This window comes from Chryseobacterium sp. RU33C, from assembly GCF_900156015.1.
GTDB classification, from domain to species: Bacteria; Bacteroidota; Bacteroidia; order Flavobacteriales; family Weeksellaceae; genus Chryseobacterium; species Chryseobacterium candidae.
This window is the reverse complement of the sequence record NZ_FTMT01000022.1, coordinates 1-57,671: the sequence shown is the minus strand read 5'-3', so window position 1 is coordinate 57,671 and position 57,671 is coordinate 1. Positions and strand designations below refer to the sequence as shown.

At 36.9% G+C, this 57,671-nt stretch carries 49 protein-coding genes, 1 tRNA gene and 1 riboswitch (1 of these 51 running past the window's edge); of the genes, 39 read left to right on the top strand and 11 right to left on the bottom strand.

Annotated elements, in window-relative coordinates:
- From BW946_RS17275 to BW946_RS17255, 5 genes are all read right to left on the bottom strand, one after another.
- Positions 1 to 710, bottom strand: the 5' portion of a protein-coding gene (locus tag BW946_RS17275) for a hypothetical protein (RefSeq protein WP_076597350.1). The gene continues 82 nt to the left of window position 1, outside the view; 710 of the gene's 792 nt are visible here — the first part of the coding sequence; its start codon is at positions 708 to 710; its stop codon lies beyond the left edge, outside the window.
- 131 nt (positions 711 to 841) lie between these two features.
- Positions 842 to 2,299, bottom strand: coding sequence for an LptF/LptG family permease (locus tag BW946_RS17270; RefSeq protein WP_076597349.1), 1,458 nt, complete (start codon positions 2,297 to 2,299; stop codon positions 842 to 844).
- 110 nt (positions 2,300 to 2,409) lie between these two features.
- Positions 2,410 to 3,057 carry an outer membrane lipoprotein periplasmic chaperone LolA1 gene (locus tag BW946_RS17265; protein WP_076597348.1) on the bottom strand — a complete coding sequence of 216 codons (648 nt, stop codon included), beginning with the start codon at positions 3,055 to 3,057 and terminating at the stop codon, positions 2,410 to 2,412.
- Between the two features lie 147 nt (positions 3,058 to 3,204).
- On the bottom strand, positions 3,205 to 3,666 hold the full coding sequence (locus tag BW946_RS17260; protein WP_076597347.1) for a hypothetical protein: 462 nt from the start codon (positions 3,664 to 3,666) through the stop codon (positions 3,205 to 3,207).
- Between the two features lie 87 nt (positions 3,667 to 3,753).
- Positions 3,754 to 6,333, bottom strand: coding sequence for an FtsK/SpoIIIE family DNA translocase (locus BW946_RS17255; protein WP_076597346.1), 2,580 nt, complete (start codon positions 6,331 to 6,333; stop codon positions 3,754 to 3,756).
- A gap of 352 nt (positions 6,334 to 6,685) precedes the next feature.
- Between BW946_RS17255 and BW946_RS17250 the strand changes: the two genes are divergently transcribed.
- The 5 genes from BW946_RS17250 to BW946_RS17230 all read left to right on the top strand — a co-directional run bounded on the left by BW946_RS17250 (position 6,686) and on the right by BW946_RS17230 (position 13,217).
- Positions 6,686 to 7,321 carry a cysteine hydrolase family protein gene (locus tag BW946_RS17250; RefSeq protein WP_083688909.1) on the top strand — a complete coding sequence of 212 codons (636 nt, stop codon included), beginning with the start codon at positions 6,686 to 6,688 and terminating at the stop codon, positions 7,319 to 7,321.
- A gap of 245 nt (positions 7,322 to 7,566) precedes the next feature.
- The gene (locus BW946_RS17245; protein ID WP_076597345.1) at positions 7,567 to 8,145 is read left to right on the top strand and encodes a Crp/Fnr family transcriptional regulator; all 579 of its coding nucleotides are present in this window, start codon (positions 7,567 to 7,569) and stop codon (positions 8,143 to 8,145) included.
- Between the two features lie 277 nt (positions 8,146 to 8,422).
- Positions 8,423 to 11,692 (top strand): cytochrome c biogenesis protein CcsA, encoded by a 3,270-nt coding sequence (gene ccsA / locus BW946_RS17240; RefSeq protein ID WP_076597344.1) that lies wholly within the window; start codon positions 8,423 to 8,425, stop codon positions 11,690 to 11,692.
- A 390-nt stretch (positions 11,693 to 12,082) separates the two neighbouring features.
- A complete protein-coding gene (locus tag BW946_RS17235) occupies positions 12,083 to 12,949 on the top strand; it encodes an SPFH domain-containing protein (protein WP_076597343.1) in 867 nt (288 codons plus the stop codon).
- Positions 12,950 to 13,028: 79 nt separating this feature from the next.
- Positions 13,029 to 13,217 (top strand): type II toxin-antitoxin system antitoxin, encoded by a 189-nt coding sequence (locus BW946_RS17230; protein WP_076597342.1) that lies wholly within the window; start codon positions 13,029 to 13,031, stop codon positions 13,215 to 13,217.
- 190 nt (positions 13,218 to 13,407) lie between these two features.
- Here the strand turns inward: BW946_RS17230 and BW946_RS21485 are convergent, their stop codons facing one another.
- Entirely contained in the window at positions 13,408 to 13,557 is a 150-nt protein-coding gene (locus BW946_RS21485) for an FAM210 family protein (protein ID WP_002979804.1), read from the bottom strand.
- A 135-nt stretch (positions 13,558 to 13,692) separates the two neighbouring features.
- Between BW946_RS21485 and BW946_RS17220 the strand changes: the two genes are divergently transcribed.
- The 13 genes from BW946_RS17220 (at position 13,693) to BW946_RS17160 (ending at position 30,022) form a co-directional block, all read left to right on the top strand.
- Positions 13,693 to 15,243 (top strand): L-piperidine-6-carboxylate dehydrogenase, encoded by a 1,551-nt coding sequence (locus tag BW946_RS17220; protein WP_076597341.1) that lies wholly within the window; start codon positions 13,693 to 13,695, stop codon positions 15,241 to 15,243.
- Positions 15,244 to 15,355: 112 nt separating this feature from the next.
- Positions 15,356 to 16,681 carry an L-lysine 6-transaminase gene (gene lat / locus BW946_RS17215; RefSeq protein ID WP_076597340.1) on the top strand — a complete coding sequence of 442 codons (1,326 nt, stop codon included), beginning with the start codon at positions 15,356 to 15,358 and terminating at the stop codon, positions 16,679 to 16,681.
- A gap of 61 nt (positions 16,682 to 16,742) precedes the next feature.
- On the top strand, positions 16,743 to 16,973 hold the full coding sequence (locus BW946_RS17210) for a DUF2007 domain-containing protein (protein ID WP_076597339.1): 231 nt from the start codon (positions 16,743 to 16,745) through the stop codon (positions 16,971 to 16,973).
- Between the two features lie 172 nt (positions 16,974 to 17,145).
- Positions 17,146 to 17,658 (top strand): GNAT family N-acetyltransferase, encoded by a 513-nt coding sequence (locus tag BW946_RS17205; RefSeq protein WP_076597338.1) that lies wholly within the window; start codon positions 17,146 to 17,148, stop codon positions 17,656 to 17,658.
- 116 nt (positions 17,659 to 17,774) lie between these two features.
- Complete coding sequence (locus BW946_RS17200; RefSeq protein ID WP_076597337.1) at positions 17,775 to 18,230, top strand: transcriptional regulator; 456 nt, start codon at positions 17,775 to 17,777, stop codon at positions 18,228 to 18,230.
- 1 nt (position 18,231) lies between these two features.
- Positions 18,232 to 19,419 carry an efflux RND transporter periplasmic adaptor subunit gene (locus BW946_RS17195; RefSeq protein ID WP_076597336.1) on the top strand — a complete coding sequence of 396 codons (1,188 nt, stop codon included), beginning with the start codon at positions 18,232 to 18,234 and terminating at the stop codon, positions 19,417 to 19,419.
- On the top strand, positions 19,419 to 22,565 hold the full coding sequence (locus BW946_RS17190) for an efflux RND transporter permease subunit (protein WP_076597335.1): 3,147 nt from the start codon (positions 19,419 to 19,421) through the stop codon (positions 22,563 to 22,565). Before BW946_RS17195 ends, BW946_RS17190 begins: the two co-directional genes overlap by 1 nt.
- A 95-nt stretch (positions 22,566 to 22,660) precedes the next feature.
- A complete protein-coding gene (locus tag BW946_RS17185) occupies positions 22,661 to 24,076 on the top strand; it encodes an efflux transporter outer membrane subunit (RefSeq protein WP_076597334.1) in 1,416 nt (471 codons plus the stop codon).
- 710 nt (positions 24,077 to 24,786) lie between these two features.
- Positions 24,787 to 26,919: a type VI secretion system Vgr family protein gene (locus BW946_RS17180; protein WP_083688908.1), complete on the top strand. Its 2,133-nt coding sequence runs from the start codon at positions 24,787 to 24,789 to the stop codon at positions 26,917 to 26,919.
- Positions 26,920 to 26,935: 16 nt separating this feature from the next.
- Positions 26,936 to 28,414, top strand: a complete 1,479-nt coding sequence (locus BW946_RS17175; RefSeq protein ID WP_076597333.1) for a polymorphic toxin-type HINT domain-containing protein — start codon at positions 26,936 to 26,938, stop codon at positions 28,412 to 28,414.
- Positions 28,415 to 28,433: 19 nt separating this feature from the next.
- Entirely contained in the window at positions 28,434 to 28,922 is a 489-nt protein-coding gene (locus BW946_RS17170) for a hypothetical protein (RefSeq protein WP_076597332.1), read from the top strand.
- Between the two features lie 30 nt (positions 28,923 to 28,952).
- Positions 28,953 to 29,141: a hypothetical protein gene (locus tag BW946_RS17165; RefSeq protein WP_076597331.1), complete on the top strand. Its 189-nt coding sequence runs from the start codon at positions 28,953 to 28,955 to the stop codon at positions 29,139 to 29,141.
- The gene (locus BW946_RS17160; RefSeq protein WP_076597330.1) at positions 29,138 to 30,022 is read left to right on the top strand and encodes a hypothetical protein; all 885 of its coding nucleotides are present in this window, start codon (positions 29,138 to 29,140) and stop codon (positions 30,020 to 30,022) included. The genes BW946_RS17165 and BW946_RS17160 overlap by 4 nt, the downstream gene beginning before the upstream one ends.
- A 61-nt stretch (positions 30,023 to 30,083) precedes the next feature.
- Here the strand turns inward: BW946_RS17160 and BW946_RS17155 are convergent, their stop codons facing one another.
- Entirely contained in the window at positions 30,084 to 32,693 is a 2,610-nt protein-coding gene (locus BW946_RS17155) for a TonB-dependent receptor (protein WP_076597329.1), read from the bottom strand.
- Between the two features lie 376 nt (positions 32,694 to 33,069).
- Between BW946_RS17155 and BW946_RS17150 the strand changes: the two genes are divergently transcribed.
- The 3 genes from BW946_RS17150 to BW946_RS17140 all read left to right on the top strand — a co-directional run bounded on the left by BW946_RS17150 (position 33,070) and on the right by BW946_RS17140 (position 35,520).
- Positions 33,070 to 33,681 carry an alpha-ketoglutarate-dependent dioxygenase AlkB family protein gene (locus BW946_RS17150; RefSeq protein ID WP_076597328.1) on the top strand — a complete coding sequence of 204 codons (612 nt, stop codon included), beginning with the start codon at positions 33,070 to 33,072 and terminating at the stop codon, positions 33,679 to 33,681.
- Between the two features lie 90 nt (positions 33,682 to 33,771).
- A riboswitch (TPP riboswitch) is annotated at positions 33,772 to 33,880 on the top strand.
- A gap of 25 nt (positions 33,881 to 33,905) precedes the next feature.
- On the top strand, positions 33,906 to 34,499 hold the full coding sequence (gene pnuC, locus BW946_RS17145) for a nicotinamide riboside transporter PnuC (RefSeq protein ID WP_076597327.1): 594 nt from the start codon (positions 33,906 to 33,908) through the stop codon (positions 34,497 to 34,499).
- Positions 34,489 to 35,520 (top strand): acyl-CoA dehydrogenase family protein, encoded by a 1,032-nt coding sequence (locus BW946_RS17140; RefSeq protein WP_076597326.1) that lies wholly within the window; start codon positions 34,489 to 34,491, stop codon positions 35,518 to 35,520. The genes pnuC and BW946_RS17140 overlap by 11 nt, the downstream gene beginning before the upstream one ends.
- Positions 35,521 to 35,536: 16 nt before the next feature.
- Here the strand turns inward: BW946_RS17140 and BW946_RS17135 are convergent, their stop codons facing one another.
- The 3 genes from BW946_RS17135 to BW946_RS17120 all read right to left on the bottom strand — a co-directional run bounded on the left by BW946_RS17135 (position 35,537) and on the right by BW946_RS17120 (position 37,138).
- Positions 35,537 to 35,752, bottom strand: coding sequence for an NAD(+)--rifampin ADP-ribosyltransferase (locus BW946_RS17135; protein ID WP_083688907.1), 216 nt, complete (start codon positions 35,750 to 35,752; stop codon positions 35,537 to 35,539).
- An 89-nt stretch (positions 35,753 to 35,841) separates the two neighbouring features.
- Positions 35,842 to 35,915 (bottom strand) — tRNA-Ala (locus BW946_RS17130).
- A gap of 539 nt (positions 35,916 to 36,454) precedes the next feature.
- Complete coding sequence (locus tag BW946_RS17120) at positions 36,455 to 37,138, bottom strand: hypothetical protein (protein ID WP_076597323.1); 684 nt, start codon at positions 37,136 to 37,138, stop codon at positions 36,455 to 36,457.
- 382 nt (positions 37,139 to 37,520) lie between these two features.
- Between BW946_RS17120 and BW946_RS17115 the strand changes: the two genes are divergently transcribed.
- On the top strand, positions 37,521 to 37,889 hold the full coding sequence (locus BW946_RS17115; protein WP_076597322.1) for a hypothetical protein: 369 nt from the start codon (positions 37,521 to 37,523) through the stop codon (positions 37,887 to 37,889).
- Positions 37,890 to 37,929: 40 nt separating this feature from the next.
- On the opposite strand, the gene BW946_RS17110 is transcribed toward BW946_RS17115, so the two are convergent.
- The gene (locus tag BW946_RS17110; RefSeq protein WP_076597321.1) at positions 37,930 to 38,568 is read right to left on the bottom strand and encodes a hypothetical protein; all 639 of its coding nucleotides are present in this window, start codon (positions 38,566 to 38,568) and stop codon (positions 37,930 to 37,932) included.
- Positions 38,569 to 38,721: 153 nt separating this feature from the next.
- On the opposite strand from BW946_RS17110, the gene BW946_RS17105 reads away from it, so the two are divergent.
- The 17 genes from BW946_RS17105 to BW946_RS17025 all read left to right on the top strand — a co-directional run bounded on the left by BW946_RS17105 (position 38,722) and on the right by BW946_RS17025 (position 57,615).
- Positions 38,722 to 39,294, top strand: a complete 573-nt coding sequence (locus BW946_RS17105; RefSeq protein ID WP_110366093.1) for a C40 family peptidase — start codon at positions 38,722 to 38,724, stop codon at positions 39,292 to 39,294.
- A 249-nt stretch (positions 39,295 to 39,543) separates the two neighbouring features.
- The gene (locus BW946_RS17100) at positions 39,544 to 40,155 is read left to right on the top strand and encodes a methyltransferase family protein (protein ID WP_076597320.1); all 612 of its coding nucleotides are present in this window, start codon (positions 39,544 to 39,546) and stop codon (positions 40,153 to 40,155) included.
- 82 nt (positions 40,156 to 40,237) lie between these two features.
- Positions 40,238 to 41,050 carry a 2,3,4,5-tetrahydropyridine-2,6-dicarboxylate N-succinyltransferase gene (locus tag BW946_RS17095; protein WP_076597319.1) on the top strand — a complete coding sequence of 271 codons (813 nt, stop codon included), beginning with the start codon at positions 40,238 to 40,240 and terminating at the stop codon, positions 41,048 to 41,050.
- 29 nt (positions 41,051 to 41,079) lie between these two features.
- A complete protein-coding gene (locus BW946_RS17090; protein ID WP_076597318.1) occupies positions 41,080 to 42,249 on the top strand; it encodes a glycosyltransferase family 87 protein in 1,170 nt (389 codons plus the stop codon).
- Between the two features lie 5 nt (positions 42,250 to 42,254).
- Complete coding sequence (locus BW946_RS17085; RefSeq protein WP_076597317.1) at positions 42,255 to 43,184, top strand: glycosyltransferase family 2 protein; 930 nt, start codon at positions 42,255 to 42,257, stop codon at positions 43,182 to 43,184.
- A gap of 1 nt (position 43,185) precedes the next feature.
- The gene (locus BW946_RS17080; protein WP_076597316.1) at positions 43,186 to 43,962 is read left to right on the top strand and encodes a polysaccharide deacetylase family protein; all 777 of its coding nucleotides are present in this window, start codon (positions 43,186 to 43,188) and stop codon (positions 43,960 to 43,962) included.
- On the top strand, positions 43,959 to 45,056 hold the full coding sequence (locus tag BW946_RS17075; protein ID WP_076597315.1) for a glycosyltransferase family 4 protein: 1,098 nt from the start codon (positions 43,959 to 43,961) through the stop codon (positions 45,054 to 45,056). Before BW946_RS17080 ends, BW946_RS17075 begins: the two co-directional genes overlap by 4 nt.
- Before the next feature lie 246 nt (positions 45,057 to 45,302).
- A complete protein-coding gene (hisG, locus tag BW946_RS17070; protein ID WP_076597314.1) occupies positions 45,303 to 46,160 on the top strand; it encodes an ATP phosphoribosyltransferase in 858 nt (285 codons plus the stop codon).
- Between the two features lie 219 nt (positions 46,161 to 46,379).
- Positions 46,380 to 47,654, top strand: a complete 1,275-nt coding sequence (gene hisD / locus BW946_RS17065) for a histidinol dehydrogenase (RefSeq protein ID WP_076597313.1) — start codon at positions 46,380 to 46,382, stop codon at positions 47,652 to 47,654.
- A 180-nt stretch (positions 47,655 to 47,834) separates the two neighbouring features.
- The gene (hisC, locus tag BW946_RS17060) at positions 47,835 to 48,860 is read left to right on the top strand and encodes a histidinol-phosphate transaminase (RefSeq protein WP_076597312.1); all 1,026 of its coding nucleotides are present in this window, start codon (positions 47,835 to 47,837) and stop codon (positions 48,858 to 48,860) included.
- Between the two features lie 2 nt (positions 48,861 to 48,862).
- On the top strand, positions 48,863 to 49,957 hold the full coding sequence (gene hisB, locus BW946_RS17055) for a bifunctional histidinol-phosphatase/imidazoleglycerol-phosphate dehydratase HisB (RefSeq protein WP_076597311.1): 1,095 nt from the start codon (positions 48,863 to 48,865) through the stop codon (positions 49,955 to 49,957).
- Between the two features lie 2 nt (positions 49,958 to 49,959).
- Positions 49,960 to 50,538 (top strand): imidazole glycerol phosphate synthase subunit HisH, encoded by a 579-nt coding sequence (gene hisH / locus BW946_RS17050; protein WP_076597310.1) that lies wholly within the window; start codon positions 49,960 to 49,962, stop codon positions 50,536 to 50,538.
- 2 nt (positions 50,539 to 50,540) lie between these two features.
- The gene (gene hisA, locus BW946_RS17045; protein ID WP_076597309.1) at positions 50,541 to 51,263 is read left to right on the top strand and encodes a 1-(5-phosphoribosyl)-5-[(5-phosphoribosylamino)methylideneamino]imidazole-4-carboxamide isomerase; all 723 of its coding nucleotides are present in this window, start codon (positions 50,541 to 50,543) and stop codon (positions 51,261 to 51,263) included.
- Positions 51,256 to 52,008 carry an imidazole glycerol phosphate synthase subunit HisF gene (gene hisF, locus BW946_RS17040; protein ID WP_076597308.1) on the top strand — a complete coding sequence of 251 codons (753 nt, stop codon included), beginning with the start codon at positions 51,256 to 51,258 and terminating at the stop codon, positions 52,006 to 52,008. Before hisA ends, hisF begins: the two co-directional genes overlap by 8 nt.
- A complete protein-coding gene (gene hisIE, locus BW946_RS17035; RefSeq protein WP_076597307.1) occupies positions 52,005 to 52,592 on the top strand; it encodes a bifunctional phosphoribosyl-AMP cyclohydrolase/phosphoribosyl-ATP diphosphatase HisIE in 588 nt (195 codons plus the stop codon). Before hisF ends, hisIE begins: the two co-directional genes overlap by 4 nt.
- 246 nt (positions 52,593 to 52,838) lie before the next feature.
- Positions 52,839 to 54,392 (top strand): T9SS type A sorting domain-containing protein, encoded by a 1,554-nt coding sequence (locus BW946_RS17030; protein ID WP_076597306.1) that lies wholly within the window; start codon positions 52,839 to 52,841, stop codon positions 54,390 to 54,392.
- Between the two features lie 4 nt (positions 54,393 to 54,396).
- Positions 54,397 to 57,615 carry an RHS repeat domain-containing protein gene (locus BW946_RS17025; protein ID WP_076597305.1) on the top strand — a complete coding sequence of 1,073 codons (3,219 nt, stop codon included), beginning with the start codon at positions 54,397 to 54,399 and terminating at the stop codon, positions 57,613 to 57,615.
- Positions 57,616 to 57,671 lie beyond the last annotated feature (56 nt).

The window sequence follows — 57,671 nt, the reverse complement described above, 5'->3', positions numbered from 1 at the left end:
CGGATGAATTTTCCAAGACCTGTTCTTTTTTTCTCCTCATTTTTCAGGGAACCATATTCACCCTTTGCTATTTTTGCTTTTACGTAAGGGCAGTCTGCCAGTATGATTTTGGCTTTTGCGGGAGTTAATTCTTCAGCTTTTCCTCCTTTCTTCGAAAAGATATAATTGGGATTCTCTTTTAACCGGTCTGTTTCACTCTGCGTAATGGCCTGTGTGCTGTTTGCAGAAAGAGCGGTAGGATAGCCATAAAGCTTATAAACTGTAATTTTGCCCTCCGTTACTACTTCTGCAAACTGCTCCGTTCTTGAAAGGTTATTGATTGCCTTAAAGCCTGCCGATAATCCTGTTGAACTTTCTGAGCTATTTAAAGCCTCTCTCATGTTTGAGTATTTTACCGATTTGAAAACTCTCGGAGTGTCACCTTCATACAGCATATATTCTTTGATATCGTCTGTGTCGTACGTTTTAAATTTTATTCTGTTCTTTACTTTATCAATATCAGCAATGGCTGCAAACTTTACTTTTAACTGATTTTGCCACGGGCTTGAATAACCGCCGTGCAATTGTACAACACCTTCAGTTTTCTTTCCGGATTTGTCAATAATGTAACCGTATTTTTCACCGTTGTATGTCCCGGTTTCATTCTGCTCCTGAGCAGAGGCGTTCAGTGATGCAAGACCGAACAGGCCAATAAGTAGTAATTTCTTCATGGTTTTGTTTTAAATTCTCACAAATATAAATTTTTAAATTTAAAATCGTTATCCACTAAATATTTTAATTAGTAATCAATAAAAAAGCTCCGGAATTTCTCCGAAGCTTTAGTTCTGTTTTAAAATCAGAATTATTGATATCTCTGATGTTCTTTACTTTTCGTAAACCTTTTGGTGATTGGTTTGAACAGTACTTTGTATTTTTCCGCATCAAACAGCTGTGAATCTGTAAGTGCTTTATAGGTCATCCAAACTCCAAAAGGAAGAAGAATCAGATTGGGAAGCCATGCTGCAAGATAAGGATTCATTTTTCCGCTCCATGACATGTTTTCTACCCCAACATTCATTACATAAAAGATAATGAAAATAACAATAGCGATGATGACAGGAAGTCCCATTCCCCCTTTTCTGATGATAGATCCTAAACTGGCTCCGATCAGGAAGAAGATGATACACGTCACCGAATAAGCTACCATTCTCTGTTGGTAAATAACAACCTTGCTGAAATACTTTACATTAGAACTGTATTCATTCTTTTTAGACTCTAAAGTAGATTTCAGGTTGTCTAATCTGTTATAGGAGTTGTAAATAATTTCCAGTTTTTTTTCCCCTTTTACAGTATCCAGTTTTATCTGGGTGTTTGGGGCTACTTTATGCTTATTACCCTTGTCCATGTAGGTGACAACGGAATTGGCCTGATTAAGAACCTCTGAGCCAATGTTATCAAAGAACTGTTGGTTGTCTTTCTTGGTTTTGACAATAGTTTTGTTCAATTGAGGATAACTCTCAAAACGGTAATCATCCGTAATCTGCTCTTTTTCGATGGCTTTATTGATGATTTCACTAATGTCAAAGTGAGATACCAATGTATCAAATTTAATAGCCTGGTCAGGTTGTTTCAATCTTACATTATCACCTTTCCCTGCGAAAGCATCTTCGAATACATATCCGTTATATAATACAAGTTTTAGGAAATTTTTATTAGCTGCGGGAACAAACTTTCCTTTTTCAGCTACAATAGACTGTTGGTTTTCATAAGCATTGGCTTTTTTATGCACAAAAACGCCATCAATATTTTCTCCGCTTTCACCATGTATCTTATCAAATTTTACCATATAGCCGGGAATCTGATCTATGAACTGTCCTGGTGTGAAATTAAGAGCAGGCTTAGTTTGCGCAATGTTGAAAAGCATGTTTTTAGCCTTTTTCTGAAAATCAGGAATGATATTGCTTGAGAAAAAATACAGCATAATTGCAAGTATTGTTGAAATTCCAAGAAGGGGAGTCATTACCCGGGTCAAAGGAATTCCTGCTGCTTTCATGGCTGCAAGCTCGTAACGTTCTCCAAATTCACCGAATGACATAATGCTCGCCAGAAGGATCGTAAGGGGAAGAACCATACTGATTACGTTTACCCCAAGGTAAAAAAGAAGTTTGAGGATCTGCCAGTAGCTTAATCCTTTTCCCATAAACTGCCCCAACTGTACCCAGATAATGTTTACAATAAAAATGAAAAACAATACGCTGAATATAAAGAAAAACGGTCCAAAGAAGGTTTTTATGATATATCGGTCTAGTATTTTTAACATGCGCCAAAATTAATCAAAAAGCCACAAAGTTTACTTGTGGCTTTTTATATTTTGTTATTTTTTTAACTTTAAAAGTCAATTTACTTAGTTGCGAATTCACTTTCAGCTTTTTAAAGTTCTGTAACGATGTAGTTTTTAAACTTATTTTTGTCAAAAACAAACATATTAGGATCCAGCTCCTGGTTTTCTTTGTATTCTTTAATGGCAATTACAGCAACATCTTTGTTGTTTCCGTGCTGTTCCAGTTTTACCATTTGCTTTTTTGCTGAATCTACAAAAAGATATACATATTTTATTCCGTTTGCTTTCACCGGAGTCAGTTTAATAAAGTCCGCATTTACACCATTGATCATTTTCTTACCGTTGTAGGTTACATTATAATCATTTCTATACGTCGTAAGATAGTTGATAGGGGAGAACATGGTGCTGCTTCCGTTAGGTTTGGCAATGGTTACTTCCATATCATCGGCATTGATGTTGTAAATTTTATTACCATCGAAGATCTGTTCCGTATCCATGATCTTCAGTTTGTATTTCTCTCCGGCAACATAATAAATACCAGGTTCTGTTTTTGTCACCTGTCCGTTAAGACCGCTTCCAAAAGAAAATTTGAAGTAAGAATTCTTTTTAGAATTGTAGTTGGCTGTAATATCATCCAATATCTTTTTAGCTTTCGCATCAATCTTTTGAGCGTTGGCCATACCTACTGCACCTACAACAAAACTTCCTAATATAACTTTTGAAATAATATTTTTCATTTTCTTAATTTAATAATCGTTAGATTTTCTTTAATTCTTAAGGTTAAAACTTGTTGTTTTTCCTTTAACTACGCAGATCTTCCAAAAACTGTTCCAAAAATCCACCTTTTAACGCCGGATACTTTATAACAGATATTGTTTTACAAATTACCTTGTTTCTGGTCTTTCAATGTATTGGTCAAATTTTTCAGGGAGAATATTGGTGACCGTTAATTTATTGGAAGTAATGGTGGGTTCAATTTTAATTACTTTGGTATTTTCATTGATATCAACCGGATGCTTACTTCTCATATTCACCATATCTATATGAAGAGCTGTGAACTCATGCTTTCCCTTTTCTAAGTCAACAATAACATATTCTTTGGGTCTGATTTGCCCTAATGATTTACCGTCAAGGCCAATATTAAGTCTTGCCGTGTTATCCATTTTATGGAGAACTCCTGCACCATTATAAATAAGGACTTTGCCATTTCCCAGAGTATTATAATCAATAACATCCAGTTTCACAGAAGCATAATCACTGGGTACAGTTCTTAATGCACATGAAGATAAGGTAAGTATACATGCAAAAAGTCCCCATCTAATAGTTTGTTTTGTTGTGATTTTCATAGTAATAGTTTTGTTGAATTTTTTATATCCCGGTTCCCGATCAGGAATATCCGGGATTAATTTTTGTATTGATGATTTTTATAATAATTAGTTTCTTAAATCTTCAAGGAACTGTTCCAGAGAATGAAGATCACTGATCAGAACTTCTCTTGCCTTAGCTCCATTGAATCCTCCTACAATACCGCTTGCTTCAAGCTGATCCATAATTCTGCCGGCTCTGTTATATCCCAGTTTCAATTGTCTCTGAAGCATTGAAGTAGATCCCTGCTGGGTAGAAACAATGATTCTTGCTGCCTCTTCAAATAAAGCATCTTTTTCGTTCGGATCAAAAGTACCTACTGAACTTGTTGAGTCTTCAGAAACATATTCAGGAAGCAGCAATGCTGAAGCATATCCTTTTTGTTCTCCGATGAACTCTGCCAGTCTTTCTACTTCCGGAGTATCTACGAAAGCACACTGAAGTCTTAAAATTTCGTTTCCATTGAAATAAAGCATATCTCCTTTACCAATCAGCTGATCTGCGCCCGGAGAGTCCAGGATGGTTCTGGAGTCTACACTGGAAATTACTCTGAAGGCAGCTCTTGCAGGGAAGTTGGCTTTGATCATCCCTGTAATTACATTTACGGATGGTCTCTGTGTAGCCACTATAAGGTGGATTCCTACGGCTCTTGCAAGCTGTGCAAGTCTGGCAATCGGTAACTCAACTTCTTTACCTGCTGTCATGATCAAATCCGCAAACTCGTCCACTACCAATACAATATAAGGTAAATAACGGTGTCCGTTTTCGGGATTTAATTTTCTTTCCGTAAATTTCTTATTATATTCTTTTAAGTTTTTACAAAAAGCATTTTTAAGAAGGTCATATCGGGTATCCATTTCAATACAAAGAGAGTTCAGGGTATTGATTACTTTATTGGTGTCTGTAATGATAGCTTCTTCTGCATCCGGTAATTTTGCCAGATAATGTCTTTCAATTTTTGAATATAATGAAAGTTCCACTTTTTTAGGGTCTACCATGACGAACTTCAGTTCGCTTGGGTGTTTTTTATAAAGAAGGGAAGTAAGGATAGCATTGATCCCTACAGATTTACCCTGACCTGTTGCTCCCGCCATCAATAAGTGAGGCATTTTTGAAAGATCGGCCATAAAGATTTCATTGGAAATAGTCTTTCCGAAAACTACCGGAAGGTCCATGTCCGTATTCTGGAATTTCTGAGAAGCAATGACAGAACGCATAGAAACCATGGTAGGATTCTTTCTTGGCACTTCAATACCAATAGTTCCTTTCCCTGGCATTGGCGCAATAATTCTGATTCCTAATGCAGAAAGGTTCAGTGCAATATCATCCTGCAGTTTTTTAATCGCTGCCACTCTGATACCTGCTTCAGGAACAATTTCATATAACGTAACGGTAGGCCCGATTGTAGCTTTAATCTCTGCAATTCCAACATTGAAATTCTTCAGAAGTCCAACAATCTTATTTTTATTTTCTTCCAGTTCTTCTTTATTGATAGAAATTTCTTCATTTCCATAGTCTTTCAGTAATTCTACAGGCGGCATCTGGAAGTTGGCCAGATCAAGCTTATGATCATACAATCCGTGCTTTTCTACCAGTTCCTGAGACTTTTTATCAGAATCATCCAGAATATCAATTACCGGAGCTACTTCTACATTGAATTTAATATTATCCTGTGCCGGAGCAGTGGTTACTGACGGAGACGGAGTAGAAGGCCTGATGTCAAATGCTTCCTCAGGGCTGGAAACCGGAACAACTGGTTTGGTAGAAAGATTTAAACTTACAGGTTGAGAAACTTCTTTAGGTTCTGCATCAAAAGAAGTATGGTTGGGTGTGGTAATGGTCTCTATCTCGTTGGAAACCGGAACTTCAGGGAATCCTTTCGGTGCACTTACCGGTTCTGGTTCTTTCTTGGTATTAATTAGACTATTGACAGTATGATTGGTAGTATCACTTACGGTAACTCTGGATGCAGTTTCTTCTTCCGCTTCCTCTGCTTCTTCTCTCAACTCCTCATCAGCTTCGAAATCATCATTGGAGTCCGGCATCATAGATTTTACTTTTCCAATTGTATTTTCATTGATCTTATCCAGTTTCGCTTTGATAGAACTTGGACGAAGATTGAATTCAAGAATAAAATAAAGAAGAATGCTTGCTGCTAATACGGTCCACAGACCTACTGCTCCGATGATGGAGTTAAGATAGTCCATGATCTGATATCCATAAACACCTCCTAAAACACCCTGACCTTTCGTAAGTGCCCCCATGAAAATAGGAAGCCAGCAGATAAAAAATAAAGAGTGGCCAATAGTTTTCCAGGGTTTGAAGATTTTCTTCTTAAGAATCAGAGTACCTACTACAAGCAGTAAAAATGCGATGATAAAGGAGGCAATACCAATACTTTCAAAAATGAAAATATTCCCAAGCCAGTCACCCACCTTACCAAAGATATTGGAAGATTTTATGCTTTTGTCCAGCATGGTTCCTGCCTGGCTTTGATCTGCTTTCCAGTTCATCAGATAAGAGACGAATGAGAATGCGAGAACAGCCGATAAAAGTATAAAAGTAAGCCCGAAAAAAATACGTGGCTTAGATAAGATTCTGCCTTTTTCAGGCGATTCAGTCGGTTTTTTTTGTGTCTTTTTATCCATAATATCAATGTCGCAAATTTAATGTTTTATTCAACACTAAATGAATCTTTTTTACCCAAAAAACATTTTGGGAATCCCGCTTTTATAATGGTTATTTAAAATTTTTACTTTAAAAATATTTTCTTGTATGACAGAATAAAATAAGGTTATTTTTTGCTTATCCAAATCTGATACCGTTACGTTATATTAACTGATTATTATTTATTTTTCTTTAAAAAGATAATAAAATTTTCTATTTAAACAGTCTTAATTGAAAAAAATAACAATATTGTGTCTCGATAGTGTTTTTTTTGAACTAGTTCAAAGGTCAGGATCTGAAACCTATTTAATTTTGACCTATAAAATTTCATATATGAAAAACACATTCAAAACTATTCTGACCTTAGGTCTGATATTAATTTCACTGATTACAATGAACGCACAAAAACAAAAAACGGAACACACTGCATTAATCATTATCGATGTACAAAATGATTATTTCCCTGGAGGAAAGATGATACTTGAAAAAGCTGTACAGGCTGCTGAAAATATCCGAAGTATTTTAGATTATTTCAGGAAAAATAATTTTCCTGTCATTCATATCCGGCATATTTCTACCAATGATGGTGCAACGTTTTTCCTTCCGGATACAGATGGCGCTAAAATCAACGATCTGGTTTTACCAATGGAGGATGAAAAAGTTATTGTTAAGCATTTTCCCAACAGTTTCAGGGATACTGATCTTCTGAACTATCTTCAGTCAAAGAACATTAAAAATCTGGTTATTACGGGAATGATGACAGATGTTTGTGTGGAGTCTACCACCAGAGCCGCTTTTGATTTCGGGTTTATCAATACAGTTATCGGTGATGCTATAGCAACGAGAGATCGTGAACTGAATGGGGAAGTTATAAAAGCAGCAGACGTGCAAAAGTCCTTTTTGGCAGGGATTTCTGCTCTTGGAAATCTCTATGCAAGTGTAATAAACACCAATGAATTTTTACAATAAGGCTATTTTGGACATGGAAAGGTGTAGTAGCGGAGGTTTTCAGCAAACTGAGATGTTTTAAATTTTATCGGAGATAAAATCTTTGCGATCTTAAAAACATCTGATATTTCAAAAATTATTAGCGCTTTTGCGTTTGCCCAACAAAAGACCAGAGTTCTATTGTTTAAATACAAAATAACTTAACTTAACGTAATTTTATAAAGGTGTCAATAATTTTGATACCTTTATTTAGCTTAAATAATCCCATGTCCGATTTACTTTTTAGAAATATCAGTCAGTATATCAATCTTTCAGAAGAGGATTTTCAACAGTTTGTAAAACCTTTTGAGCTCAAAACTTTTAAAAAGAAAGAGCTGGTTCTCAAAGAAGGAGATTACTGCCTCTTTGAAGGATTCGTTCTGAAGGGATGTTTTAAAATCTGTTATCTCAATGAAAACGGATTTGAACAAACCTTATATTTTGCAGTTGAAGGCTGGTGGATTACAGATATTGACAGTCTTATCAATAATGTTCCCAGTATTCTCAATATTGAAGCCCTTGAAGACAGCGAAGTGTTGATGATTTCCAAAAAAGATAAAGAACATTTGTATGAAACCATGCCACAGATAGAAAAGCTTTTCAGAATCATGAACCAGAGATCTTCGGTAGCACTGCAGAGGAGAATTCTTTCCTTAACAGGCAAAACAGCCGACAAACGCTATCTTGAATTCCTTGAAAAGTATCCGGGATTGGAGCAAAGAATTACCCAGCAGCAGGTAGCATTCTACCTGGGAATTACTCATGAATTTTTAAGTAAAATCAGGAGGAAAATATTTGAAAAATAATGATGAAAAAAGTCCTGGAAATTATCAGATTCCTAACCATTTTAGACGTTTCTTTTAATAAATAAATGAGGATGGGAATAGAAGTCCTCAATCATGGTTATAGGTAATATGAATCTATATTTTTTCGGTTTTAAAAATTGAATTTTTCCTAATGTTTTCGGGCTTATTAAGAATGTTTCAAAATAAGCAAAACCGAGGCCAAAGTGATAAAAAACAGCTTTTTTTAAGCTCTTTGTGGTTTATCATGCTTATTTTTGCATGTCAAGTACAATAAATCATGAAGAAGCTCCAAGATATTCTTATCTCAACCAGGACAATGGCTGTATTGTTGCTGGTGTACGCATTCGCAATGGCCTATGCAACGTTCTTAGAAAACGACTACGGAACTCCTACAGCAAAAGCATTAATTTATGAGGCTAAATGGTTCGAACTGATCATGGTCCTGCTTATTCTCAATTTTATAGGAAATATCGGAAGATACAGACTGTGGAAGAAAGATAAGTGGCCGGTTCTTGTTTTCCACCTTGCCTTTGTTTTTATTTTTATCGGTGGTGCTATCACCAGATACATTAGTTTTGAAGGAACAATGCACATCAGAGAAGGTGAAACGTCCAACGAAATTGTAACCGATAAAAATTTCTTTAAAATTCAGATCGAAGAAAAGGGTGATGTACTGAATTATCAGGATGTTCCTTATCTGATGTCTCCGTTACACAAAGATTTCAAAGCAACCTATGACTTCCACGGAAAAGAAGTGAAAGTGTTTGCCAAGGAATACATCCAGAGAAAAAAAGACAGCCTTGTAGCTGAACCCAACGGGGCAGAGTATCTTCATTTGGTTTCTACCGGAAGCACCGGAAGACAAAATATTTACATCAAACCGGGAGAAACAAAATCTATCAACGGTACTTTGGTGACATTCAACAGAGCCATTGAAGGAGCTGTTGAATTTAAAAATGAAGGCGGAAAATTATTCATCAAAACTCCTGTAGATGCAAGCTATATGACCATGGCTACGCAGGCAACAGGAAGTACAGTGAAAGATCAGTTCCAGCCTTTGGCATTAAGAAGTTTATATACCATCAATGAGCTGAAACTGGTAGTACCTGAAGGTCTTAAAAAAGGAAGGCTGATGGCGATTGAAGGTGACAGAAAAAAAGATGCTAACGTACCCGATATGCTTCAGATTGAGCTTCAGGGACCAAAAACAAAACAAATTGTAGATCTTTCTGTTGAAAAAGGAAATCCAAACGCTTACAAGCAGGTTACTATGGACGGATTGAACATCATGGTTGGTTTCGGACCTAAAGTATATAACACACCTTTTGCATTGAAACTGGATGACTTCGTAATGGAAACGTATCCGGGAAGTTCATCTCCGAGTGCTTATGAAAGCCACGTAAAAATCATTGATGAAGGCAAAGAAACTCCTTATAAAATCTATATGAACCACGTTCTTAATCATAAAGGATACCGTTTCTTCCAGTCGAGTTTTGATCCGGACAGAATGGGAACCGTTCTTTCCGTAAACCACGATTACTGGGGAACTTTGATTTCTTATATCGGATACGGACTTTTATTCCTGGGAATGTTTGTAATCTTCTTCTGGAAAGGAACTCATTTCTGGAAATTGAATAAAATGCTGGCTGACGTTAATAAAAAGAAAGCAGCAGGTATACTTTTATTGTTCTTAAGTTTAGGTTTAAATGCACAGAAAATAGAAACCCACGGAACAACAGATGGAAGCAGAGAACACATTCATGTAGAAGGAGACAATCATTCTCACGCTCCGGTTCCGTCTGCCCAGCCACTTGATGGTGCTGCTCCTAAGCAGAACTCTCTGGCAACTCCAATGGGGAAAATGAGATCTATTTCTCCGGACGAAATCATTGCAAGAAACAAAATCAGCAAAGAACATGCGGATAAATTCGGATATCTTTTGGTTCAGAACTTTGAAGGAAGAATTGTTCCTATCAATACAGAGGCAATCGATATTTTAAGAAAACTATACAAGAAAGACGAATTTAAAGGAACAGACGGAAAATCTCTTACAGCCAACCAATGGTTCCTTTCTATCAATACAGATACTCCAAGCTGGACAATGGTTCCGATTATTAAAGTGGGAACTAAAGGAGGAGATGAGCTGAAGAATAAGACAAAAGCAGATGAAGATGGCTATACTTCTTTGATGAACCTTTTCCCTGCAGATGCAAATGGTAATCTTACGTATATCTTGGAACATGATTACAATACTGCATTCCGTAAGAAGCCTGCTGAACAAACGAATTATGATAAAGAAGTAATTGCTGTCAACGAAAGAGTACAGATCTTTAATGAATTCTTCAGCGGTCAGTTCATGAGAATTGTTCCTGTGAAAAATGATGCCAACCATACATGGCATTCATGGTTAGACCAAAAATTCGAACCGGATATGGAATCTCAGCAGGTAATGGGACCTTACTTTGCAGAAGCGCTTACCGCACAAAAAACCGGTGACTGGAGCAAAGCAGATGCTGAATTGGCAAAGCTTTCAGACTATCAGCAGAAATGGGGAAAAGCAGTTGTTCCTGCTAAATCCAAAGTGGATCTGGAAGTATTCATGAATAAAGTAGATATTAACTTCAAATTGTTAATCTTCTACACCCTTATCGGAGGTCTTCTTCTTATATTAGGTTTTGTTGAGTTATTCAAATCAAATCAAAAATTAAACAAAATAATTAAAGTAATCATTGTGATTGGTTTAATTGGTTATCTGTGTCATTTCTTAGGACTTGTGGCAAGATGGTACATCTCAGGACACGCTCCCTGGAGTAACGGATATGAAGCCATTATCTTTATCTCATGGGTAGGTATTACGGCAGGTTTAATCCTGTACAGAAATGCCAACGCATTGATTCCTGCGGCAGGATTCATGGTAGCTGTAATCATGATGGGATTTGCGCACGGAGGTTCTGCACTTGATCCGCAGATTACACCGCTTGTTCCTGTATTGAAATCTTACTGGTTAATTGTTCACGTGGCTATTATTACATCCAGTTATGGATTTTTCGCCTTGTCGATGATCATTGCGGTAATTTCCCTGGTATTTTATATCATTTCCAATAAAGAAACCTATAAAATTCACCATGATACTACATTGAAGGAATTGGTTATCGTTTCTGAAATGTCATTAACCATCGGATTGTTTGCTTTAACGGTAGGAAACTTCTTAGGAGGAATCTGGGCCAATGAATCATGGGGAAGATACTGGAGCTGGGACCCGAAAGAAACATGGGCTTTCATCTCTATCATGGTATACGCATTTGTATTACATATGAGATTAGTACCTGGATTGAGAAGCAGATGGGCATTCCACGTAGCAACAATGTTTGCATTCTGCTCAATGGTAATGACGTATTTTGGAGTAAACTATTACCTGAGCGGACTTCACTCATACGCAGCAGGAGATCCGGTACCGGTACCAGCCTGGGTATACATCGGAATCTCAACAATGATTATTTTAGCAGCTGTTTCTTATTGGAAGTTTAAAACTTTAACAAAGAAATAAAGATCTGAACATACAAATTCAAATCCCGGAATTCACTTTCCGGGATTTTTTTGTCTATATTATTTCTGATGCTTTGTAAAATATAAGGTAGCTGGTGTTTTTCCAAACGCTAAGGTTCGCAATAATTTTACTGATGATAAAATATTGTTCACAAAACCATTTCACTCAGCAAAGAGAGTATTGGTCTTCGCTAAGCGAAGTGGCTTTGCGAACAAAAATATAATGCATCCTAATGCATTAACCTCGCGAACTTTACGTTAGTTAAAAATACCCACATCTCGAAACCCGAAACCCGCAGCTCATTCAAAAAAAAACAAAATTTATCATTTGTAATTCAAAATTGATTACTATCTTTATGATATCAAAATAATATCAAAATAAAATTAAATTATGGAAAAAACATTAAAACCTATGTCGGGTTATCTTACATTGGTCATTTGTCTGGCCTTGTTTGTTGCAGCAGTATACTTCTTTGTGAGTGGAGTAGATCAAAGTATAGCCTATGTGGTTATCTCTATGCTGTGCTTTCTTCTTTCGTGCTTTTTCTTAAAAGGGTTAATGATTATTCAGCCGAACCATTCGAGAGTTTTAAACTTCTTTGGAAAATATGTGGGAAGTGTAAAAGAGAACGGATTATTCTTCATCAATCCTTTATATTCATCACAAAAAATTTCTTTACGTTCCGAAAATCTGCAGGGTCAGACTTTGAAGGTAAATGATAAAATGGGTAACCCTATTGAAATTGCAGTTGTAATTGTATGGAAAGTGGGAGATACTTATAAAGCGGCTTTTGATGTAGAGCGTTATTCTGACTTTGTAAAAATGCAGAGTGAGGCAGCCGTAAGACATTTGGCGATGAGCTTTCCTTATGATAATTTAGAAGATGATCATGCTCCGATTACCTTAAGAGAAGGAGGAGATAAAATCAATTCTATTTTGGAACAGGAGCTTACAGACCGCCTTTCAAAAGCTGGAATTGTGATTCAGGAGGCAAGAATTTCACACCTGGCTTATGCTTCAGAAATTGCCGGAGCAATGCTTCAGAGACAGCAGGCTACAGCTATTGTTGCAGCAAGAACCAAGATTGTGGAAGGGGCCGTAGAAATGGTAGACCTTGCATTGAAAAAACTTTCAGAAGATAATATTGTTGAATTGGATGATGAAAGAAAAGCGGCAATGGTAAGCAATTTAATGGTAGTTCTTTGCGGTGAAAAAGCAGCAACACCAATATTAAATGCTGGAACACTTTACAATTAAGAAGTGAAAAAACAGTTGGATTTTAGTGTATAGAGTTTTACACTAAAGTAATCAGAAATAATGTAAGAGAATTTAGAAAATGAAATCAGAAAAAGCTCAGAACTCTTCAGAAAGCAAAGGGAAAAAATCCTTTGTGATAAGAATAGACGAGTCTACTTATAAACTCCTTGAAAAATGGGCCAATGATGAATTCAGAAGTGTGAACGGACAGATAGAATATCTGCTGCATCAGAGCCTGGTGAACGCAGGGAGAAAAAAGAACGAGTAGTTTAAAAAGACAAATAGAAGAAGTAAAATAATCTTTTTCGGGATTAATCGTACAGAAATCAATTATTTTTTTCCTTTTTTTAATTGCAGAAAATATAAAAAAGACCTTGTTTTTTAGCTTTTCAATAAAGAAATAATAATTCAATTAATCTTCTACCCAAAAAGAAAGCAGAGAAATTTTCTCTGCTTTTTTATTGTATACAGCTTTGGAGACTGTCTGCTCCAACGTAGAATATGACGAGCCAAATCAAGCCTTTTATGGTAAAGAAAGCTAATCCTGCCCATCCCACACGCTTGAACCACTTTTTAAGCTTTGAGTTGTTTTCTTGTGAATTTTCCATTGGTGATTATCAAAAAGATTACCCTGCAAAGATAAACATGTTTATAATTAGTCCAAATAAAAAACGTATTAAAAATTAAAGTTTTGAGGTTCGCATAATATTTTTATCTTTAGAGAGAACGAAAAGTAAGATTTTATGTCAAAAAAAGTAAAGGATTTCGGAATCGAAAAAACACTCAGAAATCTTGGGATTAAAGAAGAAAACAAAGGGACTTCAGTGGGCGGAAAATATTTCGCTTCAGGAAAGGTGATAGAGAGCATTTCTCCTGTAGACGGAAAATTGATCGCTAAAGTAAAAACTTCCGGAGAAAGTGATTATGACAAAGTAATTGAAACTGCTCAAAAAGCATTTCAGGAATTCAGGCTGATTCCGGCTCCTAAAAGAGGAGAGATCGTAAGACAGCTGGGCTTAAAATTAAGAGAATATAAAGACGATCTGGGTAAACTTGTTTCTTATGAAATGGGTAAATCTTTACAGGAAGGTCTTGGAGAAGTTCAGGAGATGATTGATATCTGTGACTTTGCAGTAGGACTTTCAAGACAGCTTCAGGGGTACACCATGCACTCTGAAAGGCCTGGACACAGAATGTATGAGCAGTACCATCCGCTGGGAGTTGTCGGGATTATCACCGCATTCAACTTTCCGGTAGCAGTATGGTCCTGGAATACAGCTTTAGCATGGATCTGTGGTAACGTTACCATCTGGAAGCCATCTGAAAAAACACCGCTTTGCGCTATTGCATGCCAGAATATCATGATGGAAGTTCTGAAGGAAAATAACCTTCCTGAAGGCGTTTCAAGTGTATTGGTATCAGACCATGAAATCGGGCAGAAACTGGTAGACGATAAAAGAGTTGCTCTTGTTTCTTTCACAGGATCTACCAGAGTAGGAAGAATGGTTTCTTCTAAAGTAGCAGAAAGATTCGGGAAGTCTATCCTTGAATTAGGTGGAAACAATGCCATCATCATTACAAAAGAAGCTGATATCGATATGTCGATCATCGGAGCTGTTTTCGGAGCTGTAGGAACTGCTGGTCAGAGATGTACTTCAACAAGAAGACTGATTATCCACGAAAGTGTATACGACGAAGTGAAAACAAGATTGGCAAAGGCTTACGGACAGTTGAAAATCGGAAATCCATTGGATGAGAAAAACCATGTTGGACCGCTTATTGATACTGATGCTGTAAATCAATACGAAGAAGCTATCAAGAAATGTAAAAAAGAAGGTGGAAAATTCGTTGTTGAAGGCGGAGTTCTAACCGGAAAAGACTACGAATCCGGATGCTATGTAAAGCCCTGCGTTGCAGAAGTGAAAAACTCTTATGAAATTGTTCAGCACGAAACTTTCGCACCAATCCTATATTTAATCAAATACAAAACATTAGAGGAAGCTATCGCTATCCAGAATGATGTTCCTCAGGGATTATCCTCTGCGATCATGACCCAGAATTTAAGAGAAGCAGAGCTGTTTCTTTCTCATGCCGGTTCAGACTGTGGGATTGCCAACGTCAATATCGGAACTTCCGGTGCTGAAATTGGGGGAGCTTTTGGTGGTGAAAAAGAAACCGGAGGAGGAAGAGAGTCAGGATCTGACGCCTGGAAATACTATATGAGAAGACAAACCAATACTATAAATTATACAGCGCAACTTCCTTTAGCACAAGGTATTAAATTTGATTTATAAAAGTTTTGCTTAAAGTACTTAAAAACAAAAAAATTAATAACCTGAATGATTAAATACTCAATTCATTGGATTATTTCATCACTCACTTATTAAATCACACTACAAATTTATTATGGAACACACATTAGATATAAAAGCAAATAAAGTAAAAGAAACAGTAGGAAGACATGTGTTGGCAGACGGTTTCGATTTTGTGATGGATATTGAAAGATCACACGGCTCATGGCTTTATGATAAACTGACAGACAGAGAATACCTGGATATGTTCTCTATGTTTGCGTCAGCATCTATCGGGTACAACCACCCCTATCTTGTAGAAAAATCAGAATGGTTAGGAAGAATGGCTGTGAACAAACCTACTTTAGCTGACGTTTACTCAGAAGAATACGCTCACTTCCTTGAAGTTTTTGAAAGAGTAGTTATTCCCGAAGAATTACAATATGCTTTCTTTATTGAAGGCGGAACAATGGGGGTTGAAAACGCAATGAAGGCATGCTTCGACTGGAAAACCCGCAAAAACTTTGCAAAAGGCTTAAACACAGAAGCAGGAATCTGTATTCATTTCAAACAGGCTTTCCATGGAAGAAGTGGTTATACTTTAAGCTTAACCAATACGTCTGATCCAAGAAAGTACCAGTATTTCCCGATGTTCAACTGGCCGAGAATTTTAAACCCCAAATTAAAGTTCCCGATTACTGAAGAGAACCTTGAAGAAACCATTAAAAACGAAAACCTTGCTTTAGTTCAGATTGAAGAAGCTATTTTGATGAATCCTGATAAAGTGGCTTGTATCATCATTGAGCCTATTCAGGCTGAAGGAGGTGACAATCATTTCAGAGACGAATTCTTATTAGGATTAAGAAGAATCTGTGATCAAAATGAAATCTTACTTATTTTTGATGAAGTTCAGACAGGGATTGCCATTACAGGAAAAATGTGGGCATTCCAGCATTTTACAGCAAAACCTGATATTATTTCTTTCGGTAAAAAAGCTCAGGTTTGCGGCGTACTGGCCAATAGAGAAAAGTTTGACCAGGTCCCGAACAATGTTTTCAGAGAAAGTTCAAGAATCAACTCTACCTTTGGAGGAAACTTTATTGATATGCTTCGTTTCCAATTGGTAATGGAAGTGATCGAAAAAGAAAATCTTGTTGAGAATGCAAGAGTAGTGGGAGATTTCTTACTGGAAAGCTTAAAAGCCCTTGCTACAAAATATCCTGAAAAAATATCCAATGCAAGAGGAAGAGGCTTAATGTGTGCTATTGATCTTCCCACTGCAGAGCAGAGAAATCACCTGATGAGTGAGCTTTTCAACGACGGCTTAATCATTCTTCCTTGTGGAGACCAGTCTCTTCGTTTCAGACCTCATTTAAATGTTACTAAAGAAGAGATCCAGCTTGCTTTAGACAAAATTGAAAACAATATTAATAAAATTTAAAATCCGGGATTTGTAATTTTAAAAAAAACATCGTATATTTAGATACTCAAACATTTAGGATATGGAAAGAAGTACGAGAGTATCAGTTTATGTAAGTGATAACCCTTCAGAAATTCAGTTGGTTAAGTCTAAATTGGATGACGCACAAATTGCAAATACCGTTGAAAATAACTATCTTACGTTTACCACTACGCCAACGGCAACTTCGCTGAAGCTTATGGTAGATCTGGAAGAAGAAAAAAGAGCATTTGAAATTATTGATGCTTATCTTCAACAAAGTGAAAATCAATAAACAATTTCATAATTTTAAATTTTACTACTTCAAACCGAAAATTAATTTAAATTAATTTTCGGTTTTTTAATTGAAAATCATCAAAGAATAAGTATTTCAAGGATTAAACGAAAAGCAGTAAACCTGATTTTAAATTCTTAAATCATTCAATCTTTTAATCAAATTTTATAACATGAATCCAGAGATTAAACTAAGACAAGCGGAAATTGAAGACAGAAACATTATTTGGGAAATCATTCAGCAATCCATCGAAAGAAGAAGACAGGATGGAAGCACCCAGTGGCAGAACGGATACCCTAATCTCGGGACAGTGGAAAGTGATATTGCGAAAGGATTCGGGCATGTATTGACTGTAGATGGAGAGATTGCAGTATATGCAGCCCTGATCTTGAATGATGAACCGGCTTACAGCACCATTGAAGGAGCATGGTTAAGTGACGGTGAATTTGTTGTGGTTCACAGAGTAGCTGTAGATGAAAAATTTGCAGGGCAGGGTATGGTAAAAAAACTTTTTGATCAGATTGAGGAGTTTACTAAATCCCATGGAATTCAGAGTGTTAAAGTAGATACCAACCATGATAATATGGCTATGTTGAAAATCCTTGAAGGCAAAGGTTATTCTTATTGCGGTGAGGTTCTTTTGAAAGACGGATTGAGGAAAGCTTTTGAGAAGATTATAATTTAGCCCAAAAGTTAAATCAACTTTCATTGAATTTTTAAAACGCTCTGTATTTATAAACTCTATCAGGTTTGTTCGTTTGGTTCTGAACTAATTTCTACTTTTGTTCAAATTTTTATATTATGCACCAAAGTATAGAAGTTGATGAAAAAATTTTTCAGGATGCCGTAAAATTCTATGGCACTGTGTTTAGCTTACCTCCTTTAGCCTCAAAAATTTATTCCTACCTTCTTTTCGACTATGAGAAAGTAGGAATTACTTTTGACGAGTTTGTTGAAGTGCTCTCCGCGAGCAAAAGTTCAGTTTCCACCAGTATTTCATTACTGCTTAATGCTCAGCTTATCGTAGACCATAACAAAATGGATGAGCGGAAACGGTATTTTTTCATCAATGATGAATACAAAAAAATACGATTCGAGAAAATTGTCCAGAAAATGCAGGACGAATTAAGACTATTAGATGATTTAAACAATTTTAAAAAAAGTAAAGACGATGGATACAATGAAAGAATAGAAGTTTACAAAGCACTCTTAAATAAAAATATAGAAAATATTCAGGAATCTCTTAATAAACTATAAAATGAATAATAAGCTAGTTATACTTTCCATTGCAGCGTTTTCACTGACGGCCTGCAAAAAAGAAGCTCCGAAACAGGATGGTGCCAAGCCGTATCCTGTCATTTCCGTGGAGTCAAAAAATATAGTGGGTTATCAGACGTTTCCGGCTACCATCCAGGGTAGGGTAAACAATGATGTACGTGCAAAGATACAGGGATATATTACCCAGGTATTGGTAGATGAAGGACAATATGTAACAAAAGGACAGCCATTGTTCCGTCTGGAAACCAATATTCTGACCGAAAATGCAGCCGCTTCCAAAGCAGGAATCAGTGCTGCAGCATCTAGTGTTGCCGCAGCCCAGGCTTCTGTAAATGCAGCTCAGGTAGAAGTCAATAAACTAAAACCTCTGGTTCAGAAAAATATCATCAGTAACGTGCAGTTACAGACCGCTCAGGCTCAGCTGGCTCAGGCTCAGGCTCAGCTGCAACAGGCGAATGCCGCCAAAAAACAGGCTGAAGCTAATTACAAAGGCGTAGAAGCCAATATCGAATATTCTATTATCCGTGCACCTATTTCAGGGGTAATCGGAAGACTGCCATTGAAAGTAGGAAGTTTGGTAGGGCCGTCTGATCAGACGCCTCTGACAACGATTTCTGATACTTCTGAGATCTACGCTTACTTCGCGATGAATGAAAAAGAATATTTTGATTTTCTTGAAAAATCTCCGGGAGCTTCTATGCCTGAGAAAATCAAAAACTTACCCATGGTTGAGCTTCAGCTGGCCAATGGAAGTCTTTATCCTGAAAAGGGGAGAATTGAAGCCATTACAGGGCAGATTGATCCTACAACCGGGACTATTCAGTTCAGAGTTGCTTTCTCGAATGCTCAGAAATTATTAAGTAATGGTAACAGCGGAACCATCAGATTCCCTCAGTATTACGATAATGTTCTTGTGGTACCTGAAAGTGCTACTTACGAACAACAGGGTATCGTTTACGTATACAAAGTAGAAAAAGGAGATACTGCCAGAAACGTCGTTGTGAATGTTATTGACAGAATCGACAATATGGCTCTTATCAAATCAGGAGTTAATAAAGGAGAAAAAATTATTGCAGCTGGTATCGGAGGGTTGAAACCGGGAACAGCAGTGAAGCCGAAGCCAATCAAAATGGATAGTCTTGTTCAATCTATAAAACCGAAATTCTAATGATAAAGAACTTTATTAACAGACCGGTTTTATCCACCGTAATCTCAATCTTGATTGTGATTCTCGGTGTGCTGGGACTGATCTCGTTACCGGTTACACAGTATCCGGATATTGCACCGCCTACGGTAAGCGTTTCTGCCAATTATACGGGAGCCAATGCCGAGACGGTAATGAAAAGTGTAGTAGTACCTTTGGAAGAACAGATCAATGGGGTGGAAGGTATGGATTATATCACTTCCAGTGCCGGGAATGACGGTTCTGCTCAGATCCAGGTTTTTTTCAAACAGGGAATAGATCCGGATATCGCAGCGGTAAACGTACAGAACCGTGTGGCCAGAGCAACACCTCTTTTACCATCTGAAGTAACACGTTCAGGGGTTGTAACCCAGAAGCAGCAGACCAGTGCCCTGATGTATATGTCTTTTTATTCTGAAAATAAGGATCTTGATGATGTGTACCTTCAGAACTTTTTGAATATCAATATTATTCCCAATCTGAAAAGGGTAAATGGTGTTGGAGATGCCAACGTTTTTGGTGGTAAAAACTACTCAATGAGAATCTGGCTTGATCCTGCAAAAATGGCTGCCTACAGTGTAACGCCTACTGATGTTACCAATGCCATCAACGAGCAGAGTAGAGAAGCAGCTGCGGGTTCTATCGGACAGAACAGCGGAAGTTCTTTTGAATACATCATCAAATATGTAGGTAAATTCAACGATAAAGAACAATACGACAATATCATCATTAAATCTCTTGGAAACGGACAAAACCTGATGCTGAAAGACGTTGCTAAAGTAGAACTGGCAGGACAGTCTTATACAGGAATAGGGGAGAACGGAAACAATCCTTCCATCAGTATGGGGATCTTCCAGACCCCGGGATCCAATGCACAGGAGATTATTAAAAATATCAAAGCCTATCTTAAATCAGCCGAGGGAACTTTTCCAAAGGGCGTAAAGTATACTTTTAACTTTGATACCAACGAATTCCTGGAAGCTTCCATTGAAAAGGTAGTACATACCCTGATTGAGGCCTTTATTCTGGTATTTATTGTAGTATATATTTTCCTTCAGGATTTCAGATCTACGCTGATCCCGGCCATTGCGGTTCCGGTATCTATTGTAGGAGCGTTCTTCTTCCTGAACCTTTTTGGCTATTCATTAAACCTCTTAACCTTATTTGCATTGGTACTGGCAATTGGTATTGTAGTGGATGACGCCATCGTCGTCGTCGAGGCCGTTCATGCTAAGATGGAACATGGTATTTCAGATGCTAAAAAGGCAACAGTAGAAGCAATGGATGAGATTACAGGGGCTATTATCTCTATTACGTTGGTAATGGCAGCCGTATTTATCCCGGTAACTTTCATTACAGGGCCTACAGGGGTATTCTACCAGCAGTTTGGTATTACACTGATTATAGCCATCATCATTTCTGCAATTAATGCATTAACGCTGAGTCCCGTTTTATGTTCATTATTCCTGAAACCTCATGAAGCACATCATGCAGAGTATAAGAACTTAAACTTACTACAGAAGTTTTTCTATAAGTTTAATATTGCTTTTAAAACAACTACTGAACGTTACGGAAGAGGATTTGTATTCCTGTTAAGACATAAATGGGTAACCCTGATTATTTTTGCTGTTACCGGAGGGATCTTATTCTGGGCAAGCAGCAGTATGAAGAAGGGATTTGTACCTACAGAAGACAGGGGAATTATCTTTACAGATGTTCAGCTTCCTCCGGGAGCTTCTATGGAAAGAACTTACAACACTTTGAAAACGCTTCAGGCAAAAGCACTGAAAGTTCCGGGCGTACAGAACGTAACCATTTCAACAGGTAGAGGATTCTTATCCGGAAACGGAAGTAACAACGGTCTTGCCTTTGTGAAACTGAAACCATTCGAAGAAAGAAAAAAAGACGGACAGACTTCTGAAGACATCACCAAAAAATTATTCGGAATTGTAGGATCTGTTCCTGATGCCAAAGTGGTATTCTTCCAGCCGCCAAGTGTACCGGGATTTGGTAGCAGTGCTGGTTTTGAAATGGTGTTGCTTGATAAATCAGGTGGAGAATATGCTGATCTGGATGCTAAAACCAATGAATTCATCGGTAAACTGATGCAGAGACCGGAAATTCAGTTTGCACAGACTTCATTCAATACGAAATATCCTCAGTATCAGATGGAAATTAATGTTCCTCTGAGCAAACAGCTTGGAGTTTCTGTAAACGACATCCTGTCTACCATGCAGGGGTATATTGGTGGTATTTATACAGCCGACTTTACCAAGTATGGAAAGCAATTCAGGGTTATGGTTCAGGCGCTTCCTGAGAACAGAAAGAATATTGAAAACCTGAATCAGCTTTATGTGAGAACAGGATCAGGTATCATGACTCCGATCTCACAGTTTGTAACCTTGAAAAAAGCCTACGGACCACAATCTGTAAGCCGTTATAACCTGTTTACTTCCGTGAAGGTTACAGGAGCAAACTCTGACGGATACAGTTCCGGGGATGCTATTGCTGCGGTACAGCAGGTAGCGGATGAAACCCTGAATCAAAACTATGCCGTAGAATTTACAGGGTTAACGAGAGAAGAATTAAATTCAGGATCTCAGACCCTTCTGATTTTCGGGTTGAGTTTGGTCTTCGTTTACTTTATCCTTTCCGCACAGTATGAAAGTTATATCCTTCCGCTGATCGTTATTATTTCTCTTCCTCTTGGGGTAATGGGAGCTTACTTCGGCCAGAAGATTATGGGACTGGAAAATAATATTTATTTCCAGATTGCTCTGATCATGCTCGTGGGACTATTGGCGAAAAATGCAATTCTTATTGTTGAATTCGCTGTTCAGAGAAGGCATCATGGTGAAACCATTGTGATGTCAGCCATCAATGCAGCGAAAGCCAGGGTAAGACCTATTCTAATGACCTCATTCGCCTTTATTTTCGGTTTATTGCCGTTGGTGCTGGCAAGTGGAATCGGAGCAGTAGGGAACAGGTCTATCGCTACGGGTGCGGCCATCGGACTGTTGATAGGAACTGTTTTGGGATTATTCGTAATTCCGGTTCTGTATGTGATTTTTGAAACACTGCAGGAAAAAATTAAACCTATCAAAAAAGAAGATATCAATTTAGCAGAATAAAATTAATTAGAGAAGTCAGAAGTTGGATTTTTAGAAATTACGTCTTAAACCTATTTAACTTCTGACCTCTAACATCTAATTTCTAATTTTAAATAATGAAGAGTTTATTAAACATCATAAAAGGAATCACCTTTTCAGTTTTCATACTCGGAGCCATCTCATCCTGTATGGCAAGAAAAGAATATGAAAGACCGAAGAACGTTGTGGACGAAAAGCTTTTTCGTACAGACATACTTCCTTCGGACAGTACCAATATTGCAGATATTTCCTGGAAAGAGATATTCACTGATCCGATATTGCAGGGGCATATTTCTAAGGCACTGGAAAACAATCTTGATATCAGAATTGCTTTGGAAAGTATTAATTCTGCGGAAGCTTATCTTAAACAGAGTAAAGCAGCCTATCAGCCAACCCTTGCTATCGGACCCAACTATACATTTCAGACGCAGTCTATCAATACCCAGTTTGGGCAGATCATTGGAGAAAGGCGATATGTAAATCAGTTTGACATTACAGCGAGCATCGGATGGGAAGCTGATATCTGGGGTAAATTAAAAGCTCAGGAGAAAGCACAGCTTGCGACTTATTTGGGAACTGTTGCAGCTCATAAAGCTGTTAAAAGCAGTTTGGTATCTTCCATTGCCTCTGCATATTATCAATTACTGACATTTGATGCACAGAAGAGAATTATTACGGAAACCATTGCGGTAAGAGAGAAAAACCTTGAAGCTACCAAGGCTTTAAAAACTGCCGGAACAGTTACTGAAGTAGCAGTACAGCAAAGTGAAGCACTTGTTTTCAATGCCAAATCATTACTGATTGATATTGATACACAGATCCAGCTGCTTGAAAATACCATGAGTCTTTTGATGGGAGAACCTTCCCATTCTATCGAAAGATCTACATTAGAAGGGCAGAAGCTTCCAATCGATTTGAAACTGGGCTATCCCACTCAACTTCTGGCCAATCGCCCGGATGTCATGAGAGCAGAATTTAATTTAATGAATGCTTTTGAGTTAACCAACGCAGCCAAAGCTCAGTTTTATCCAACTTTAAAATTAACAGGAAGCGGCGGACTGCAGTCTGTGGATATTGACCATTTATTCAGTGTAAATTCATTGTTTGCAAATGTAGTGGCGGGACTTGCTCAGCCGATTTTGAATAAGAGACAGATACAGACCAACTATGACGTAAGTCTTGCCAATAAGGAAACGGCTTATCTTAATTTCAGAAAAACAGTTCTGACTGCCGGAAAAGAAGTCTCAGATGCCATCAGGGTTTTCTCGGTTCAGGATTCATTTATTGATTTGAAACAAAAAGAGCTGGATGCCTACAAAAAATCGGTAGACTATTCTCAGGAATTGGTAAACTATGGGATGGCCAACTATCTTGAAGTGTTGAACGCCAGTGTGAATTCATTGAATGCAGAGCTTAACATCTCCAATGCAAGATACAGTAAAATGAAAGCAGCCGTAGAGCTTTATCAGGCTTTAGGCGGAGGCTGGAAATAACCGTATTCTGCAATATAATATCATAAAAAACGTATGTCAGCAATGGCATACGTTTTTTTGTGTGCTTAAAGAATTTATAAAACACCAGAGGGCAGCCAATGTTTCGTTAGGATAATACAATACAACTACTAATTTACTTATGTATTCTTTTGTAACATTCGCTCCTTAGATTTTTTTTGGATTTATCCTGTATTATTTAAGAATAAGAATAGAGTTTGGAACAAGTCTGTCAACTCATTCTTTAAACAATTTTATTCCATTGATTCTTTCTAAAATAATATGAATAATTCTTTACAACTTATATTGTTGCTTGTCTGGAAAATGGACGAGAATCATAAAAATATTACGCCTTTACTTTATAAGGGTTTAGCATGGAATTTTTTCATTCACTGTAGTAGAACTACTACAATTTTTAAAATAATAGCTAATTCATTTTGAAGTGAATATTTAAGATGATAAATTGGCAGAACCAAATCAATAAAAAAACTTATGAAAAAGAACATTCATGCGCCTGAAAAATGGCTGCTTTTAATTAGCTTTTGAGTATTGATCTTTATTCATACTCTTTCTGATATAATTCTCAAGACAGTCTGACAGTAATTTTGTATTGAGACCATCACATATTACTGATTGTCTTTCCGAGCAGAATGGTCCCGCCTTTTAGGTGAAAATCTCCGTTTATCAATAGAACCGATAAAAATTATGATATCATGTTTCAGGAACAGAATAATTTTCCCAAACCGGAAATAGGTTCAGAAAAGAAAGATTTTGTAAAAAAAATCAAAGAAAATAAAAAAATCAAAGAAGTAAAGAAAGCGGCTTCAAAAGCTACTAATGCAGCCCAGGTGGTAAATACAGGGAAACAGTTTCTGAACCAGCCCTTATTACCCAATGAACCAGCCATCATAAAAGAGAAACTTTGGGCTAAACAGCCTACTTCCGGAATATTCAATGCCGACAGTATTCCGGAGAGCGCTATAGCAGGGATTAATCGGGTAGTAAAGCTTGATATTCATGTGGAAGGTAAACCTGTACAATATTTCAAACATTTTAAACTGACACAAAGTACAACCAAGCATCATGAATTTGAACTCATTCTTGCCCATGATGCTTTAGGAGATACAGAAAATCATAATCTTGAAAAAGCACAGAATTTTCTCGGAAAAAGAATTACCGTTGTTTTCAAATATAAAGATGTGGAAGGTGGTGCTGAACGGAATTTTATAGGTGTTATCACTGAAGTCGGATTCAGCCAGGAAAAAGGAAGTCTGGGAAATCTTGTTTTGTCCGGTTTCAGTCCAACAATCTTGCTGGATGCTGCCCCTCATATTCAAAGTTTTGGAGGCGCGCAACCGGTAAGTTTGAACAGTATTGCCAATGAAGTGATTAAACAGGGATTGGGACAGGGGAAATTTGATTTCAGGGTGGATGCGCGTCATGGCAATGTATCTTACAGCTGTCAGTATGAAGAAACCCATTATAATTATCTGGCCAGAATGGCCGAAGCGTATGGAGAACAATTTTTCTATGATGGGGAAGTTTTACATTTCGGACAGCTGCCTCCACAGGAAAAACCAGTATTATTGACTTATGGCAGTAATCTTACCGATGTTAAAATTAGAATGAAAGCCCAGCATGTAAATCCATCATTTTACGGATATAACAGCAGTAAAAATGAAAAATTTAAAGGTGGAAGTTCAAAAATAACCCATACCTCAGATATTGCGAAGAGAGCTTATGAAATTTCGGAGAAAACTTTTCAGACCCCGTCTCTGAGAGTAGCTCCCATTAAAGCATCCTCTTTTATGGATATTGATGCTTCACAGAAAGGGGCAGCCGGAAGCAAGGCTTCAGAAGTTTTTGTAACCTCCGGCAATACAACCGTACCCTTTCTTTATCCTGGATGTATTGCAGATATAGAGATGCGTAAAACGGATACCAATGATACCGGTTATTTTACCAGGCTCATGCTTATAGAAGTAACCCATGAAGTGGATGCCCGCGGATATTACGACGGCTCTTTCCGGGCAATAGCTTCCGATACCGGATTTATACCAAGACCGGAATTTACAGTTCCCACAGCAGAACCCCAGTTTGGAAAGGTGCTTTCCAATACGGACCCTGAAAACCAGGGCCGTGTACAGGTTCAGCTCGACTGGCAAAGCGGGCAGGATACTACAGAATTTATTCGCGTGATGTCTCCGGATGCCGGAAGCAGTGAAAAAGTAGGCAAAAACCGTGGCTTTATGTCTGTTCCCGAAGTAGGAGACCAGGTAATTGTCAACTTTGTACATCTTCATCCGGACCGCCCTTTTGTGATGGGAGGAATGTATCATGGCGGAATTGGAGGCGGGGGCGGTGCCGGGAATAACATCATGAGTTTCAGCGGCCGGAGCGGTGCAGAACTGAAGTATGACAACGGCGCCGGATCTGTTAATCTTAAAGATCAAGGGGGGGCCAATATGAATTTTGACGGAACAGGGAATGCAACCACCAACGCCAATAGCAATCATACCGTGAATGCAGGCAGTACCAACGTCATCAATGTGGGCGGCAAAAAAGATGCTCCACCGCAATCACTGTTAAAAATGGATGCCGGCGGAAATATTACGCTTGACGGAAAGACAAGCATAACCCTGCAGGTAGGTGATAATTCTATTACCATATCCGAAGCAGGTATTATGGCATCAGCAGGAAAAGGAATGATTGATATTACCGCACTTACGGGAGCTTTAGGACTTTCAAGCAAAGGAGGCCCAATGGATATCAGTACAGACTCACCACTCACCATTACCGGAGGACCAAGTGCTGTGATGTCTTCAGGAGATACCAATATTATGTAATTCTAAAACCGGAATCATGGATGAGTTAGAATACATAACCCTCAATGCCCTGATGATGTGCGACCAGGGTGCCGCTCCGGATTTCTTTAAGCCTACGTTCAATACGAAGGTGAAAATTCATGGCTGTCTGGTAGCAACCAATCAGGATGCCACTCCTCTGATTAATATTCCTTCCTTTAAGGTATGCAAAATCAGTGGTGGTCCGTGTACCCCCACCACCGTTCCTATGACCTGGCAGGATACCTGGCAGGTAAAAATTAACGGAATCAGATCTTTGATAGGAAAAAGTACCTGTCAATGCCCTGTGGGTGGGAAGATAGAATTTATGACCAGCGGCCAGGTCCCTCTTCCGGACGATGCTGCACAGGAAGTAAAAGATATGCAGGATCAGGCACAGCGCGAGCTTGATGACAGCGGGCATGGAGACAGTGTGGGCGAAGCTGGTTTTGTGGAAGGGATGATCCCGGTCTGGGGAAGCGGCCGTGACCTTATCAACGATATACAAACCGGAGATGTAGGCGGCAGCCTTATGAATGCAGGATTTTTAATCTGGGATGTAGCTTCTATTGCTGTAGGAGTAGTTTCTTTTGGAACCGGAACGGTAGCGATGCAGGGTGCAAAAGCCGGAGTGAAAGGCGCTGTTAAAGCCGGGGCAAAAGCCATCTCTAAAGAAGCCTTACAGCAGATGGGAAAAGCTGCACTGAAAAAGCTGAGCAAAGAAGCTTTAGAAAAAAGTATGCAAAATTTAGCTGGAAAAATAGGCTGTTTTTTTGTAAAAGCTTGTTTTACAGGAGATACTTTAATTCATACTCCTAATGGTTTAAGACAAATAAAAGACATTAAAATAAATGATGAGGTTTTTAGCTATGATCTACAAAAAAAAATAATAACAATTAAACGAGTCATCCATTTACATGAAGAAAATGTTAAAGAAACACTTGAACTTGAAACCGAAAAGGAGATAATTAAAACAACACGTACTCATCCTTTCTTTATAAATGGGCAATTTAAAGATGCAGAACAGATAGAAGCAGGCGAAACATTATTTACATACAATCAAACAATAGCCAAAGTAATTTCACTAAATTATATTCCTGATATTGCTAAAGTTTATAACTTTGAAGTAGAGGATGATCATTGCTATTTTGTTGGCACAGAAGGCTTATTAGTTCTAAATGCTTGTTATCATACGACTTTCTTTAAAGCAAATCCATTATTAAAAGGAAAAGTAGTTGTACACCATGCCGTAGAGCAACAAGTGTTAAAAAAATGGACAGGACTATTTGATAAGGAATTTATGCATTCCTTAGACAATTTACGAGGTATTCCCAAAAGCGTAAATAATACACTACATTTAAGTACTATTAGAAAAGAATGGAATAAATTTTATAAAAAATTTGATGATGCAGGTATAATACCAACAAAAGAACAAGTATTAAATTATGCAAATGCAATAGACAAAAAATTCGGACACCTTTTTGATCCACCAATTTAAAATAAGAAATATCAATTATATGAAAACATATCAAACAATCCAGCCAGAAGTTATTGTTGGGCTAGGCGAAAAAACTGAATTTCTGGAGAAAGAAGCTCCATTTTTAACAGTCATAAAATTACATATCCAACTTGAAGACTGGTTAGGTGATGACCTAATGGAATGCCATCCTTGTTATATTGTTACTGAAAAGCTCAAAACCGGATTACAGACAACAAAATTCACAGGATTTGAGTTTTCAGAAATGATCGTAACTAAAGATGAGTACTTCAACGATAACTACCAATTGAATAAATCATTACCTGAATTTTACTGGATGAAGATTATTGGAAAGCATGATTTTGACGATATCATTATTGGCCCAGAAAAGTCGCTATTAGTTGGTGAAGAACTTCTTGATTATCTGAAAAAAAATTTTACACTCAATTATATGGATGTCAATCCGGAAAGAAATGAGTTTGATGATTTATTAGATCAGATGATAGCGGAAAGTAAAAAAAATAAATAAAATATCGAAGACATCAGAATTGGAGATCAGGTGTGGGCTTATGATGAAGAGAATAATATTAATGATTTAATAATAGAAAAAAAATCATCAAAAAAAGAAAAAGAGGCGGCAAAAGATGTTGAAAGTTTGGCAAAATATGCCTTTGAACATAATAAAGAATATCATATTATGATCTTTAACGATGAAAAACCATTCAGTGACACAATTTTAATGAAATGAGTATTTCAAATTTTTTATTCGGGGAAAATATTCCTCTTCTTCGGCTTGAAAAATTTTCACAGGAGTATATTCTGAATGTTGAGAATACATTTCTGATGGGTAAAGAAAACCCTGCAATTTCTTTAAAAACCTCATCAGATATTATTATTGAACAGGAAAAAAGAGATCATGATATAAATACGACCATAAAACTACAGGAAATCACAGGGGATACTGAAGATCATGTGATGAAACCTTTTCTGCTGCAAAGTATTGCCCTTGCAGATATTTCCCGTACTATTCAGCTGAAAAGGGATACCAGTGGCAAAATCCTTTCCGTTGAAAATAAAGCTGATCTTTGGAAAAATTGGGAAGAATGGAAAGAGAGTAAGCTGGCCAATACTTTCCCGGAGGAAAAGGATAAGAATAAGTTGATTACAAATTATGAAAAGGGATTGAAAAACTTTGATGTCGAATTGAAGAAGAATCTGCAATACATTCTTTTACTGCCGGAAGTTTATAACCTTATATTTCCTCCTAATGAATATTACAGTTTTCTATTCAGTCCGTCAGCTATTCACTCAAGGCTGATTGATGGGGTAGAATATAACTATCAGCTGAAACTGGTAAAGCTTGAAGAAGAAAACAACAACCTTTTTGTAGAGTTTCATTCCGTACTGAACAATCAGGACGAACTTATGAAAGACCATATCAAAAAGCTTTATGAAAAGGAGAAATATTTTTCTATTGATCAGTTTGAATTCAGCATCAAAATCAAATACAATTTTGAAAAATCAACAGCTAAGATCCTGAACGCTGAACTCCATTTTGTAGAAAAAATGCATGAGCATCTGGCTTATCGGATAGATATGGAGTTGAGCAGTAAACCCGCTGAAGTTTAACAATAAAAAAGAGTTGTAATCATTACAATTACAACTCTTTGTTTTATTCAGATAAGGCTGCTTAGAACCTCAAAGTGGCTGCAACAGACCAGGTTCTTCCAAAACCAAGGAATCCTGTATTGCCGTCTGCAACGCCCTGATATACTCTGCCAGCTTCCTGGTAAGTTTTTCCGGCATCCGGACCATTGGCAATTTTATCACCTGCAAAAATATTGGAGCTCAATTCAGAAATATAATATTTGTTGAATAAGTTGTATACATTCGCTCTTAATGTTAAAGATTTTTTAGCATCAAGTGTGAATTTGTAAGAAGCTCCTACATCAAATAAATGGTAGCTTGGCAATTTTACAATTCCTTTTTCTCTTGCGGCTTCAGTAAGGAAGTTGATCGGGTTGAACTGAGCATAAAGCTTGTCATAATATTCCCAGTTGGCATCAATGCTGAAAGCTTTGGTGATATTGTAATCCGCTCCGATGCTTGCTGTTGTCTGGGCTGCATCTCCAACCTTCAGGTCTTTGATATTGATTGTTCCTGTAGCTCCTGTGATTTCCTGGTTGTTCTGAACATCAAGGATGTTGAAGTTGGCATTTCCTTTATACTTCCAGTTACCCAATGATACCATTCCTCTCAGTCTAAGGTTAGCCAAAGGTCTTGCCTTTGCTTCCAGCTCGATTCCCTGGTGGAGCTGGCCTACATTCAGTGCATTGTAGAAATAAGCATTTCCAAGACTTAGCTGGGAGAATTTAGCAACATCTGCTGCCGTAGCATTGAACGTTCTGGAAATAAACCGGTCGTCCCACTGTGTTCTGTAAGCGTTGATATTCACATCGATATAACGCGATTTGAAACCATATCCTAATTCCACAGAGAAGATTCTTTCATTCTTTGCATCGTTATAAATATTCTGGTTTGAAGGGAATAAAGCGTTGAATAACGGCTGTCTTGAAATTACCCCTGTATTGAAAAATACATTATGGTGATCATCTATATTATAATTCGCACCTCCTTTTACAATATAACCTGTTTTGTGATACCATTTTGTCTCCTGATTTCCCGGAGTATATAACATATAGTCTCTTCTCTTGTAATATTGCTCAGAAACAGACCCCTGAACAGATGCACTTAGTTTTTCAGAGCTGTATTCTACCATTCCATAGATCCCGGCCCATTTTACCAGACCTTCGTTGTGGATAGATACCTTCTGAGCATCTTTTAGCTTGGTAAGCGGTTCCGGTTTTACGGTTTGATTGATATAGTAACCTTTTGGAGCATTGGCTGTACCAGTAACAAATAATGCATCTGATCCTAACATGTCAGTTACAATATCATATAATGCTCCTTTGTATGTTTTAAGATCAATACCTCCGTTAAAAGTCCAGTTATTTTTTTTATAATTAAGATCTGCAATCACACCATACCAGTCATGAGCATTGATACTTTGCTTTCTCACGATACCGCTGGTTCCGTTAAGGGTAGATACATACTGTCCGTTATAATCACCAGGAGAGCCAGCAGGTGCTGTAAAGGTAGATTTCTGGAAGTTATTTCCATTATAATCGGTTACCATACCGCCTCTGTTATAACGATAAATCATATCCCAGTTGATGGTACCATCTCCGCCAGCGCCATAATTCATGAAGTTCATGGTTTGTCCGGCTGCATTTTTGATAGAACCATTAAGTCCTGTTCCTCCGCCGCCACGTCCCCATGAGCCATAAAGAACGGTAGATAACTTCAGATTGTCATTCATCGTCCAGTCCCAGTTCAGGGATGCAATAGGCTTATGATAGAAGTTAGGTGCTAAATTGAATTGAGAGCCATTCAGCATTCCTGTTTGAGGATTGTATCTTCTTCCGTAGGTTTCAAACTGTTGCAGCGTTGCTACGTTTGCTCCGGTTGCCGAAGATCTTCTCGTATCATGTACCTGTGGTGCTCCGGTAGCGATTAAATTGAACGCATGCTTTTCATTAGGCTTAAACCCTGTAGAGAAAAACCATGAGTAACCTTCTCCTTTTGTTCCATTGATGTATCCGTCACCTTGCCAGCGGGAAAGTAATACGGTTGTTCCCCATTTGTTTTTTAAACCGGAAGAGTACATTGCAGATATTCTGGAGTAGTTATCATTACCAACTTCTCCTTTAATCATTGCTTTCTGCTCAGAATCCGTAGCTTTGGTTACAATATTGATGGTTCCTCCTACAGAAGGAACAACAAATTTAGAAGCTCCCAAACCTCTCTGGATCTGAATATTGCTTGCAATATCAGCCAATCCTGTCCAGTTTGACCAATACACCGTACCTCCCTGCATGTCATTCACCGGCTGCCCGTTGATAATCACTGCAATATTTGCCCCGTCAAAGCCTCTCATGTTAATTCTGCTGTCTCCGAATCCTCCACCTACTTTGGTAACGTAAACGGATGGGGTAGACTTCATAATTTCAGGGAATTCTCTGTTTCCCAGTTTTTCCTGAATTTCTGCTGCCTTAATATTGGAAACTGCAACAGGAGTTTTTCTTTCTTTGGCTGTTTGGGAAAGGTTTCTACCCACCAACATCACCTCATCAATAGATTTAGATTTCTCTAAAGAATCCTTCGTACTCTGCCCATAATATAAGGCTGCCGTAGGTAATACAAGCGCTATAATTAGTCGCTTTTTAAAAATAATGCTCATGAAATAAACTAGCGTTTTTGAATTTAAGGCTGCAAAGATGAATAATTATTTTTGAATTAAGTATTAAATCTTAACGAAGTGATTTCCTATTGTATGTGTATAATGCATTATTACTGATTTTTTTGAGCATATTAATTATTTCAGATCTTTAATTTACAATTTGTTATAAAAGTGAATTATGCAAAAAAGAGTATTGTTTTTAACGAATAAAAATAATGATGCAATTCATCTGAAAGTCCACCAGAAAGTATTTTTTTCTAATGACATTTAGGGTTTGATTTATTTTGTATCATTATTTATATATTTGCAGATATTATTTGTATCAGGTTTTTTACTCAAATAACATAAGCCTTTCTTTTATTTAAATAAATAAAAAATGACTCAGCTCAGTTTGTTCCATTCAGAAGATTTATATGAATTTCCGAAAGAGCTTCTGGAATACAAAGCGCATTTTCTGAATCAGGATGAAGCGGATGATCTTAAAAACCATCTGCTTGAAACAGTACCCTGGAAACAGCGTACTCAGAAAATGTATGATAAAACGGTTCTTACACCACGCTTAACAGCCTGGTATGGTGATCCTAAAACGGATTATCCATCAGGAAATGGTGAAGTAGACAATAACCTCTGGACCCCTGAACTGTTTTCTTTAAAAGAAAGGATAGAAGAAACATTCGGTTATAAGTTCAATTCTGTATTGCTGAATCTTTACAGAGATCATAATGATTCTGTTGCCTGGCACAGAGATAAAGAAAGCAGATACGGAAAACGTCCTGTGATTGCATCAGTAAGTTTAGGGCAGACCAGAAACTTTGATTTCAGAAAAAAAGACCATCATCCGAGTAAATACAGCCTGCCGCTTCCTCACGGTTCATTATTGATTATGAAAGGAGATCTTCAGGAAAACTGGGAACATAGGATTGCTAAGTCTGTAATCTCTATGAAGGAGCGTATTAATCTTACATTCCGGTTAGTTTGTAAAGAATAAAATACTTATTGTAATGGATGAGTTAGGATATTCCATTTCAAAATAAAAAGACTGAAGTCCTTTCTTTTTCCACAAAAAAACTGCACCTTTGCCCCAACAATGGGGTGCTACAGATAAAAGTGGCTGAGATGATACCCAGGAATATACTTCCACACCTGATCCGGATAATGCCGGTGTAGGGATTGATTATTTATCATCTCATCATTTGATTTCTAATAATTAATATGATGCAGGACATTTTAAAACAAATTACCTTACCGGAATGGTTTGGAGTCTTATTTTCAGTCATTCAGGTTTTACTGGCCCGTAAAAACAATGTTAACAACTATCTTTTCGGAATTGCAGGCATTCTACTTACGCTGTATGTGATGCTTACTTCAAAGCTTTATGCTGAATTTACCTTAAATCTTTATTATCTGATTATGAGTATGTACGGATGGCTGTACTGGAAATTCGGGAAACAGAAATCCGAAATGGAAATCTCCATTACCACCACCACAGAAAAATGGATTACAGGAGGAATTGTTCTGGGAACGTTTATCTTATTCTGGTCTTTTCTTACTTATTTTACCGATTCGGATGTTCCTGTTTGGGATTCTCTGGTGAGTGCTTTTGCCTGGGCAGGAATGTGGCTCATGGCAAGAAGAAAAATTGAAAACTGGGTGATACTGAATGTCAGTAATATCATTTCCATCCCTTTGATGATTCATAAAGAATTATATCTATATGCTGTTTTAACGTCGTTTTTATTTTTAGTAGCGATTTCCGGATATATAGAATGGCAAAAAATTATTAAATCCAAAGCCAATGCTGAGTAGTAAAGAGATCAGACACGAACTTCATGGAGCTTCTCTAATTTCTGGTGAGGTAATACAATATATTCATGAGGAAGGATTACTTAAAATCTGGGTTCCCAAAAAATATGGAGGACTCGGCTATCGTTTTGAAGAAGGACTTAAAGCATTATTTGGCTGGGCTGAAACCGATGGAAGTTTCGGCTGGATGCTGACGCTTTGTGCAGGAGCGAATTATTTTTCCAGAAATATCAAACCAGAAGTAGCTCAGTTACTCTTTACCCATTCTGAAACCTGCTTTGGCGGAAGCGGAATGATTGGCGGAACTGCAGAAAAAAAAGATAACGGCAACTATTTGATAAACGGTTTATGGAATTTTGCAACAGGAGCACCTCATCTGACCCATTTTACATTAAATGCCAAGGTTACGGAAAACGGGAAGCCTATAATGGATAAAGACGGTAAGGAGACTATTCACTCATTCATTATTCCAAAGGAGCAGGCTCAGATTATCCCCAACTGGAAGTCTATGGGGATGAAAGCCAGCGGAACCTATTCGTTCACCATTGAAAATGTCATTGTAAGCGAAGATTACAGTTTTGTTTATGATACTTTTTTCACGAATGATATTCTAGACAGTATTCCTTTTCGGGTTTTTGCGGATCTGACGCTATTGGTCAATTATCTGGGAATGGCTTCTCATTTTATTGAAGAAGCAGAATGTATTCGTCCTGGGATCAATTTCAAAAATTTTGCAGAATCTGTTGAAAAGAATTTGGATAAAGTATTATATATTGCCAGAGAAGTAGAAAATATACTTGATGATCAGAAAGAAATTTCTGAGGATAAACAAAACGAGATTCATGAATATGGGGTAGAGCTGGTCCACAAATTATCCCATCATATCCTTACTGCTTATACACAGCTTGGAATCCGTGCTACAGATCCTTATTCTGCAGTTTATCAGGTGTTCTGTGACTATTTTACAGCGGCAATGCATTCCAATTTCAGACCTTCTGCTGATGCTCTTGATTTTTCTTTCTGAGCAGTGAATATTTCTGCTAAAGTCGGGTGATTTCTCTGGTCATTTTCAAAGGCACCTGAGAACGATAAGACTGCCTTGGGTTTCCAGGAAATTTTTTATCTGTAACATTGGGATGATTTTCGAAATTTTCTGTTGGTTCTGCAATAAGCAGCTTTACAGACATTTCTTTCTCTTCAAAGTTCATCCCTTGCAGACAAAGCTTGATCACAGGATTAAAAGAGATAAACTCTATGCTTTTTTTATACTATTGGAATTGTAGAATTTAAAAAAACAAACTTTGATAAAAAAAGAGCTGTAATTCAATGTGTTACAGCTCTTTTGTGGAGAATACGGGATTCGAACCCGTGACCTTTTGACTGCCAGTCAAACGCGCTAGCCAACTGCGCCAATCCCCCGTCTTTATTTTAAAGTGGTACAAAAGTAAGTATTTAATTGATATTTACAAATATTTTGTAGTTTTTATTGAATTGAATTAAAGGGGAAATACGCTCAGCGCAGTAAAAGTAACCATTTTCAATTGAATAACTTCTCAATTAATCCTATTCTTGTGTGAAATTATATTACAATCATGTAACTCTATACGGGAAGATTACTTCTATGGGATAGTACTATTACAGAACAGAGAAGCGCCCGAAGATTTTCAAAATTTCATAAAACCCCGGAAAATAGTAACGGAGACATTATCAATTTTTTTTAGTCTCTCGGTTGAACGTTTTCTATTGGATCTTTTTGATGCATTTATTTTTTCTTCTATGATTTTAATTTTCTGAAAAGAAAAAGCAATATTAAACAATAGCCCCTTAATTAGGGCTAACCTTTTATAGTTCTTTTTACTTCCTCCAGGAATTCCAACCGAATAAACTGGATTTGAAAAAAATAAAAACAGCCGCAATGAAAATATTGGGGCTGTCTTTTTGAAATCAAATATCAACTATTATAAAGATCTGGAGCGGGCAATATTAATAAGGTATACAAGGTGTGCGTACATGCTTCGCTTTACAGACTCTACTTTTATATCTCCGGTACTCTGGTTAATAGTAGTTACCAGATCTGTATTACATTGACCAGCAAAGTTTCCGTTTCCTAGGTAGTTGGCTGTATTGGTACTTGGATATGAGATTCTGGGATAGTCAGGTGCCGTTTGGTTAGCAACAGGAGCTGTGCCGGTAAAACCTTTATTATCAACATATCGGGCAGTCCAGGTGCCTAGAAACTGTCCGTTGCCGGTATTGATACCTTGTCCCACAATAATTTGAGTATCTACAGGACTGGTGAACCCAGCACAAGAGGAGTAATGGTTTACAGAAACGGTACAGGAAGAAGCATTGTCACCAGGTTGAAAGCATTTTCCTTCGTATACAGTGGATCTTTGTTCATTGGAAGAGGTTGATGTGTTTAGTATAGCCTTTGGCGCAAAAATTTCTTCTGGAGAAATAAGAGTTAAAACTCCCTGTGCATCTGCTGCAACAATTTTTTTTTCAGCATTTGAAAGTCCTCTTACTCTTACCAGGCCATTTACATCCAAAGTATGGCTCGGAGTAGATGTATTAATCCCAACTTGCGCTTTTGAGCTGCTACAAATAACAAATGCTGCTAAAAATAGTGTTTTTGTTTTCATGTAAATTTTTAAAAGTTTATTTTTTCACTAAGTTAAGAAATATCTTTAAAATAGAAATAAAAATAGCTTTAAATCAAATATTAATATAATTATAAACGAATATTGAGCTCATTACTATTATTTTTTAACCATATTTTTAGAATAAGTCAAATTTATAGACCTTGTATTTGTTTGAAAAATATTTGTATTTTAGCCAAAATATGTTGTTTTTTAATAAACATATTGGATGCTGATTAAAATTCAGATAATCTGAATAAAAAAATTAGTAGATTTGCACGGAACAAAAAAATAATAAATATTAAGAAACATTCTCTGTAACTGGATTTTTAGGAAGAAAGCGCAGGAGAATAACAGGATTTTATGTTATAAAACTACTGAAACTATGAAGAAACTTTTTTTACTTTTATTAACAGCGTTTTTATTTATCGGGTGCAGCTCTGATGATGATACTATTTATGATTATGTAGGAACATGGTCTGGTTCTTATGAAGGAGCAGATAAAGGAGTTTGGAATTTTGTGGTAGATGAGAGCGGCAAAGTAGTAGGGACAATGCATTCCGATGTGAATAATGAAAACTACAGTATTACCGGAAATTTAAGTGAGACAGGAGATCTTAACGCCAGAGTAGGGCTTCCTTCACAAGGAGATTTCAAAGGAACGTTAACGAAAGAAAAAAAAGGAAACGGAAATTGGTCCAACTCACTTCCAATACCTGCAATATCAGGAAGCTGGAAAGGAGAAAAGAAATAAAACAAGAAAGTCTGCAGAATCTACTGCAGACTTTTTTTATTTAAACAAATCCTATATGGGTAACCTTGTCATTTTCATTCTTTAATGTTACAAAATAGAGCAAAAGATCATTATCGGAAAAGTATTTTTTAAAAGACTTATCTTGTTGCTGATTCCAGCGGATTATTTCCTTACTACTTTCGATACTATAATTTTCAGAATCCAGTTTTAAAGTTAAAATCACTCCATGGTCTGATGTACAATGATCATTTTTATACAGAACATGATCTTTCATTGTTACACCATCAGAAAGATTATTAATTGCACCCCATTGAAATTCTCTCAGAATTTTTCTTCCTTCTTCAGTCTTTAAACCATTTTCAACCGTTCTTTTTCCTCTTTCAGAAAGTGTATCTAAATCTTTAATGATCGTCATTACCTTTGCAAACTTCTGGTAGAGGAGGGGATCACCTGCTTCTTTAATATATACTTCCAGGCTTTTCCTGATAATTTTCCCCATTCTGGAACAGTGGCCGAATTCAGAACTGTTCTGTCTCACTTTCTCATACGAAGGATTTTTTTTAAAGGCAGCTTTATTGAACCCGCTTTTCTTCCGAACCACATTTTTGCCATTCAGAGTATAAAATACCAGATCTCCCACCGCTCCGGTGATCTTGATTACACTTTCATAGGTTGCCATATCTTGAAAATAGAAATCAAATATACCAATAAATAATGAAAATCAAAATTTTAACTTATGTTTATCATATAGTTGTAGTATAGTTATTTTATAATTAAAATATAAAATGTATATTTGTGTATGTTTTGTTAATTAATTATAAATCAGAAGAGTATGGAAACGGGATTATTTGAACAAAAAATGAACATAAAGCAGATTGTTGCGGTATTAGCAGCTTCAGTCTTTGTAGTATCCTGCGGATCCTCGAAAAGTGCTTCAGGAAGTAAAAAATCAAATACGAAAACCATTGCAAAAACCGAAAATCTCAGAAAGCTGGATTCCAAATTTAATGGTAGTGTTTCCAGATCAATCAATGATATTCTGAAAGATGCAGAAAAGTATATCGGGACACCTTATAAATTCGGAGGCAATACTTCGTCAGGATTCGACTGTTCGGGATTTACGGTAAAAGTATTTGAAGAAAATGATTTTAATCTTCCCAGAAGATCTTCTGATCAGGCCGAAGCCGGAAAGAATATTGATATAAGAGACGTAAAACCTGGTGATCTGTTGTTTTTTGCAACAGCCGGAGGAAGCAGAGTATCTCACGTGGGAATTGTTCATGATATTGGTCCTGACGGAGAAGTGAAATTTATTCATGCTTCTACCTCAAAAGGTGTGATCATCTCATCCCTGAACGAAAAATACTGGAATAAGGCCTATCTTCATGCTCAAAGAGTTTTGTAAATATTCTATCAATAGAAATGGGCTTTAGCCCGTTTAATCGAAAAAAAGAAATCAACCGGCTTTAGCCAAAACTTATATCATCATCTTCTTTAAACCACCCGTCAAAAATTCTTTGAATTTTCATCACTTCCGGAGGATAGGAATTTCTAAGCTTACAATTGCAAATTTCATCAATTCCAATAAAGTCCCCAATCATTGCAATAGCATTGCATAACAAAACTTAGCAAATTTGCCCAAAACTATTATCATATGGCAGATTTTATCAGATTTTTTATCCCTTTTTACTTCATCATTTTCTTTTTGGTCTCATTTGTTGGCATTAGCTACAAAGTGGCTAAACAAATTGGAAAAAATCCTGACGTTCTTCCTAAAGATGATTCCGCATACGGACTTGTGGGATTGTATTTTAAGCTGATTTTATTTGCTTTGTTTATCTATACAATGCTACTTTTATTTTTTCCGAAAGAAATTTTCTCTGCTTTTAAAATCAATGTGCTGGAATATGATATTTTTCAGTACACAGGAATTATATCAATGATTTTTGCATTGATTTGGGTGATCATAGCCCAGTTACAAATGAAAAACTCATGGAGGATTGGAATTGATAACTCAGCAAAAACAGAACTGGTAACTCACGGATTATTCAGATTTTCAAGAAATCCCATATTTCTGGGAATGACCATCAGTCTTATTGGATTTTTCCTTGCTTTCCCTACTGTAATTGCTTTTGCTTTTCTTCTGACGGGAAATATTTTAATGCAGATTCAGATCAGGCTTGAAGAAGAGTTCCTTCTAAAGGAACACGGAGAAATTTACAAGACCTATAAAAAGACCGTGAAGCGTATGTTCACCTTTTATTAAAACACAATGTTAAAAACAGTTTTGCTGAACTTTTTTGTATCTTTGGGCAGTATAATTTTTCAAACTAATTTAAATAAGAAACATGTCATTACAACAAACTATTGAAAATATCTGGGACAACAGAGAATTATTGCAGAATGAAGACAGCCAGAAGGCAATCAGAGAAGTTATTTCTTTAGTTGATAAAGGGGAACTTCGTACTGCAGAACCTACAGAAAACGGATGGCAGGTAAATGAATGGGTGAAAAAAGCTGTAGTAATGTATTTTCCGATCCAGAAAATGGAAACGATTGAAGTAGGTCCGTTTGAATTTCATGATAAAATGCCTTTGAAGAGAGGTTATGCTGAAAAAGGGGTGAGAGTTGTACCACATGCAGTAGCGAGAGAAGGAGCTTACATTGCTCCGGGTGTAATTATGATGCCTTCTTATGTGAATATTGGTGCTTATGTAGATTCGGGAACAATGGTAGATACCTGGGCTACAGTAGGAAGCTGTGCACAGATCGGTAAAAACGTTCACCTGAGTGGTGGTGTTGGTATTGGGGGTGTATTGGAACCTTTACAGGCTGCTCCGGTAATCATTGAAGATGACTGCTTTATCGGTTCAAGATGTATCGTTGTAGAAGGAGTTCACGTAGAAAAAGAAGCCGTATTGGGTGCCAATGTAGTATTAACCGCTTCTACAAAAATTATCGACGTTACAGGAGATACTCCTGTTGAAATCAAAGGAAGAGTTCCTGCACGTTCAGTAGTAATCCCTGGAAGCTATACAAAACAGTATCCTGCTGGAGAATATCAGGTTCCATGTGCACTGATCATCGGTCAGAGAAAAGAATCTACCGATAAGAAGACATCTCTGAATGATGCACTGAGAGATAATAATGTAGCGGTGTAAGATTACTATTTTAATCTAATACAACAATCTTGAAAGAAAAATTTCTTAAAATATTATTAAACCCTAAATACATATTTGGGGTTTATCTTATTATATCCGTTGTTACAGCAATTTCCAAATACCTGAGAGGAGATTATGCGATTAATAATTATCTGATTTTTAAAAATGTATTCTTTAATACGATTCATCAGAAAAACCTGTTTATCCATTATCCTGATCTTTATTTTGATCTGAACCATTATGGGGTATTTTTCAGTGCGTTGATTGCTCCATTTGCCATGATGCCGGATTGGCTTGGAATTTCACTTTGGAATATTGCCAATACTTTCATCTTTATCTACGGAATTTATAAACTGCCCTTTTCAGACAGCAAAAAAGCAATCTTTGGTTTGCTTTGTCTTCAGGAATATATTACTGCTGCTTTAAGTCTGCAGTTCAATGTAGCACTCACAGGTCTTTTGCTGTTGTCTGCAGTGTATATTTACGAAAGAAAAGAAGTAAAATCTGTAACTGCAATTTTAATAGGAATATTCGTGAAAATCTACGGAATTGTAGGATTGACACAGTTTTTCTTTATTAAAAACAAAACCAAATTTATTCTTTCAGGAGTTGCTATTGCTCTATTGTTTTTCGTCCTTCCGATGGCCTATTCAAGTCCACAGTTTGTGATTCAGTGTTATTCAGACTGGTTTCAGTCTATTGTAGAGAAGAATAATGAAAATCAGGTGCTGGGAAATATGCAGGACATCTCTTTGATGGGATTTGTAAGAAGAATTTTAGGAGATGCATCCATTTCAAATCTTGTATTTTTAGCAGGCGGATTACCGCTTTTTGCTTTGCCATACATCAGAATTAAGCAATATAAGCACTATGCTTTCCAACTGATGATTCTGGCTTCCACATTACTGTTTTTAGTATTGTTCAGCTCCAGTTCAGAATCTCCAACCTATATTATTGCGGTGGTAGGAGTGCTGATCTGGTTTTTCCTTCAGAAAGAAAGAACACCATTCATTATTGGATTACTGGTTTTTGTTATTATTTTCACATGTTTCTCCACTTCGGATCTGTTCCCGAAATTTGTAAAAGAGAATTATATCATCAAATATTCATTAAAAGCCGTACCTTGTATTGTAATCTGGTTGAGAGTAACTTATGAACTTCTGACTAAAGATTTTGAGAAAAATTACAGCCTGAATTAATACATATGAAGAAAATTTCAATTGTAATTCCCGCTTATAACGAAGAAGGAAACGTGGCCATGATCCATCAGAAAATTAAAGAAGTTTTTGATGGTTTGAACAATTATGACTTTGAAATCATATTTGTGAATGATGGCAGCAGGGATAATACGCAGCAAAAATTAGAAGAACTTTCCAGTCAATATGATGAAGTAAAATTTATCGAATTTTCCCGTAATTTTGGACATCAGCCCGCTGTAAAAGCAGGAATAGACAATGCCCACGGAAATGCAGTCATTTCTATGGATGGAGATCTTCAGCATCCTCCGGCTCTTATTCCTGAAATGATTCAAAAATGGGAAGAAGGCTATGATGTAGTTTTTACCTTTAGAACGTATCCCAAAGAGATTTCATTTTTTAAAAGAATAACATCAGACCTATTTTACAAGCTTTTATCAAGTTTATCCGATGTTAATTTAACGAAAGGTGGCGGCTCAGATTTCAGACTGTTGGATGCAAGCGCTGTTGAAGTCATGAGAAACTTCAATGAAGATGATCTGTTCCTCAGAGGATTAACCAGTTGGATGGGTTTCAAACAAACTGGAATCGACTTTACTGCAGCAGAAAGACTCTCAGGGAAAAGCAGTTACAACCTTAAAAAAATGTTTACTTTTGCCTTTACGGGAATCACAGCTTTCAGCGTGAAACCTCTTTATCTGGCTGCATATCTGGGATTTTTATTCTCTGCGCTTTCAGTTATTGGATATGGAGCATACGTTATTCATTCATTTATTGCAAAAACAGAGATTTCGGGATGGGCATCATTGATTATGACTATTGTTTTCTTTGGAGGACTTCAGCTGATTATCCTCGGAATTATGGGGATTTATTTAGGTAAAATATTCAAGCAGGTGAAAAACAGACCTAATTATATTATTAAAAACAAAAATTTTTAAAATGGTTTTATTGAGTTTTGACATTGAAGAATTTGATATGCCATTAGAATATAAGGGTGAAATTCCCTTTGAAAAGCAGATTTCAATTTCACAGACAGGATTAGAGAGAATTCTTGATATCCTTAAAAAACATAATGCTAAAGCTACTTTTTTTTCCACCGTAGTTTTTGCAGAAAACAGCAGACATCTTATTGAAAGGTTATTACAGGAAGGCCATGAGCTGGCTTCTCACACCTGGTTTCATTCAGAATTTGAAGACAAACACCTCAAAGAATCAAGAGAAAGACTGGAAGAATTATTCTCCACAAAGGTTACCGGATTAAGAATGCCGAGAATGATGCCTGTAGACGAAAAAGAAGTGGAAAAAGCAGGATATTCTTACAATTCATCCATCAATCCGACATTTTTGCCGGGACGATATAATAATTTAAAAGTATCCAGAACCTATTTCAAAGAAGGAAATGTAACGCAGGTTCCGGCATCGGTTTCTCCTAATTTCAGAATTCCTTTATTCTGGTTAAGTTTTCACAATTTTCCTTTATTTTTCTACAGGAAACTGGCTTCGGACTGTCTGAAAAAAGATCAGTATCTGAACATTTATTTCCACCCGTGGGAATTTGCAGAAATTAAAGATGAAGCCTTTAAACTTCCCGGATTTACGGTAAAAAATTCAGGAAAAGATATGGTGGAAAGGTTTGATTCTTTTGTAGGCTGGCTGAAAGAAAAAGGACATCCATTCGGTACATTTCAGGAATTTCAAAAACAGATAGAACGATGAAGATTGCCTTTGATGCAAAACGGTTTTTCCACAATACATCCGGTCTTGGAAATTACTCGAGGGATCTTATAAGAATCCTTTCAGAGTATGAACCGGACAATGAATATCTGTTACTCAACAAAAACAAATCGGAGCGTGGGAAAGATATTCTGGAACGTCCGAATGTTCAATTTATTGAAACCTCAAAAGGAAACCTTTCCCGCCAGTTAAAAATGGGTAAAGATGCCCAAAAACAGGGAGCAGATATTTTCCATGGATTATCGGGCGAACTTCCTTTAAAATGGGATCCAAAGCCTATTAAAAAGGTCGTTACCATTCATGATCTGATCTTTGTAAGATATCCTCAGTATTATTCTTTTTTTGATAGAAAGATTCATTTCTGGAAATTCAAAAAAGCGGCTGACACCGCTGACAAAATTATTGCTATTTCAGAACAGACCAAAAGAGATATTATCCGGTATTTAAAAGTTCCTGAGACAAAGATTGAAGTCATTTATCAGGGATGTCATCATGCTTTCAAAGAGCAGCAGTCTCCGGAATTAATGGAAGCTGTCAAAGAGAAATTTAAGCTTCCGGAAAGGTTTGTGTTGAATGTTGGAACTATCGAAGACCGCAAAAACCTTTTAAATGTTGTAAAAGCAGTCAACGGTACAGGAATTCCTCTTGTAGTCGTAGGAAGAAAGACCAAATATTACCAGAAAATAGAAAGTTTCCTGAAAAAGAATAAAATGGAAAAACAGGTGCTTTTCCTGGAAGGAGTTTCTATGGATGAGCTGGCTTGCCTCTATAAACTGGCAGATATTTTTGTCTATCCAAGCTTCTTTGAAGGCTTCGGAATCCCGGTTATTGAAGCTCTTTTCTCCAAAACTGTGGTCGTTACCAGCAATACCAGTTGTCTGCCTGAAGCAGGTGGAAAAGACTCTGTGTATGTGAATCCTGAGAACGATCTTGATATCCGGGCCAAATTAAAATTTCTCTGGGAAAATGAATCTGAGAGAAAACGCCGTGAGGAAAAGGGTTTCGAGTTTGTTCAGAAGTTTAATGACGAACCCATTGCAAAGCAGCTGATGAATTTTTATCAAAAATTAATTTAAAAAAACTTTGCATTTTAAAAATAAATCCTACATTTGCATCATAATTCAAACAATGAAACCAACTTTTTTAGCATTACATCATTATCATCATCATCTCTGTTAGACGGAATTGATTGATAATAAGTATGTGCTAAAATCAAAATAATTAAAACCGTCTGAGTAAATAGGCGGTTTTTTTGTTTCCTGAATTCTCCTCAGAAATTTCAATAGATCAGTTTTTATTTGCTCGGACCCAAAAAAGGCAAAATGAGTAAATTAAAAATTGCAATCCAAAAAAGCGGACGGCTTTATGAAGAATCTCTTCAGCTTCTCAAAGACTGCGGAATCTTCGTCAACAACGGGAAAGATCAGCTCAAAGTTTCAGTAGATAACTTTCCGATGGAAATCATGTACCTTCGGAATTCAGACATCCCGCAATACCTGGAAGATGGAGTAGTGGATGTTGCTATTGTAGGCGAGAATCTTCTGACTGAGAAAAGTAAAAATATCAAAACAATCCAGAAACTTGGGTTTTCAAAATGCCGTGTTTCATTGGCAGTTCCCAAAGAAGTGGAAACTGATGAACTCTCTTATTTTCAGGGTAAAAAAATTGCTACTTCTTATCCCAATACTCTTAAAAACTTTTTAGAAAATCAAGGAATTGTTTCAGATATTCACGTTATTTCAGGTTCTGTAGAAATTGCTCCAAATATCGGTTTGGCAGACGGAATATGTGATATAGTAAGCTCCGGAAGTACCTTATTCAAAAACGGATTAAGAGAAACCGTCACTCTGCTGAAATCGGAAGCTGTGCTGGCTCAAACACCTCGATTGTCGGTTGAAAAACAGGCGATTCTTGAAAAATTTGTCTTCAGAATCAAAGCGGTGTTAAAAGCAAAAAATTCAAAATATATTCTGATGAATGTTCCCAATGAAAAAATACAGAAAGTATCAGAAGTTCTTCCGGTATTAAAAAGCCCTACAGTGATTCCGTTGGCAGAAGAAGGCTGGAGCAGCATACATTCCGTGATTGATGAAGAACGTTTCTGGGAAGTGATTGACGAACTCAAAGAAAATGGAGCACAGGATATTTTAATCATTCCAATTGATAAGATGGTTATTTAAAATATTGACTATTAAGATGATAAATGTTGGTTAATGCAAAGGCGTAATGAATATGAAATTAATACTGTTTTAAGGCGCAAAGATTTTATCTGCAATAAAATTGAATGCTGTTTAATACTCACATACTTGCTGAAAATCTAAGATTTTCTTGCGCCTTAAAAAAGATATAGGAATTAAAAACTTTGCGCCTTCACGTAAAAAACAATTAAAAATAATACAATGAAAATATACCGATATCCCACAAAAGACACCTGGAAAGACCTGGTAAAACGCCCAGTTTTGGAACAGAAAGAAATTTCAGGACTTATCACAGAAATTTTTGCAGAAGTTGAAAAAAAAGGAGATAGCGCTTTAATAGAATTCAATAAAAAATTTGATAAAGCAGAAACCCAAAGCATAAAAGTTTCTGAAGCTGAGATTCTGGAGGCAGAAAAACAAATTAATAAGGAGTTGAAACAAGCCATTCAACAGGCAAAAGAAAATATTTCAAAATTTCACGCCTCTCAAATACAGGAAATTCAGAAAATTGAAACAACAAAAGGAGTTGTTTGCTGGCGTGAAAACCGTTCGGTAGAGAGCGTTGGAATTTATATTCCGGGAGGAACTGCTCCTTTGTTCTCTACGGTATTGATGCTTGCAGTTCCTGCAAATCTTGCCGGATGTAAAGAAACAGTCCTTTGCACGCCACCGGATAAGAATGGGAATGTTAATCCCGCAATTCTTTATGCAGCAAAACTTTGCGGGGTTTCGGAAATCTTTAAAACAGGAGGAGCGCAGGCTGTTGCTGCAATGACTTTCGGAACAGAGAGCATTCCAGCTGTCAATAAAATTTTCGGGCCTGGAAATCAGTTTGTCGTAGCAGCCAAAGAATATGCCCAGCGTTATGGAGTTGCGATCGATATGCCTGCCGGTCCGAGTGAAGTTCTTGTGATTGCAGATGAACAGGCTGTTCCTGAATTTTGTGCTGCCGATCTTCTTTCGCAGGCAGAACACGGAAGCGATAGTCAGGTTGTTTTTATTACAACAGACCTTAAAGTGTTTGATAAAACAATAGAGAGTGTTGAACAGCAGATCAAAGAATTACCCAGAAATGAATTTGCAGGTCAGGCTCTGAAAAACAGCTCTTTTATTTTGATCAATACGCTGAAAGAGGCTCTTGAGTTCAGCAATCTTTATGCTCCGGAGCACCTTATTCTGGCGATTAGTAATTTTGAAAAATATATTCCGGAAGTTCAGAATGCGGGATCAGTTTTCCTTGGGAACTACTCCTGTGAGAGTGCTGGAGATTATGCCAGCGGAACCAATCACACACTTCCTACCAATGCCTATGCGAAGAATTACAGCGGAGTATCCCTGGATAGCTTTGTGAAGAAAATAACATTCCAGCAACTTTCAAAAGAAGGACTTCAGAATTTAGGAAAAACCATAGAACTCATGGCAGAAGCAGAAGGTCTGTTTGCCCACAAAAATGCAGTATCAATAAGATTAAAATGATAATTGTTGGAAAGCGCGCAAAAATGAACCATTAAGAAAATAAAGGTTTAAGTAAAGTTAAGATCCAAATACATTTAAATTCAACTCACTACTTAATAAAGATCTGAAGATATTTTCTTCAATATCCTTAGTAACTCAATTCATCTTAATGGTTTAAAATAGTTTTAAACAAACAATACAATGAAAAATAACAGTATCAAAACACTCGTAAGAGACAATATATTACAATTACAGCCCTACATCAGTTTCAGGGATAATAACAAATTTAATACACCCGTTATGCTGGATGCGAATGAAAGTCCTTTTGGAGAATGCAACCGTTACCCTGATTCTACCCAGAAAAAGCTTAAGAAGAGACTTGCAGAGCTTAAAAACGTTCTGTCTTCACAGATCGCCATAGGAAACGGCAGTGATGAGCTGATAGACCTTATCATCAAAATCTTCTGTGAGCCTAAAAAAGATGCCATTCTGATGATGAACCCGTCCTTTGCAATGTATGGTTTCTATGCGGCAATCAACGAAAATAAAGTGCAGAAACTTGATTTGGATGAAAACTTCGAGATTGTAAAAGAGAAATTTTTAAAAGCTGCGGAAGATCCTTCTCTTAAAATATTCTTTCTATGCTCTCCAAATAATCCTACAGGCAACAGCATTGATGATATTGAATTCTATCTTCAGAATTTCAACGGGATTGTAGTGGTAGATGAAGCTTATATTGAATTTTCCGGAAAAAAATCAAGTATTGAACTTCTGAATCAATATTCCAATCTGATTATACTGCAAACATTTTCCAAAGCGTGGGGAATTGCCGGAGCAAGAGTAGGTATGGCTTATGCGTCTGAAGAGATTATCTCCCTTATCAATACCGTAAAAGCTCCCTATAATGTAAATGTTCTTAGCCAGGAACTTATTCTGAAAACACTGGAGGATAAAAACAGACTTCAGGAAAACGTAAACCGTATTCTGGAAGAGAGAACATGGCTGAAGCAACAGTTTGAAGGGATTACATGTATTTCGAAAATATTTTCAACGGATGCGAATTTCTTTCTGATCAGAATGGAAAATGTAGATCATGTATACGGAAAAATGCTTGAAGAAGAGATTTTAACCAGCAGAAGAGATCCTGCAATTCAGGGTTGTATCAGGATCAATGTAGGAAGCCGTGCAGAAAATGAAAAATTAATTAACCTTTTGAAAAGTATTTAACAATGAAAAAAGTACTCTTTATAGACCGCGACGGAACACTGATTATTGAACCGCCAACAGATTTTCAGGTAGATTCTCTGGAAAAACTTGAATTTTATCCGGGCGTTTTTCAAAACTTAGCAAAAATCGCCAATGAATTAGATTACGAACTGGTGATGGTCACCAATCAGGATGGCCTGGGAACGGAGAGTTTTCCTGAAGAAGATTTCATCAAACCCCAGGAAAAAATGCTGAAAGCCTTTGAAAATGAAGGCATCATTTTTAGTGATATTTTAATTGATAAAAGCTTTGAATCTGAAAATCTGCCTACCAGAAAACCAGGAGTCGGAATGCTTGGGAAATACATTTATGGAAATTACGACCTTGAAAATTCCTATGTAATTGGTGATCGAAGTACAGATGTGCAACTTGCTAAAAACCTTGGGTCTAAAGCTATTTATCTTAATGAAAACTTAAATAGTGAGGCGGAGCTGTCTGCAACACGATGGTCAGAGATTTATCAGTTCTTAAAATCAGGAATGAGGAAGGCTAAAGTATCCAGAAAAACCAATGAGACTGATATTGAAATTGAAGTCAATCTGGATGGAAACGGAAAATCAGATATTTCAACCGGACTTCACTTTTTTGATCACATGCTGGATCAGATTGCCAGACACGGAAATATGGATCTTACGATTAAAGTGAACGGAGATCTTGCTGTAGATGAGCACCACACCATTGAAGACACGGGAATTGTGCTGGGAGAAGCTATTTTAAAAGCTTTAGGAAAGAAAAAAGGCATTGAAAGGTATGGTTTCCTGCTTCCGATGGATGACTGCCTTTCTCAGGTGGCTATTGATTTCGGGGGAAGGTCATGGCTGGTTTGGGATGCTGAATTTAAAAGAGAAAAGATAGGAGATGTGCCTACGGAAATGTTTTTTCATTTCTTTAAGTCCTTTACTGATGCTTCAAAATTCAATCTGAATATCAAAGCAGAAGGAGATAACGAACACCACAAAATTGAATCCATCTTTAAAGCCTTCGCAAAAGCTGTTAAGATGGCAGTGAACCAATCAGATAGTAACTACAGTCTGCCTTCTACAAAAGGAAGTTTATAAATATGATCGCTATAATAAAATACAACGGAGGAAATGTTAACTCTGTCCAGAATGCTCTCAACAGGCTGAATGTTGATTCTGTGATCACCGATGATCCTGAACAGATTTTAAAAGCTGATAAAGTGATCTTTCCGGGTGTTGGAGAAGCTTCATCCACTATGAAACTGCTGAAGGAAAAAGAACTTGATCTTTTGATTCCTGGCCTTAAGCAGCCTGTTTTAGGAATATGCCTCGGAATGCAGCTGATGTGCAAGGAAAATGAAGAAGGAGATACTGAAGGAATGGGAATTTTTGATATCAATGTCAGAAAATTTCCATCAACGGATATTGTTCCGCATATGGGCTGGAATACTATTTCAGAGCAGGTTTCTCCACTGTTTTCAGGAATTGAAAAGAACAGTGATGTATATTTTGTTCACAGCTATTACTGTGAGCTTTCAGATTGTACAACTTCTGTCTGTGATTACATCCTGCCATTCAGTGCTTCTTTGCAGAAAGACAATTTCTATGCCGTACAGTTTCACCCTGAAAAATCAGGAATGATAGGAAATCAGATCGTTAAGAACTTTATAAATTTATAATGATGAAAATTATTCCGGCTATTGATATTATCGACGGGAAATGTGTCCGTCTATCAAAAGGAGATTACAACACAAAGAAAATATACAATGAAGACCCTGTAGAAGTGGCCAAAGAATTTGAAAGTTTCGGCATTCAGTTTCTTCACCTGGTGGATCTTGACGGGGCAAAATCAAAGCATATCGTCAATCAGAAAGTGCTGGAAAATATTGCCCATTCTACTTCGCTGCATATCGACTTTGGAGGAGGCTTAAAAACTCAGCAGGATATTGAAACAGCATTTAATTCCGGGGCTCAACAGATCACTTTAGGAAGTATAGCCGTTCAGAATCCTGAATTCTGCTATGAAATGATCCAAAAATATGGAGCGGAAAAGATCATTTTGGGGGCAGACTGTGAAAACAGAAAGATTAAAACATCCGGATGGCTGGAGGAAAGCGATAATGATGTGATTGATTTTATCCTTCAGTATCAGGAAAAAGGAATACAGTCCACAATATGTACTGATATTGCAAAAGACGGAATGCTGGAAGGTCCTTCAACAGAACTTTATATTGAGATTTTAGACAAGACCTCTGTTCAGCTGGTGGCAAGCGGTGGTATTTCAGGCATCACTGATGTCTATAAAATGAAAGATATAGGATGTACCGGAACAATCATCGGGAAAGCAATTTACGAAGCAAAAATCAGCTTACAACAACTTCAGAAATTTATTGAAAATGCTTAAGAAAAGAATTATTCCATGTCTGGATATAAAAGACGGAGCTACGGTGAAAGGAATCAATTTTGAAGACCTTAAAAATGCAGGAGATCCCGTAGAATTGGCCAAAAGATATGAGCAGGAAGGAGCAGACGAGCTTGTTTTCCTGGATATTACAGCAACTATTGAGAACAGGAAGACTTTTGTGGAACTTGTAAAAGAGATTGCCAAAGAACTAAGTATTCCTTTTACGGTGGGAGGTGGAATTTCTTCTGTGGAAGATGTAAGAAAGCTTTTAGAAGCAGGTGCAGACAAGATCAGTATCAATTCTTCAGCCGTAAAAAATCCGGGTCTTATCTCTGATCTGGCCCAGGAATTCGGAAGTCAGTGTGTGGTGGTAGCCATTGATACAAGACAGGTGGGAGATAAAGATCTTGTCCACATCAAAGGAGGAAGAGAAGCAACGGAGCTTCTTACCGTGGAATGGGCAAAAGAAGCAGCGGGTTTAGGAGCAGGCGAAATTCTATTGACTTCAATGGATGGTGACGGCACAAAAAACGGCTTTGACCTTCGCATTACAAAGCTTGTTTCAGACAATATCAGTATTCCTGTGATTGCTTCCGGAGGTGCTGGTAAGGTGGATGACTTTGTTAAAGTATTTCATGAAACAAAAGCTACAGGAGGTTTGGCAGCCAGTATTTTCCATTTTAATGAAATAGGAATTCAGGATTTAAAACAACAGTTAAAAACTCAGAAAATAGAAGTACGATGAATATAGATTTTAATAAAGATAACGGGCTTGTTCCGGTAATCATTCAGGACAGCAGAACACTGCAGGTTCTGATGCTTGGCTACATGAATGAAGACGCTTTTGAAAAAACAAAGAAAGAAGGAATTGTTACTTTTTTCAGCCGCTCCAAAAACAGACTGTGGACCAAAGGAGAAGAATCCGGTAATTTTCTAACGGTAAAAAGTATTGACATAGATTGTGATCAGGATACCATTTTAATTAAAGCCGTTCCGAAAAATGTAGTGTGTCACACAGGGAGTTTCAGCTGTTTTGGAGAAAGGAATACTCAAGGATTTATGTATGAGCTGGAAGATAAGATATCACAGAGAATAGATACGAAAGCCGAAGGTTCTTATACGTATTCACTTTATCAGAGAGGAATTAATAAAATGGCTCAAAAAGTAGGCGAGGAAGCCGTAGAATTGGTTATAGAAGCAAAAGACAATAATGATGATCTTTTTAAAAATGAAGCCGCAGATTTGCTGTATCATTTCCTGATTTTATTGAAAGCCAAAGGATTTTCGCTGGAAGAGATTGAGGAAATTCTTAAAGACAGGAACCAATGAGACCTTTGAATTATTTCAAAGGTTTTTTTTGTGAGAAATTATAGCTTATATTTTTAATACGACCTGTTTTGTCGCTATGCATAGATATTTTTGTATCAGAATGAAACAAAATTCAATATTAATAAACAGGATTTGATTATGAATAGTATGATTTACATTAAAGCACACAAGAGTGATTTTTGTGTCTTAAAAAGTATTAAATTCGTGAAGTTTTAAGAAACTAATTACTAACTCAGAAAACATAGAATGAAAAAAATCTATCTCGGTGCATTCACTTTATGCACAGCCCTGGGCGTATCTGCTCAGGAAGTGGTATGGCAGAAGGACATCAAATCCTCTACCCAGGATTTTCTAAGCCAGGTCACCACCACCATCGATCAGCAGTACCTGATTACAGGAAGCTCCATTCAAAGCGATAAGCTTCAGGCTACTAAAGGTAAGCAAAACAATGGCTATGACTTCCATTTGATAAAATTAAATCAAGAAGGAAACCCAATCTGGGAAAAGTATTTCTCGGGAAACAACCACGATTATTTATCTTCAACGGTCACCACTCAAGACGGAGGTTTTCTGATTTCAGGGACTTCCTATTCAGGTAAAGGGCTGGATAAAAAAGACGATTCTAAAGGAGGTTCAGACATTTGGTTGATCCGTTTAAATGAATTTGGTGACCACCTCTGGCAAAAAAACATAGGAACTTCAGCAGATGAAGAGGCAAGAACCGTGATTCAAACAACTGACCAGGGATTCATTGTAGCAGGTAATGTTCAGAACTCATCAAAAGGCTACGGTTCAAAAGATGTACTTATCGTTAAATTAGACAAAGACGGAAAAGAACTCTCCCAATTCATTTTTGGAGGTAAGGCGATTGATGAAGTAGAAAAGATGACCCCAACCCGTGATGGAGGAGCATTACTCGGAATATATTCCAGAAGTGGTATCGGTGGTACTAAAAAAACAGAAAACTACGGTGAAGGTGATTATTGGATCGTAAAGCTCTCAAAAGATGGAAAAATTGAATGGGAAAAGAACTTTGGCGGAAAAGGCGATGATCATTTGAGAACAATGGCTTTAACCTCTGATGGATATGTCATTGGTGGCGAATCCAGATCAGAAAGATCAGGTAATAAAACGGTAGGAATAGAAGAAGGAACTGACCTTTGGGTTATTGCATTAGATCAAAATGGGAATGAGCGGTTCCAAAAGTCTTACAGCTTTGGAAACAGGGATATTCTGATGGGAATGAGTGTGATAAGCGGGAAGATGGAAGATGGAAGCGAGAAGTCTAAAGGCATTCTGCTGGGAGGTTATACCCAGGCTGAAGGAAGAATACAGACCGATGACGAAACTTTCTGGATGCTGTACCTTGATCCAAACGGCAATGAACAGTGGAGAAAGCATATCACCGGAGAATCCAGAAAAAAAGAGGAAAGGCTTTCAGACTTAAAGCTGAACAGAGACGGCTCTATTATTCTGGCAGGAACCAGTGCTGAAGAATTAGGGAAAGAAAACTGGAAGATTGTGAAACTGGGAGATAAGGAGGTTGATCAGCTGATTGAAAAGTATGACATCAAAATCTATCCGAACCCTGTTTCAGATTATGCGTATGTAGAAATCGGTTTCGATTTCAAGGATGCAGATATTCTTTTGTATGATATGAGTGGAAGACAGCTTCAAAATCTGAAAACCAAGAACAAAGTGACTAAGATCAATACCCAGGCTTTGGTGCAGGGAGCTTATCTCATCACAATTAAAACAGATACAGATAAAACGGCTAACGCTAAATTAATTAAAAAATAACCCGATGAAAAAAACTTTAACATTGGCAGGGATTATTCTTTCTGCTTTAATGTATAGCCAAAGTAATACTCCACAAGATTATACTACCAATACTAATGATGCTGGTAAGCACATTCCTAAGATATCTCCAACTAGCCCTGAATCATTTAAATTCAGCCAATATGGAAATATTCCTATTGGAATGTTTACAGGTTCTCCTAATATCAATATTCCTATTACAGAATTATCGATAGATGGGGTAAGCATTCCAATTTCTTTAAACTATTCTTCCAATGGAATTAATATTGACGAAACAAATGGTTCAGTTGGGTTAGGTTGGACTTTTATTTCAGGGGGAGTAATCACAAGAACAATAAGAGATAAACCTGATGAAGAGAGTAACTACAATAGTGGTGATGTTCCACTACTCGAAAGCCCGTCTGCACAAATGACTGAATATCTCAAATTCTGTGAAGTAGACAATTTTGATTCTGAACCGGATTTATACACTGCCAATTTTGCTGGTAATAATGTAAAGTTTCTAATCAGTAAAAGTGGAAACATTTTTATGATAAATCAGAAAGACTACAAAATAAAAAAGAATGATAATGGAAACTTATTTTCAATTATTCTGGATAATGGAGTAAGATATAATTTTAATGCTGTAGAAAATGTGCTAAACAGAACCCTGAATGTTGGAGGGCATCAGATCCCTTCACAATATCCGCAGTCATGGTATCTTACCTCTGTAGTCGCAGTAAACGGTCAAACACTCACTCTCGAGTATCAGGATGTAAGCTATACCAATACTTTGTCACAATCTCAAACTATGACCTACACCACAGGACCACAACAGAAATATGGAGATATAGGATCAGGCCCAAATGGTGGAAACTCCTGCCCTATGGTAGATTATGCATTACCGCCAAATAATATCGGACTTATTGCCGAATCAGAACAGGAGGTATTAGGAAAACAAATCAAAAAAATATATGACTCAAACAATAACTCAATTGTTTTTAGCTATTCAGTACAAAATGGAGATTATTCAAAACTAACCGGGATTAAAAAATATCATAATGGTCTGGTAATAGATGATGTTACTTTTAATTATCTTAGTACAAGTGTTTCAAGGTTATTCCTGAGTGAAATCCGTAATAACAAAAGTAATTCTTCACATAAATTTTCCTATAATAATCCAGAAAGCTTTCCTTCAAGATTAAGTTTTTCCAGGGATATGTGGGGATATTATAATGGTAAGAGTAATAGTACTCTTATTCCCCAAATTTTTGATAGCAGTAATACTTCTGCTCCACAATATAATGGGGCTGATCAGAGTATTGCGCCCAACCTTGGACAATATGGACTGCTAAAAACTATAACTTATCCAACAGGTGGAAATACATTATTAAACTATGAGAACCACAAAAAGAAAGATAATGTTTTGGTTCCTGCTACTAAGGCCAATATAGGAGTTTCAACATTTAATCCTTTAGGTACATACGAAACAAAAAAAGAAACCATTGTAATTCCACAAAAAACAGGACTTGTTCAAATTGGATTATCAAGTTACCTCTACTCATATGGTACTTGTAAAAATAGTCCTGCTTTACAAACAGGTAAGCAGAAAGCCAGTTTAGAAGTATTTGATCAGGCAGGTAACCTTTTAACTTTATTGGAGTACAGCCCATTATATAATACCTATTTTCCTCTTGGAACCTCAACTGAAGCATCAGTGAATACAAATAAAAAAGTTTTCGTTAATGTTAATAAAAACCAGTCTGTTAAAATAGTTTTAACAGCATTGTTTGCTTGTGCAGATGCATATGCTTCAACAACTTACTATGATAAAGACGATGAGTATGTTTTGCAGGATGTATTGTTAGGAGGCTACAGGGTTTCTTCAACTGTTGATACTCCTATTGATGGTCTTCCTATTACAAGAAAATATAACTATGTAAATGATAATGGAGAATATTCTATTCATCAGACGCGAGAGCCTTTATTTAAAGAAAATAGAACTGCCGGTTCTGTATGTGTAGGGGGAGCTTTGACAGCAACTACGCCTATTATTCTAAATTATACAGCAATAACTTCATCAAATATCGGGAGATTATTTTCATTTAATCCTAATATATTTTATGACACTGTTGAAGAGAAAATAGAAGGAAAAGGTAAAACCGTTCACTATTTTAGCTCAAATACAGATTATTGGGGAAATCCAATTAAGGGAAGCTCAATTATATCGGCCCCATGGACTAATTCTGGATGGGACAATGGAAAAGAAATCCTGACAGTTTATAAAGACAATGCCAATGTAATTCTTAAAAAGGTTGAATTTAATTTCTCAGAAGATACTTCAAGAACATCTTATATGGGAGCAATTACCAGACGAAAAATATTTGAACCTGTTCTGAATGACGGAACGTGGAATAATTTTGAAAATTTAGATGCGGTATACTATAAAAACATTAGCCGTTTCACTTATCTGAAATCCCAAAAAACGACGGATTATTTTAATGGTAATCCTGTTGAAACTAAGATTGAGTATTTTTATGATAATCCTTCCCATCATCAATTAAAAAAACAGAAAAACACTACGGCTGACGGAGTGATTAATGCTACGGAGTATAATTATGCTCACGAAAAAGGAAATCAAAAGCTAATCAATGCTAATATGATAGGGATTTCGTTACAGACCATCACCAAAAAAGATAATGTGTTGGTGTCAAATATGGAAACAAAGTATGATAACCCATTGAATCTATTTCCAAGTTCCGTTGTATCCACAGACTTACAAAACATTGTTTCTACCGAAGTAACGTATGACAAATACGACAGTAAAGGTAATATTCAGCAGTACACCACAAAAGACGGCATTTCAACAGTCATTATCTGGGGGTATAACCAAACCCAGCCTATTGCTAAAATAGAAGGCGCCAAATTAACAGATATTCAGGAATCTCTCATCAACACCATTGTTAATGCCTCTAATACCGATGCGTCAGCTGCAGCTAATAATGATGAAACCTCGCTTTTATCTGTATTGAACACCTTCAGAAACTCTCTGCCAAATTATCAGATCACTACCTACACTTATGACCCATTAGTAGGAGTCAGAAGCATCACCCCGCCATCAGGAATCAGAGAAAGCTATATTTATGATTCTGCAAACAGGCTTGAAAAGATTATTGATGTGAATGGCAAAGTGCTGAAGGAGATGAAATACAACTATAAAAACTAAAACCGATGAAAAAATTAATACTACCCATAGGAGCCTTGCTCTTATCCAATATAACC

Coding starts and splice junctions, on each gene's coding strand:
- hisF (WP_076597308.1), top strand. CDS start 51,256: ATGCTTAAGAAAAGAATTATTCCATGTCTGGATATAAAAGACGGAGCT.
- BW946_RS17025 (WP_076597305.1), top strand. CDS start 54,397: ATGAAAAAAACTTTAACATTGGCAGGGATTATTCTTTCTGCTTTAATG.
- BW946_RS17255 (WP_076597346.1), bottom strand. CDS start 6,333: ATGGATAAAAAGACACAAAAAAAACCGACTGAATCGCCTGAAAAAGGC.
- BW946_RS17230 (WP_076597342.1), top strand. CDS start 13,029: ATGAAATCAGAAAAAGCTCAGAACTCTTCAGAAAGCAAAGGGAAAAAA.
- BW946_RS17190 (WP_076597335.1), top strand. CDS start 19,419: ATGATAAAGAACTTTATTAACAGACCGGTTTTATCCACCGTAATCTCA.
- BW946_RS17200 (WP_076597337.1), top strand. CDS start 17,775: ATGCACCAAAGTATAGAAGTTGATGAAAAAATTTTTCAGGATGCCGTA.
- BW946_RS17265 (WP_076597348.1), bottom strand. CDS start 3,057: ATGAAAAATATTATTTCAAAAGTTATATTAGGAAGTTTTGTTGTAGGT.
- BW946_RS17210 (WP_076597339.1), top strand. CDS start 16,743: ATGGAAAGAAGTACGAGAGTATCAGTTTATGTAAGTGATAACCCTTCA.
- BW946_RS17180 (WP_083688908.1), top strand. CDS start 24,787: ATGTTTCAGGAACAGAATAATTTTCCCAAACCGGAAATAGGTTCAGAA.
- hisIE (WP_076597307.1), top strand. CDS start 52,005: ATGAATATAGATTTTAATAAAGATAACGGGCTTGTTCCGGTAATCATT.
- BW946_RS17170 (WP_076597332.1), top strand. CDS start 28,434: ATGAAAACATATCAAACAATCCAGCCAGAAGTTATTGTTGGGCTAGGC.
- BW946_RS17095 (WP_076597319.1), top strand. CDS start 40,238: ATGTCATTACAACAAACTATTGAAAATATCTGGGACAACAGAGAATTA.
- BW946_RS17155 (WP_076597329.1), bottom strand. CDS start 32,693: ATGAGCATTATTTTTAAAAAGCGACTAATTATAGCGCTTGTATTACCT.
- hisA (WP_076597309.1), top strand. CDS start 50,541: ATGAAAATTATTCCGGCTATTGATATTATCGACGGGAAATGTGTCCGT.
- BW946_RS17245 (WP_076597345.1), top strand. CDS start 7,567: ATGTCCGATTTACTTTTTAGAAATATCAGTCAGTATATCAATCTTTCA.
- BW946_RS17195 (WP_076597336.1), top strand. CDS start 18,232: ATGAATAATAAGCTAGTTATACTTTCCATTGCAGCGTTTTCACTGACG.
- hisD (WP_076597313.1), top strand. CDS start 46,380: ATGAAAATATACCGATATCCCACAAAAGACACCTGGAAAGACCTGGTA.
- BW946_RS17160 (WP_076597330.1), top strand. CDS start 29,138: ATGAGTATTTCAAATTTTTTATTCGGGGAAAATATTCCTCTTCTTCGG.
- BW946_RS17260 (WP_076597347.1), bottom strand. CDS start 3,666: ATGAAAATCACAACAAAACAAACTATTAGATGGGGACTTTTTGCATGT.
- BW946_RS17080 (WP_076597316.1), top strand. CDS start 43,186: ATGGTTTTATTGAGTTTTGACATTGAAGAATTTGATATGCCATTAGAA.
- hisH (WP_076597310.1), top strand. CDS start 49,960: ATGATCGCTATAATAAAATACAACGGAGGAAATGTTAACTCTGTCCAG.
- lat (WP_076597340.1), top strand. CDS start 15,356: ATGGAACACACATTAGATATAAAAGCAAATAAAGTAAAAGAAACAGTA.
- BW946_RS17105 (WP_110366093.1), top strand. CDS start 38,722: ATGGAAACGGGATTATTTGAACAAAAAATGAACATAAAGCAGATTGTT.
- BW946_RS17030 (WP_076597306.1), top strand. CDS start 52,839: ATGAAAAAAATCTATCTCGGTGCATTCACTTTATGCACAGCCCTGGGC.
- BW946_RS17270 (WP_076597349.1), bottom strand. CDS start 2,299: ATGTTAAAAATACTAGACCGATATATCATAAAAACCTTCTTTGGACCG.
- BW946_RS17175 (WP_076597333.1), top strand. CDS start 26,936: ATGGATGAGTTAGAATACATAACCCTCAATGCCCTGATGATGTGCGAC.
- BW946_RS17205 (WP_076597338.1), top strand. CDS start 17,146: ATGAATCCAGAGATTAAACTAAGACAAGCGGAAATTGAAGACAGAAAC.
- hisB (WP_076597311.1), top strand. CDS start 48,863: ATGAAAAAAGTACTCTTTATAGACCGCGACGGAACACTGATTATTGAA.
- BW946_RS17115 (WP_076597322.1), top strand. CDS start 37,521: ATGAAGAAACTTTTTTTACTTTTATTAACAGCGTTTTTATTTATCGGG.
- BW946_RS17085 (WP_076597317.1), top strand. CDS start 42,255: ATGAAGAAAATTTCAATTGTAATTCCCGCTTATAACGAAGAAGGAAAC.
- ccsA (WP_076597344.1), top strand. CDS start 8,423: ATGAAGAAGCTCCAAGATATTCTTATCTCAACCAGGACAATGGCTGTA.
- BW946_RS21485 (WP_002979804.1), bottom strand. CDS start 13,557: ATGGAAAATTCACAAGAAAACAACTCAAAGCTTAAAAAGTGGTTCAAG.
- hisG (WP_076597314.1), top strand. CDS start 45,303: ATGAGTAAATTAAAAATTGCAATCCAAAAAAGCGGACGGCTTTATGAA.
- hisC (WP_076597312.1), top strand. CDS start 47,835: ATGAAAAATAACAGTATCAAAACACTCGTAAGAGACAATATATTACAA.
- BW946_RS17120 (WP_076597323.1), bottom strand. CDS start 37,138: ATGAAAACAAAAACACTATTTTTAGCAGCATTTGTTATTTGTAGCAGC.
- BW946_RS17220 (WP_076597341.1), top strand. CDS start 13,693: ATGTCAAAAAAAGTAAAGGATTTCGGAATCGAAAAAACACTCAGAAAT.
- BW946_RS17250 (WP_083688909.1), top strand. CDS start 6,686: ATGAAAAACACATTCAAAACTATTCTGACCTTAGGTCTGATATTAATT.
- BW946_RS17140 (WP_076597326.1), top strand. CDS start 34,489: ATGCTGAGTAGTAAAGAGATCAGACACGAACTTCATGGAGCTTCTCTA.
- pnuC (WP_076597327.1), top strand. CDS start 33,906: ATGATGCAGGACATTTTAAAACAAATTACCTTACCGGAATGGTTTGGA.
- BW946_RS17185 (WP_076597334.1), top strand. CDS start 22,661: ATGAAGAGTTTATTAAACATCATAAAAGGAATCACCTTTTCAGTTTTC.
- BW946_RS17110 (WP_076597321.1), bottom strand. CDS start 38,568: ATGGCAACCTATGAAAGTGTAATCAAGATCACCGGAGCGGTGGGAGAT.
- BW946_RS17235 (WP_076597343.1), top strand. CDS start 12,083: ATGGAAAAAACATTAAAACCTATGTCGGGTTATCTTACATTGGTCATT.
- BW946_RS17150 (WP_076597328.1), top strand. CDS start 33,070: ATGACTCAGCTCAGTTTGTTCCATTCAGAAGATTTATATGAATTTCCG.
- BW946_RS17100 (WP_076597320.1), top strand. CDS start 39,544: ATGGCAGATTTTATCAGATTTTTTATCCCTTTTTACTTCATCATTTTC.
- BW946_RS17075 (WP_076597315.1), top strand. CDS start 43,959: ATGAAGATTGCCTTTGATGCAAAACGGTTTTTCCACAATACATCCGGT.